A 56745-nucleotide genomic window follows, 5' to 3' on the forward strand; every position below is an offset into this window, starting at 1 on the left:
TGCACCAAACGTCTTTCGCGCAAATCGAGTGCGCTGGGCTGGTTATTTGGCAAGCGCAAGGAAGTTGCCACCGTCAAAGGACTTTATGTTCATGGCGAAGTTGGTCGCGGCAAGACCATGCTGATGGATATGTTCTTCCAGCTTTTGCCGGTCGAACGCAAACGCCGTGCGCATTTCAATGATTTCATGGCTGACGCGCATGAGCGCATCAATGCGCATCGTCAGGCATTGAAGCGAGGCGAAACCAAGCAGGAAGATCCGATCCCGCCGGTGGCTGAAGCTTTGGCCGAACAGGCGTGGGTGCTTTGCTTCGACGAATTTACTGTGACCGACATTGCCGACGCGATGATCCTGTCGCGCCTGTTCAATGCATTGTTTGCGCGCGGCGTGGTGCTGATCGCGACATCCAACGTGGCACCTGACAATCTTTATCGCGACGGACTGAACCGTCAGCTGTTTTTGCCCTTTGTCGATATCCTCAAGCAGCATGTTGATGTGATCAATCTCGATTCACGCACCGATTACCGACTGGAAAAGCTCGACCGTCAGCCGGTTTATCTGACGCCGCTTGGTTCCGAGACGACCAAGCGCATGGATGCCGCCTGGACCGCGCATAAGGATGGTCGGCAAGAAAAGCCAGACGTGGTGCATATCAAGGGACGCGATATTCCCGTGCGTCATGCAGTGCCGGGGGCCGCGCGCTTCACCTTCGATGAACTGTGCGCCCAGCCGCTTGCAGCCAACGATTATATCGCTATCGTCACACGCTATCAGACGCTGTTTGTTGAGGATGTGCCGGTGCTCGATTATTCGCGACGCAATGAGGCCAAGCGCTTCATTCTGCTGATCGACGTGCTTTACGATCATCACGCGCGTTTGTTCATCTCTGCCGAAGCACAGCCTGAAAAGCTTTATCAAGCAAGCAAAGGCGTAGAAGCTTTTGAGTTTGACCGCACGGCTTCCCGCCTGTTTGAAATGCAGAGCGCGGAATATCTGGAAGCATTTGCAGAAAAATCAGCAGGCTGAGACGGTTCGCATTCCTCTGCTTTTGGGATGCGCTCCATCATCGAACTGCCACAGACTCGACTTATAGCATTTGAGGGCTATGTTGCTTTGGCAAGAGCTTGGGTTGAATGCGGTTGTTTGCTGATCGTGTTTCCTCCTGTAGACGTGAATGGCCTTTAAAAATGAATGACGGCCCGGCTGGCGTGTTCTGAGCAATGCGTAACAGCCGGACGATAAGACTCAGTTGCCTCCATTTTGCCAAAATATCTTACGTTTACGTAAGAACATATAAATCTAACCGATTGAAAACATTGGTCGCAAAATAATGAGTTGAGTTTTTTTGCAAAGAGTCCTATCGAACCCTCGCAGCGCAGACGCGTTTTCCGGGAGGAAACCGGATAGCTTCATGCGTTTCTGGATCAAACTTGAGGAAAGAAACAACATGGCACGCAACAAGATTGCCCTCATCGGCTCCGGTATGATTGGCGGCACGCTCGCTCATCTTGCTGGTCTGAAGGAACTCGGCGACGTCGTCCTTTTCGACATTGCGGAAGGTACTCCGCAGGGTAAGGGACTGGATATTGCAGAATCTTCACCGGTTGACGGTTTTGATGCGAAGTTCACCGGTGCAAACGACTATGCCGCAATCGAAGGCGCAGACGTTGTCATCGTAACCGCAGGCGTGCCGCGTAAGCCGGGCATGAGCCGCGACGATCTTCTGGGTATCAACCTGAAGGTCATGGAACAGGTCGGCGCAGGCATCAAGAAATATGCGCCTGAAGCTTTCGTCATCTGCATCACCAACCCGCTTGATGCGATGGTCTGGGCTTTGCAGAAGTTCTCCGGTCTGCCAGCACACAAGGTTGTCGGCATGGCTGGCGTTCTGGACAGCGCCCGTTTCCGCTACTTCCTGTCGGAGGAATTTAACGTGTCGGTCGAAGACGTCACTGCATTCGTGCTTGGTGGCCACGGCGACAGCATGGTTCCGCTCGCTCGTTACTCGACCGTTGCCGGTATCCCGCTTCCAGACCTCGTCAAGATGGGCTGGACCAGCCAGGAAAAGCTCGACAAGATCATTCAGCGCACCCGTGATGGCGGCGCAGAAATCGTCGGCCTGCTCAAGACCGGTTCTGCTTTCTATGCACCGGCTGCTTCTGCAATCCAGATGGCTGAATCCTACCTCAAGGACAAGAAGCGCGTTCTGCCAGTCGCAGCACAGCTTTCCGGTCAGTATGGCGTCAAGGACATGTATGTCGGCGTTCCAACTGTGATCGGTGCCAACGGCGTTGAACGTATTATCGAGATCGATCTCGATAAGGACGAAAAGGCCGAGTTCGAAAAGTCGGTCGCATCTGTTGCCGGTCTTTGCGAAGCTTGCGTCGGTATCGCTCCGTCACTGAAATAAGTTCCAGACAAGGCCGGATCGCTCTTGAGAGCAGCCCGGCCTTTTCCGGCTGTTAATCCGCAGAGGACAACCAGATGAATATTCACGAATATCAGGCCAAGCGCCTGCTTCACACTTTCGGCGCCCCAATCGCCAATGGTGTGGCTGTTTATTCCGTCGAACAGGCGGAAGAATGGGCAAAGACGCTTCCAGGCCCGCTTTATGTCGTCAAGAGCCAGATCCATGCTGGTGGACGCGGCAAGGGCAAGTTCAAGGAACTCGGTCCTGATGCAAAGGGCGGCGTTCGCCTTGCAAAGTCGATCGAAGAAGTTGTTTCCCATGCAAAGGAAATGCTCGGTAACACGCTCGTGACCAAGCAGACCGGTGAAGCTGGTAAGCAGGTCAACCGTCTTTACATCGAAGATGGTGCAGACATCGAGCGCGAGCTTTATCTCTCGATCCTCATCGACCGCACCGTTGGCCGTCCTGCTTTCGTCGTTTCGACCGAAGGCGGCATGGACATTGAAGCTGTTGCTGAAGAAACGCCAGAAAAGATCATCACCGTTGCTATCGATCCTGCCAAGGGCGTGACCGATGAAGACGCCAACAAGCTCGCCGATGCGTTAGAGCTTAAGGATGCAGCGCGTGAAGACGGCCTCAAGCTGTTCCCGATCCTCTACAAGGCATTCTCCGAAAAGGACATGAGCCTTCTGGAAATCAACCCGCTGATCGTCATGACCGATGGCCGCGTGCGCGTTCTCGATGCCAAGGTATCGTTCGACGGCAATGCACTGTTCCGTCATCCTGACATTCAGGAACTGCGCGATCTGTCGGAAGAAGACGAAAAGGAAATCGAAGCTTCCAAGCACGATCTCGCTTACGTCGCTCTTGATGGCAACATCGGCTGCATGGTCAACGGCGCAGGCCTTGCCATGGCAACCATGGACATCATCAAGCTCTACGGTGCTGAGCCAGCTAACTTCCTCGACGTTGGTGGCGGCGCTACCAAGGAGAAAGTCACGTCTGCGTTCAAGATCATCACCGCTGATCCGGCTGTTCAGGGCATTCTGGTCAACATCTTTGGCGGCATCATGAAGTGCGACGTTATCGCTGAAGGCGTTATCGCTGCGGTCAAGGAAGTCGGTCTCAAGGTTCCTTTGGTTGTCCGTCTTGAAGGCACCAATGTTGAGCTTGGCAAGAAGATCATCAACGAGAGCGGCCTGAATGTTATTTCGGCTGACGATCTCGACGATGCGGCGCAGAAAATCGTCGCTGCAGTGAAGGGAAACTAAGGCATGTCCATTCTCGTTAACAAGGACACCAAGGTTCTCGTACAGGGCCTGACCGGCAAGACCGGTACTTTCCACACCGAACAGGCGCTTGCTTATTACGGCACGCAGATGGTCGGCGGTATTCACCCGAAAAAGGGTGGCGAAACCTGGGAAGGCTCGAGGGGCGAAAAGCTTCCGATCTTCGCAACTGTTGCAGAAGCCAAGGAACGCACAGGTGCAGACGCATCGGTGATCTACGTTCCGCCAGCAGGTGCAGCAGATGCAATCATCGAAGCGATCGAAGCTGAAGTCGGCTTCATCGTCTGCATCACCGAAGGCATTCCAGTCATGGACATGGTTCGCGTCAAGGAGCGTCTGGAACGCTCGAAGTCGCGCCTGCTCGGACCAAACTGCCCAGGCATCCTGACCCCTGAAGAATGCAAGATCGGCATCATGCCGGGCAATATCTTCAAGAAGGGTTCGGTGGGTGTTGTTTCCCGCTCTGGCACACTTACCTATGAAGCAGTGTTCCAGACTTCGAACGAAGGCCTCGGCCAGACCACTGCTGTCGGTATCGGCGGCGATCCGGTCAAGGGCACCGAATTCATCGACGTGCTGGAAATGTTCCTGGCCGACGATGAAACCAAGTCGATCGTCATGATCGGTGAAATCGGTGGCTCCGCTGAAGAAGAAGCAGCGCAGTTCCTGAAGGACGAAGCAAAGCGCGGCCGCAAGAAGCCAATGGTTGGCTTCATCGCTGGCCGTACAGCTCCTGCCGGACGCACCATGGGCCATGCTGGCGCCGTGATCTCGGGCGGCAAGGGTGGCGCAGAAGACAAGATTGCAGCCATGGAATCGGCTGGCATTCGCGTGTCTCCTTCGCCAGCACAGCTCGGCAAGACGCTGGTTGAAGTCCTCAAGGGCTGAGACTACGTAGCTGATTGAAATGAACCGGCAGTGGCGAAAGCTGCTGCCGGGGCAAGCGCATCCCGAAAAGTGTGAAGCGGTTTTCGGACAAGATGCGCGCAAAAATACCGGGGCGGCCGGTTTAAGGGAATGTCAGGCTTTGGCCATCATTCTTCCGCAAGAATTGAATTTGCGATCGAGTTATGCCGGGGTCTGTTGTGGTTCCTCCCCGGCGGCGTGAGGGATGAAGGTCAAAAGCTTCCGGCCCGCGCATGATGAGCTACTACAAGGAGACGGAGCGGAGGCTCCGGATTAGGTTATGGCAAGGCAAGAACAAGCCAACGACGTTTTCGCCCTTACCTCTTTCCTCTATGGCGGCAATGCCGACTATATCGAGGAGCTGTATGCCAAGTACGAGGATGATCCCACTTCGGTTGATCAGGAATGGCGCGATTTCTTCGCACAGCTGAAAGACAATGCCGACGATGTGCGTAAGAACGCACAGGGCGCAAGCTGGACTCGCAAGAACTGGCCAATTCAGGCCAATGGCGAGTTAATCTCGGCACTCGACGGCAATTGGGCCGAAGTCGAAAAGCATGTGACCGACAAGCTCAAGGGCAAGTCTGCAAAAGGTGATGCCAAGTCCGCTTCTGCTGCCGCACTGACTTCGGAAGAGATTGCACAGGCTGCACGCGACAGCGTTCGCGCCATCATGATGATCCGCGCATTCCGTATGCGTGGCCATCTTCATGCCAATCTCGATCCGCTTGGCCTTGCTGAAAAGCCAAACGATTTTAGCGAACTTGATCCGGCAACCTATGGCTTCACGCCTGCCGATTACGATCGCAAGATCTTCATCGATAACGTTCTCGGTCTTGAATACGCGACTGTTCCGCAGATGCTTGAAATTCTCAAGCGCACCTATTGCGGCAATATCGGCGTAGAATTCATGCACATCTCTGATCCGGTCGAAAAGGCCTGGATTCAGGAACGCATCGAAGGTCCGGACAAAGGCTATGCTTTCACTGCTGAAGGCAAGAAGGCCATTCTGTCGAAGCTGATCGAAGCTGAAGGTTTCGAACAGTTCATCGACGTGAAGTACAAGGGCACCAAGCGTTTCGGTCTTGATGGCGGTGAATCGCTGATCCCGGCGCTGGAGCAGATCGTCAAGCGTGGCGGTCAAATGGGCCTCAAGGAAGTCGTGCTCGGCATGGCACACCGCGGTCGTCTGAACGTGCTTTCCCAGGTTATGGGCAAGCCGCATCGCGCAATCTTCCACGAGTTCAAGGGCGGTTCCTATGCGCCTGACGATGTGGAAGGTTCGGGCGACGTGAAGTACCATCTTGGTGCATCGTCGGACCGCGAGTTCGATGGCAACAAGGTTCACCTTTCGCTAACTGCAAACCCGTCACATCTTGAAATCGTCAACCCGGTTGTCATGGGCAAGGCACGCGCCAAGCAGGACCTGCTTGTTGGCCGTACCCGCGACGACATGGTGCCGCTGACGGAACGCGCCAAGGTTCTGCCGCTGCTTCTGCACGGCGATGCCGCTTTCGCAGGTCAGGGTGTTGTTGCCGAGTGTCTCGGTCTTTCGGGTCTGAAAGGCCACCGCGTTGGCGGTACTCTGCACTTCATCATCAACAACCAGATCGGCTTCACCACCAATCCGGCCTTCTCGCGTTCTTCGCCTTATCCATCGGATGTGGCAAAGATGGTTGAAGCGCCTGTTTTCCACGTCAATGGTGACGATCCGGAAGCTGTTGTCTTCGCAGCCAAGGTTGCGATGGAATTCCGCATGACCTTCCATAAGCCGGTGGTCATCGACATGTTCTGCTACCGCCGCTTCGGCCACAATGAAGGTGATGAGCCTTCATTCACCCAGCCGTTGATGTATAAGGAAATCCGCGCGCACAAGACAACTGTTCAGCTTTACAGCGACAAGCTGATTGCTGAAGGTCTTCTCGCTCAGGCTGACATCGACAAGATGAAGGCTGAATGGCGCGAAAAGCTTGAACAGGAATTTGAAGCCGGTCAGAGCTACAAGCCGAACAAGGCTGACTGGCTGGACGGTGCCTGGGCTGGCCTGCGCACGGCAGACAATGCCGACGAACAGCGCCGTGGCAAAACCGGTGTTCCGATCAAGACGCTGAAAGAAATCGGCAAGAAGCTCGTTGAAGTGCCAAAGGAATTCAATGTTCATCGCACCATTCAGCGCTTCCTCGACAACCGCGCCAAGATGATCGAAACCGGTGAAGGCCTCGATTGGGCAACGGCTGAATCGCTGGCATTCGGTTCGCTGGTTTCCGAAGGCAGCCCGATCCGTCTGTCCGGTCAGGACGTGGAGCGCGGCACCTTCTCGCAGCGTCACACGGTCCTCTATGATCAGGAAACCCAGAACCGCTATATCCCTCTGAACAACATTCAGAAGGGTCAGGCGATCTACGAAGCCATCAACTCGATGCTTTCGGAAGAAGCGGTACTTGGCTACGAATACGGTTATTCGCTGTCCGATCCGCGCGCTCTGGTTCTCTGGGAAGCCCAGTTCGGTGACTTCGCCAACGGTGCTCAGGTCGTCTTCGATCAGTTCATCTCGTCTGGTGAACGCAAGTGGCTGCGTATGTCGGGTCTCGTCTGCCTTCTGCCGCATGGCTTTGAAGGTCAGGGTCCTGAACATTCCTCGGCTCGTCTGGAACGCTGGTTGCAGATGTGTGCGGAAGACAACATGCAGGTCGCAAACGTCACGACGCCGGCTAACTACTTCCACATTCTGCGCCGTCAAATGAAGCGTGACTTCCGTAAGCCGCTCATCATGATGACGCCGAAGTCGCTGCTGCGCCATAAGCGTGCTGTTTCGAGCCTCAACGAACTGTCGGGCGATTCATCGTTCCACCGTCTGCTTTGGGATGACGCACAGTACAACAAGGGCGATGGTATCAAGCTTCAGAAGGATGCCAAGATCCGCCGCGTCGTTCTGTGCTCGGGTAAGGTCTATTACGATCTTTACGAAGAGCGCGAAAAGCGTGGCATCGACGATGTCTACCTGCTGCGCGTGGAACAGCTTTATCCGTTCCCTGCCAAGGCGCTCATCAACGAGTTGTCGCGCTTCCGTCATGCGGAAATCGTCTGGTGTCAGGAAGAACCGAAGAACATGGGTGCGTGGTCGTTCATCGATCCGTATCTCGAATGGGTTCTCGCTCACATCGACGCCAAGCATCAGCGCGTTCGTTACACCGGTCGTCCGGCTGCGGCATCGCCTGCAACCGGCCTGATGTCGAAGCACCTTGCACAGCTCGAGGCTTTCCTCGAGGATGCGCTGGGAAACTAATTTAATTTTCAGCGGGGAGCGGTTTGGAAAAGCTGCTTCCAGCTTGAATTGAAATCAAATCTAAAGATCGAAGATCAACGGAAGAAGAAACCATGGCTACCGAAATTCGCGTTCCCACGCTTGGGGAGTCCGTTACTGAGGCAACCATCGGAAAGTGGTTCAAGAAGGTCGGCGATGCTATCGCTGTCGATGAACCTCTGGTGGAACTGGAAACCGACAAGGTAACAGTGGAAGTTCCAGCTGCGGCTGCGGGCGTACTGGCCGAAATCGTGGCACAGGAAGGCGACACGGTTGAAGTGAACGCACTGCTCGGCCAGATTTCTGGCGCAGGTGCTGCGACCGCTCCTAAGAAGGAAGAAGCCAAGCCAGCAGCAGCTGCTGCTCCGGCTGCGGCAGCTCCTGTTGCGTCGACATCGTCGGGTCCGGCAATGCAGCCTGCGCCTGCTGCCTCCAAGCTTCTTTCTGAAAACGGCCTTTCCGCTGATCAGGTTGAAGGTTCGGGCAAGCGCGGTCAGGTTCTCAAGGGTGACGTTCTCGACGCAATTGCTAAGGGTGTTTCGGCTGCTCCAGCCGCTCAGGCTCCTGCTGCCGCTGCACGTCCTGCTTCGTCGGCTGACGATGCACCACGCGAAGAACGCGTGAAGATGACCCGTCTGCGCCAGACCATTGCCAAGCGCCTCAAGGACGCCCAGAATACCGCTGCGATGCTGACGACTTACAACGAAGTCGACATGTCTGCGGTGATGGAACTGCGTTCGCGTTACAAGGACATCTTCGAGAAGAAGCATGGCGTCAAGCTCGGCTTCATGGGCTTCTTCACGAAGGCCGTGACCCATGCGCTGAAGGAAATCCCGGCTGTTAACGCCGAGATCGACGGCACTGACATCATCTACAAGAACTTTGCTCACGTCGGCATGGCTGTCGGCACCGACAAGGGCCTTGTTGTTCCTGTCATCCGCGATGCCGATCAGCGTTCGATCGCTGGCGTTGAAAAGGAACTGGGTCGTCTTGCAAAAGCTGCACGCGACGGTTCGCTCTCGATGGCTGATATGCAGGGCGGCACCTTCACCATCACCAATGGTGGTGTGTACGGCTCGCTGATGTCTTCGCCGATCCTCAACTCGCCGCAGTCGGGTATTCTCGGCATGCACAAGATCCAGGATCGTCCGGTTGTCGTCGGCGGTCAGATCGTCATCCGTCCGATGATGTATCTGGCTCTCAGCTATGATCACCGCATTGTTGACGGCAAGGAAGCAGTGACCTTCCTCGTTCGCGTCAAGGAAAGCCTGGAAGATCCAGAGCGTCTGGTTCTTGACCTGTAAGGAATAGAGCTATGGAGCCGGGTATCTTTTCCGCGTCGCCTTTTCTCCCGCTGATCGGCTGGAGTGTGGTTCTGCTGGTGGTTCATATCCTCCTGCAGGGCTGGACGGCGACGAAGGAACTCGGCTCCCAATGGAATGCGGGTCCGCGTGATGAAGGGCGTAAGCCCTCCGGCCATCTGGCTGGTCGCGCGGAACGTGCTTCCGCCAATTTCCGCGAGACCTACCCCGCATTTATAGCACTTGCACTTGCACTTGTGTTCAAGGGCGATGCAGCAGGTTTCGGACTTTATGGTGCTTGGGTCTGGTTTGCCTGCCGCATCATCTATGTGCCACTTTATCTGGCGGGTATTCCTTATATCCGCTCGCTCGTCTGGATCGGTTCGCTGGCCGGGCTTGCACTCATGTTTTTCAATCTGGTTTTTTGACGGTTGCCTGCATCCCTGAGATGCGGGGCGAGGAAAAGTGATGCATCCCTATCTGTTTGAACTTGCATCCCTGATGGCGATCTTCGTCTTTGCCATCGTTTCGCCGGGCGCTGATCTCGCCATGGTTATCCGCCAGTCACTGATGCAGGGGCGTCGCGAGGCAATCATTACCAGCTTTGGTATTGGCGCGGCCTTCATGATGCATGTCACCTATACGGTGCTTGGTCTTGGGCTGATCATTTCCCAGTCGATCTATCTCTTCAATATCGTGAAATGGTGCGGTGTGGCCTATCTGGTCTATATCGGCATCAAGGCACTGCGTGCTGGTACGACGAAGATCGATATCGATATGAGCGCACAGGACCAGCAGCGCAAGCAGAGCGCGCTCAAGGCTTTCAGTCTGGGCTTTGCCGCCAATGCGCTTAACCCCAAGGCCGTATTCTTCTTCCTTTCGATTTTCTCGACGGTTGTGAGCCTTCATACTCCGACTGAAGTGAAGCTTGGCTATGGCGTGGTGATGGCCACGGCATTGATTTCATGGTTTATCGGTGTCAGCCTTTTTATGACGACGCCAAAGATGCGCGCGGTTTTTTCGCGCGCCTCCAAATGGATCGACAGAACAAGTGGTGTGGTTTTCATTGCACTTGGTCTGAAACTTGCCATTGCAAAAGCACAGTAACAGAGCGAAAGCGCAGTAATCACTGCCGGGAATACGAGGAGAACCGACAGATGCATGACGTTAAGAAGCTCTTCAAAGTGGTGGCGGCATCAGCTCTTGCCGTGACGGTTTTCTCAAGCGCCGTTCAGGCCGCCTGTACGCAGAACCGTGCAGTCTATCGCGATCAGGGCGATGCATACACGCTGACTTTCCATGCCGTGCAGTCCAATGCGCTCAAGATGACCCCGGCACCGACCAATGAATTCACGATTACCGCTGATGACAAGCCGGAGTTCAAACTCTCAGGTCTCGTCATTTGGCCGGAAGAAGGGGTTGCACGCCCCTATGCGCTCATTACCTATAACTGCAAGAATGGGGGCACCGAACCGGAAGACCTCGATGATTGCAGCCTCTGGCAGAGCGTTGTCTATGCGCTGAAGGAAGGCGCGGAAGCGGATGTGCTGCCAAAGGCCGATGAGCCGGCCGCGCAGGCAATTCTGTTTCCCGATCTGGCAACAGCGCTTGACGGATATGATTTTGGCGCAGCGAAACCAGAAAAGGCGCTTCAATTTGAAAGCTTCCGTTTCAAGTCGTGCTCGCCTGAAGAAGAATGATCGGATCGCCGATCTTATAAAAGTTTAATGGCCATTGCTGGTCATTCTGGATCAGACTGAAGAAGGATAGTTCAATGTCTTATGATGTGGTTGTCATTGGTACCGGCCCCGGCGGTTATGTAGCCGCAATCAAGGCCGCACAGCTTGGCCTTTCGGTGGCCGTAGTCGAAAAGCGCAAGACCTTTGGCGGCACCTGTCTCAATGTTGGCTGCATTCCTTCCAAGGCGCTGCTTCATGCGTCTGAAGTGTTTGCCGAAGCCGGTCACTCGTTCGATACGCTGGGCGTTGAAATCAGCAAGCCAAAGCTCAATCTCGAAAAGATGCTGGCTCACAAGGACGCGACCGTTAAGTCGAACACGTCTGGCGTTGAGTTCCTGTTCAAGAAGAACAAGATCACGCCTTACATCGGCACCGGCAAGATCGTCGCCAAGGGCAAGGTTTCCGTGACTGCCGAAGACGGTAGCGTTCAGGAAATCGAAGGTAAGAACATCATCATCGCAACTGGTTCTGATGTTGCCGGCATTCCGGGCGTCAAGGTCGACATCGACGAGAAGGTCATCGTGTCGTCAACCGGTGCGATTGCTTTCGACAAGGTGCCGGGTCATCTGGTTGTTGTTGGCGGTGGTGTGATTGGTCTGGAGCTTGGTTCCGTCTGGGCACGTCTTGGCGCAAAAGTGACCGTTGTTGAATATCTCGACAAGGTTCTGGGTGCGATGGACGGCGAAGTATCCAAGCAGTTCCAGCGTCTTCTCGAAAAGCAGGGCATTGCCTTCAAGCTGAGCGCAAAGGTTACTGGTGTTGAAAAGGCTGGAAAGGGCGCGAAAGTGACTTTTGAGCCGGTCAAGGGTGGCGATGCTGAAACCATTGATGCCGATGCGGTTTTGATTTCGACGGGTCGTCGTCCATACACGGATGGTCTTGGTCTGCAGGAAGCTGGCGTGAATGTCGATGACCGCGGTCGCGTTGCAATCGATGGTCACTGGCGCACCAATGTCGAAGGCATCTATGCCATCGGTGACGTGGTTCAGGGCCCGATGCTCGCACACAAGGCCGAAGATGAAGGCATTGCCGTTGCTGAAATCATCGCTGGTCAGGCAGGACACGTAAACTTCGACGTCATTCCAAGCGTTGTTTACACGCAGCCGGAAGTAGCCTCCGTCGGCAAGACCGAAGAAGAGCTGAAAGCCGCTGGAATTGAATACAAGATCGGCAAGTTCCCGTTCACTGCAAACGGTCGCGCACGCGCCATGCTGCACACAGACGGCTTTGTGAAGATCCTCGCCGACAAGGCAACGGATCGCGTTCTGGGCGCTCATATCCTCGGCTACAATGCCGGTGAAATGATCCATGAGCTGGCCGTACTGATGGAATTCGGTGGTTCTTCCGAAGATCTTGCACGCACCTGCCACGCGCATCCAACCATGTCGGAAGCGGTTCGCGAATCTGCCTTGGCAACCTTTGCCAAGCCAATTCACATGTAATCGTGGTCACACGTAATTTCCGGGTTTATCCGGATGCAGAAAGGCCCGCGAAAGCGGGCCTTTTTCATAGGGTTAGTTCTGTGCCGGTGGTGTTGCAGGCGGTGCTGCTGGTGGCGTTGTTGTTTCGCCCTGTGCTGCTGGCGGTGGTGGCGGTGCAGCCGTATCTGTGGAGCCGCCGCCTCGATAGAAGAAATAGCCCAGGATCAGAATTGCAGCGATCAGGATGACCGCAAGCAAAATACCGCTGCTGCCTCGGGGTTGTGGCGGTCTGGCAACCGGGTCGGCCATTGGATCAGCGTGACGCGGATTGTTTAGTGGATCGTTGCGTGGATCGAGTGGGTCAACCATTTGCTCTCCTCCAGTTGGTTGCAACCATTGGAAAGTCTAACGCGAGCAGGCCGGGATGGTTCCACTTCTGGACATGCGCTTACATTGCTGTGAGCCTATAGCCCTGCGCACGCAGCAGTTCTACCAGTCCTTCCTCTCCGGGCAGATGCAGGGCACCGACGGCGATAAAGGCGTTACCATTGGCAAGGACGGGGGCCGCGCGTTGCGCCATGATGTGGTTACGGTCTGTAAGCAAGACTTTCTGGAAAAGATCGTAGTCTTCCTTGGACAGACTGTCGGGCACGATTTTCCGCAATGCGGGCATGATCATGCCGATTTCACCCTGAAGATAGAGTGCAATCGTGGTTTCCATGGCGTCTTCGATATTGTCGCCATATTGGGCAGCGGAAATCAGGTTGCGGATATGGAAATCAAGCGGAAGCCGGTTCATCGCCTCAAGCTGCTCAACTGCACTTTCAAGACCGATGACGGTTCGGCCTTGATCCTGCGCTTCCGTAATCAGATAGCCGTCGAGGAAGTCTGCCCCTTCCAGCTTTCTTTGCCGTTCGCATTTGGGCAGGGCCAACAGGCTGGTGATGATCCACGGCTTCATCTTGCCGACGGCACCCAGAATGATACCGCGCGCTTCCAACTTCTTGTCGATCTCTTTAAGCCGATCCTTGGGCAGATGCGATTGCAACGTTGAGCCATCGGTAAACTGGATCAGTTCGGGATGTTCAACTTTAACCCGCAGAAAGGCTTTCTGATCGACAATGTCGGTTGCTTCGACCACAATCTTGTCAGCGTCGTCATAGGCTTTGGTCACAGCGTCGGGCAGGGCCATTACGCGCGGATCACTCAGATGGATGGTCCCGAACAGATAAGACGGTTCGAGGCCGTCTTTCTCGATTTTCCAGAAGATACCCTTATGATTAGGCATTTCTGCCGCTTCTGCCTGAAGCTCGGACCAGAGCTTGGGGTCCTTTTTGTCCAGACCATCAATCAGATTGACCCCATGCGGGGAGCAGGCGGCGTCAGTGCTTTGCGCACGCGCATTGGCTGAACTGACGATGAGGGCACAGGCAAAAAGGAAGAACAGCTTTTTCATGAAGTGAATATAGGATGGTTAGGGTTGGATGACACCCCTGATTAAGCGCGAGGATGCGCTTTGTCGTAAACATCAAGAAGCCGAGCCGTATCGACGCCGGTATAGACCTGCGTGGTCGAGAGGCTCGCGTGGCCAAGCAGTTCCTGAATTGTGCGCAGATCACCGCCGCGGCCAAGCAGATGCGTGGCAAAGGAATGGCGAAGTGCGTGCGGGGTGGCAGTGTCGGGAAGGCCGAGACCGGCGCGTAATTTCTGCATTTCGCGCTGGATGATGGCAGCGTGAAGTTCTCCGCCCTTGGCGCCTCTGAACAAAGGTTTGTCGGCAGAGAGATCAAATGGGCACAACGCGCGATACTGGGCGACAGCGCGATGCACAGCTGGCAGCAGCGGGACCATACGGGATTTGCCGCCCTTACCGGTGATTGTGATCGAAAGCACAGATGCGTCGTTTAACGCATCGCCTGCAAGGCCGAGTGCTTCTGAAATGCGAAGGCCGCAACCATAAAGCAGTGTGAGAACGGCAGCATTGCGCGCTGCGATCCATGGCTCCTCCGCCATCTGGCCATCGGCAGCGACGACGCGACGGGCATCTTCTGCCGTTAACGGCTTTGGCAGCGATTTTGGCTGGCGCGGCGCACGCATGGCACTCGCGCCTGCGGCATTGACCAGTCCAAGCTTTTCCAGATGCCGCAGCAGTGAGCGAATGCCAGCAAGTCCGCGTCCGAGTGTGCGAGCACCGGCCCCGTCATTCCGGCGGTTGGCCAGATATGAACGCAAATCAGCGACGCGCAGATTTCCGATGTCCTTGATCGAAGGTGGTTCGCCGAGATGGCCGGTCAAAAATTGCAGGAACTGGCGGGTATCACGCTCATAGGCTTCAACAGTGTTTTCCGACAGACGGCGCATGTCTTTGAGCGATTTCAGCCATTCCTCGCGCGCTGCCGCAAGATCGGCGCGGGCAGGGATAAGGAATTCGGCTTTGCTTGTCATGGTCGGGATTCGCTGTTTGAGTTGCGGTTATTACAGTCTGACAGTGATAGGTTGCCGGGCAGTAAAGAAGCCGCTTTTCGTTTTTCTTGGCGTTTTTACAGGAAATTGGGTAAGCGATTAGAAATTGTATCTAATCACGGAATTATTCATGCCGCGTCCAGAAAACCCAATCCAGCTTGCCGTTATCGGAGCCGCCCATGGCATACGTGGCGAAGTCAGGGTCAAGACATTTACCGACGATCCGCTAGCAGTTGCTGATTACGGCCAGCTCTATGATACGCAGGGTAAGGCTTATGAAGTGCTGGAAGCCCGCTCTGCGAAGAATGTGATTGTTGTACGCTTCAAGGGCATCAATGATCGCAATGCTGCCGAAGCGCTGAACGGTACCGAGCTTTTCATCGACCGTTCGCAGCTGCCTGATGACGAGCTTGATGAAGACGAATTCTTTCAAACCGATCTGATTGGCCTTGAAGCGCTTGATGCTGACGGCAAATCTTACGGGGTTGTGAGTGCTGTTTTCGATTTCGGTGGTGGCGACCTGATCGAGCTGAGCCTCAAGGGCAAGCGTCCGATGCTGATCCCGTTTACCGAAGCTGCAGTTCCTGAGATCGATTTTGAGGCAGGCACAATTCGGGTTGAGCCTTATGCGGCCGGACTTATCGCGGATGATGACGACAATCCGTTAAATGAGCGCGGCAAGCCACAGAACGATGAGAAGAATGAACAGAAGCGACCAAAGAAGCCATGAGTGAACAGTCTGATACGGATAAGGTTGTGCCGGGTTTTCATGCCTCGGTGCTGACGCTTTATCCCGAGATGTTTCCTGGTCCTTTGGGCGTCTCGCTTGCGGGCAAGGCACTCGCAGAAAACACATGGTCGCTCGATACAGTGCAGATTCGTGACTTTGCCGAAGGCAAGCATCGCATGGTGGATGACACGCCATCGGGCGGCGGCGCAGGCATGGTGATGAAGCCGGATGTGGTGGCACGGGCACTCGATTCGGTGGCTGATGATCGCCCGATGCTGCTGATGAGCCCACGCGGCGCGCCGCTCACACAAAAGCGCGTGCGCGAGCTTGCTGACGGTCCGGGTGCTATTATTCTTTGTGGCCGTTTTGAAGGCGTCGATGAACGGGTGATCGAAGGACGCGCGCTCGAAGAGATTTCCATCGGCGATTATATCTTATCGGGTGGCGAGACTGCGGCTATCGTTCTGCTGGATGCGATTGTGCGGCTTCTGCCGGGCGTGATGGGTAATCGGGAATCCGGCGAAACAGAAAGCTTCGAAACCGGGCTTCTGGAACATCCGCATTATACCCGCCCGCAGGTATGGGAAGACCGTTCGATCCCTGAAATTCTCACCTCCGGCAATCATGGTGCGATTGATAAATGGCGTCATGCTGAGGCGGAACGCATCACAAAGCAACGGCGCCCTGATCTTTGGGAAGCGTATCGTGAGGGCAAACGCAAATGAACCTGATCCAGCGGCTCGAAAGTCTTTCCCTCGCGCTGCTGGCGCTGGGTGCATATTGGGTGAGCGGTGCAAGCTGGTGGCTTTTTGCGATTCTCATCCTTGCGCCTGACCTGTCGTTCTTTGCCTATCTCAAAGGTCCGCGTACCGGCGCTGTTGTCTATAACATCGCGCATAGCTGGATTGGTGTTGTGCTTGTGGCGGTGCTCGGCTGGGCCATGAGCTGGCCGCTTTGCTTTGCGGTTGCGCTCATCTGGGCGGTTCATATCGGCGTTGATCGCGCGCTTGGCTTTGGCTTGAAGTATGGAACCGGTTTTCAGGATACGCATCTTGGGCGGATTGGCGGGAAATAGCGATTTCGCAGCGCTGATATTGATTCATTTGCAGCAATGGTGTATTGCCGCGCCAGTTCGGGAAAACCCGACATCTTTAAACCAATAGATGGTGTACCGCTCCTGCCTGATTTTTCGGGCATACCCACAAGGCCTTAAGTGCTTGGTGGCAAGTGCAGAGCGCTCTGACTGTTTGAGAAGAATTCGTAAAGGAGTCAGATGATGACCGACATTATTCGTCAGCTTGAAGCCGAACAGGCAGCAAAGATCGAAGAAAAGCGCAAGCTTCCAGATTTCCAGCCAGGTGATACCGTTCGCGTTCAGGTTCGCGTTACCGAAGGTACGCGTACCCGCGTTCAGGCCTATGAAGGCGTCTGCATCGCCCGCTCCGGCGCTGGCATCAACGAAAACTTCACCGTTCGCAAGATTTCTTACGGCGAAGGCGTAGAGCGCGTATTCCCAGTTTACTCGCCAATCGTTGAAGGCGTTGAACTCGTTCGCCGCGGTAAGGTCCGTCGCGCGAAGCTTTACTACCTTCGTGGCCTCACCGGTAAGGCTGCACGTATTGCTGAGAAGAAAGACAACCGCACCAAGGCAGAACGCGAAGCCGATAAGGCCGCTGCTGCTAAGGCAGAAGCTGCAAAGACTGCTGCTGAATAAGCGCCTCTCTGCAAGAATCTGAAAAAGGCGGTCTTTAGACCGCCTTTTTTATTTGCAAAAGCCAAAAGGCTGCGTAACATATCGCATAATTTCGCCAACATTGCGCAAGATTGTTACTGCGACACCCTGTTGCGGTTTGTGTTTCTTGACGAAATGAAGCGGCGGGTGCATATGACAGCCTAATTAAGAACCGTTCAAAGGAACCTCGCAATGAGCGCGCCGCGTACACTTTATGACAAGATCTGGGACGACCATGTAGTGGATCAGCAGGACGATGGTACCTGCCTCCTTTATATTGATCGCCATCTTGTGCACGAAGTGACAAGCCCGCAGGCTTTTGAAGGTCTGCGTATGGCAGGTCGTCAGGTGCGTCATCCTGAAAAGACGCTGGCTGTTGTCGATCACAACGTTCCAACGTCGAAAGACCGCGTGAACGGCATCAAGAACGAAGAAAGCCGCATTCAGGTTGAGGCTCTGGCCAAAAACGCTGCTGACTTCAACGTTGAATATTACTCCGAGCGTGACCGCCGTCAGGGCGTTGTGCACATTGTTGGTCCGGAACAGGGCTTCACGCTGCCGGGCATGACGATTGTTTGCGGCGACAGCCACACGTCGACTCACGGGGCTTTCGGCTCGCTGGCGCATGGTATTGGTACGTCGGAAGTCGAGCATGTGCTTGCGACTCAGACGCTGATCCAGAAGAAAGCCAAGAACATGCTGGTGCGTGTTGAAGGTGAACTGGCCTCGGGCGTCACTGCCAAGGACATCACGCTCGCCATCATCGGCGAAATCGGCACCGCAGGTGGTACCGGCTATGTAATCGAATATGCAGGCAGCGCCATTCGCTCGCTGTCGATGGAAGGTCGCATGACCGTCTGCAATATGTCGATTGAAGGCGGCGCACGCGCTGGTCTGATCGCACCGGACGAAACAACCTTCGCTTATGTGCAGGGTAAGCCGCGCGCACCGAAGGGCGAAGCGCTGGAACAGGCTATCGGCTACTGGAAGACGCTGCATTCTGATGAAGGCGCGCATTTCGACAAGATCGTTGAGCTGGACGCTGCCAAGATTTCGCCGGTTGTATCCTGGGGCTCGTCGCCTGAAGACGTCGTCTTCGTCACGGACATCGTCCCTAACCCGGACGAGATTAAAGACGAAACCAAGCGTGCATCCAAGTGGCGTGCGCTCGATTATATGGGCCTGAAGCCAGGCACCAAGATGACCGACATCAAGATTGATCGCGTGTTCATCGGCTCATGCACCAACGGTCGTATCGAAGATCTTCGTGACGCTGCCCGTATGGCCGCTGGCAAGAAGGTTGCTAATGGCGTTAACGCGATGATCGTTCCGGGTTCGGGGCTTGTGAAGGAGCAGGCGGAAGCTGAAGGCCTCGACAAGATTTTCATCGAAGCAGGTTTTGACTGGCGCGAGCCGGGCTGCTCGATGTGCCTTGCTATGAACGACGACCGCCTGAAGCCGGGTGAACGTTGCGCTTCGACCTCGAACCGCAACTTCGAAGGCCGTCAGGGCTTCAAGGGCCGCACGCATCTTGTGTCGCCTGCCATGGCAGCGGCTGCAGCCATCGCCGGTCACTTCGTCGATATTCGCGACTGGAACTAAGCTATTTCGTGAGCAAGTTTTAAAAAGCCGCCGGAGTGATCCGGCGGCTTTTGTCATATGTGCGAGAGGCTCATCGCAGACCGGTTTGTTTACTAAATTAGCTGCTTTTTCATGCTTTGGATGTATAAGGGCTATAAGGTGAAAATCATTCTTCTGTTTCGCTGAAAACGGCGGAATTTGCGGGGCTTAGAATTGGGGAATGCGGGCCGCATTGGCTTCGCAGGCAGGGGCCGGAAAGCACGGATGGACGGAGCAGAGTTTATACTGCTGATCAATATGACCGTTTCCGGTCTGTTTGCGTTTACCTTTCTGGGTATCGCGGCTTTTGCACGCGATAACACAGCGGCGCCGATTTTCGCATTGGGCTTCGTTTTCGCGATGCTCTACTTTTTGACAGAACTGCTGATCCCCTCGATACCAAGTGCCAAGCTTGGTTACATGCTGGGTTTTGCCACCTATTTCATGACGCTTGCCTGTCTGGTAATCGGCCTTGCGCGGATGTATTCGTCACCCGTTCCATGGTTTCCATTGGGGTTGCTGCTCGTCGGTTCGCTGTCGCTGGTCTATGGCATTTACGACATTGCGCGCAGCGAAATGCTGGGTCGCATTCTTTATCAGTCGCCTTACTTCCTCACATTGATGCTGGCTGTCTGGGTCATCATGCGAGGGCGATTGAGTGCTCGCGCTAAAAGCCGTCCATTCGGTCGGTCGTGGGGTACGCTTGATGGGCTGATGGCAGGTTTGTTTACGATCAGTGCCATTCATTTTCTTATCAAGCCCGTACTGGCTTCGCTGGTTGGCGGCGTGGGTGTTGATCCTGACGACTATGTCAGAACAGATTATGCGTTGCTGGTTCAGTCGATTGGTGCCGGTCTTTCGGTAGCGGCAGGACTTCTCTTGCTGCTCTGCCTGATGGGTGAGCTGATTTCCGATGTGACGCTTCGCTCGGAAACGGATCAGCTTTCCGGTCTCCTCAATCGCCGTGGTTTTGAATTCAGAGCCGAGGCTGCAATCGAAAAATCCAAGCGGATGCGGCAGGCTCTTTCGCTGATCGTCTGCGATATTGATTATTTCAAATTGATCAACGACACGCACGGTCATGCTCTCGGTGATCGCGTGATTGCAGCTTTTGCTGATGAACTTCGCAGGTCGGCGGCGTCCAAGGGCGGTATTGCTGCGCGAATGGGTGGTGAGGAGTTTGCCGTGCTGCTTCCCGGACACACGATCCAGTCGGCATGGCGCTTTGCAGAGCGGGCGCGATTGGCCTGTGCCGATATCACGCTGCCCGGCGCTTCAGGGGATGTGGCATTTGCGGTCAGCTTCGGGGTCACGGAAATGGAGTTCGACGACTTCTTTTCCGATGTCTACAAGCGGGCAGACGGAGCGCTTTACGAGGCCAAGAAGAATGGTCGAAATTGCGTTCGCACGGCTTTGCCGATGATGCTGGACGACAATGTCGTGGAGTTCCGGGGAACCGGCAATGGTCGCAAGCTGATCTGATTTCGCAAGCAATGCGCTTTACCTTTGGGCGGGCTCTTGTCTACACCCAGCTCTCGTCTACAATTGAGATGTTTCCGATTTCTGGAAATATGTTTGAGGGAAAGATTGCTCATGACCACAGATCATGCCGTCGATATTGCGCTTCTTCACCTGCGAGATGCCCATGAGTTCTCGGCACTGCTCGCAAGCTACGCGCAGGCATTGAAGCGTGGCGCGCCGCGTCGTCCGGATGAATTCTATGCCGAGCATCTCCTGCAGGATCGCGCTACCGAGATACTGGGTGCGCGTGTTGATGGCAATCTGGTCGGCTTCGTGATCTTCTACGATCTTCCGGAGCCGGTCTCAGGTCTGCGCGCCGGTCAGGTTGACCATATTTATGTACACCACGATCATCGCGGCAAAGGCATCGCAAAGGCGCTGATTGATCTGCTTGCTGATAAGGCAGAAGAACGCAGCTGGTCCAAGCTTGTCCTTAATGCGCCCCGTGTACCGGAGGATGGTCGCAAGCTCTACGAGCAGATTGCAGCTGCTGCCGACTGGTCCAGTTACGTGATTCGCTTCGGGAACTAGGCTTATCCGCAAAAGTGGATGAAATTACACATGTTTTTCGAGATTTCGGACTTCAATCGTTTAAAATCCGAAATCACGCGAATGTGTCGTCGAGGTGCGACCAATTGTTAGTCTTTTCGTGAAAAAGCTTCTTTGACGTGGTGGTAAAAGCGCAGTAGAAAGCGCCACATAGGGTCGTGTAGCACGATCCAGCCACATTTTCTGGGTCGTGCCGGCGCAGGATCGAAAATTCCGTTTCCTGCGTTGTGAGCGACATCGAACTCGGTTTTACAGCATCGGCCCAAAAATCGTTTCTGATTTTTGGAAAGCACGATGCGTAGATTCAAGAAGTTGGAGCGTCCTTTGTACGTCTATCCGGACGCACGACGATCCAAATGAACCGGCCATTCATTTCATTGTGCCAGCAAGAGCTGGGCAAGATGAAATGGGTAGAAACGTCAGGGAAGCCCACGAGAGCCATGACACAACCGACCGCTACGCGTCAGCGTCCTTTGTCGCCGCATTTGTCGATCTATCGACCAAAGATCACGATGACGATGTCCATCATCCATCGTATCACCGGCGGCGCACTTTATTTCGGAACCCTTCTTCTCGCCGCATGGCTGATTGCCGCTGCAATCGGCGAAGATGCGTTCAACATGGTGAGCTGGGTCTATAGTTCATGGATCGGCTATCTGGTTCTGTTCGGCTATACCTGGGCGCTTCTGCACCATCTGGCCGGCGGCGTACGCCATTTCATCTGGGACATGGGTGCCGGACTTGAAAAGCACACGGCCAGCAAAATTGCCTGGCTGACGCTGGCCTTCTCGCTGCCTGCAACGATCCTTGTCTGGGTTGTTGCTTTCGCAGTGCGCTGAAAGGAGTTCTGACATGAACGATATGCGTACACCTCTCGGCAAGGTTCGCGGTCTGGGCTCGGCCAAAGAAGGCACCGGCCATTTCTGGTTTCAGCGTATGAGTGCTGTGGCACTCGTCCCGCTGGTTCTGTTTTTCATCGGTCTGGTTATTTCGCTTCATGGCGCAAGCTATGCGGAAGTGAAATCCGTTCTGGCGCATCCGTTCACCGCTCTGGTGATGGCGCTGTTCGTGCTGACCGGCGTTTACCACATGCGTCTTGGCATGCAGGTTATTATTGAAGATTACATTCACGGCGAAGGCCTGAAGGTCCTGCTCGTCATGCTCAACACCTTCTTCACGGTTGTTGTTGGCGTGGCTTGCGTCTATGCGATCCTCAAGCTGAGCTTCGGAGGTTGATAGCCCGATGGCTAGTGCAGAAAAAAACGCGGCCAGTGCTGCGGGCGAAAAGAACTACAAGTTTGTAGATCACAAGTTCGACGTTGTTGTCGTTGGTGCCGGTGGCGCAGGTCTGCGTGCAACGCTCGGCATGGCTGAGCAGGGTTTCAAAACCGCTTGCATCACCAAGGTCTTCCCAACCCGTTCGCATACGGTTGCAGCACAGGGTGGCATCGCCGCCTCGCTCAAGAACATGGGCCCGGATAGCTGGCAGTGGCATATGTACGATACCGTCAAGGGATCGGACTGGCTGGGCGATACCGACGCAATGGAATATCTGGCGCGTGAAGCGCCTGCTGCGGTTTACGAACTGGAGCATTACGGTGTGCCTTTCTCGCGTACCGAAGAAGGCAAGATCTATCAGCGCCCGTTCGGTGGCCACATGCAGAACTTCGGCGACGGCCCTCCGGTTCAGCGCACCTGTGCTGCTGCTGACCGTACCGGCCACGCGATCCTGCACACGCTTTACGGCCAGTCGCTGAGAAACAACGCGCAGTTCTTCATCGAATATTTCGCGCTTGATCTCATCATGACTGATGGCGTTTGCACCGGCGTTGTCGCCTGGAACCTCGATGACGGTACAATCCATCGCTTTGCCGCCAAGATGGTGGTTTTGGCGACGGGCGGTTATGGCCGTTCCTATTTCTCGGCAACCTCGGCCCATACCTGCACCGGCGACGGCGGTGGCATGGCAGCACGCGCTGGCCTTCCGCTTCAGGACATGGAATTCGTTCAGTTCCATCCAACTGGCATTTATGGTGCGGGCTGCCTGATTACTGAAGGCGCACGCGGTGAAGGTGGCTATCTGGTCAATTCCGAAGGCGAACGCTTCATGGAGCGTTACGCGCCTTCCGCCAAGGATCTTGCTTCACGTGACGTTGTCTCACGCTGCATGACCATGGAGATCCGCGCCGGTCGCGGCGTTGGCAAGAACAAAGACCACATCTACCTGCATCTCGACCATCTTGATCCAGCTGTTCTGCATGAACGTCTGCCGGGCATTTCCGAGTCGGCCAAGATTTTCGCAGGCGTCGATGTGACCAAGGAACCGATCCCGGTTCTCCCAACCGTTCACTACAATATGGGCGGCATTCCAACCAACTATTGGGGTGAAGTGCTGAACCCGACGCAAGAAGATCCTGACCGCGTTCAGCCGGGCCTGATGGCTGTGGGTGAAGCAGGTTGCGCTTCCGTGCACGGTGCAAACCGTCTCGGCTCCAACTCGCTGATCGACCTTGTGGTGTTTGGCCGTGCGGCTGCAATCCGCGCTGGCGAAGTCATCGACCGCGCTGCGAAAATTCCAGACATCAACGAAACAGCGGTTGAAACGATCATGGATCGCTTCCATCGTCTTCGTTATGCCAACGGTTCGACGCCAACCGCAGAACTGCGCGAAAAGATGCAGCGCACCATGCAGGAAGACGCTGCCGTGTTCCGTACGGACGAGTCGCTTAAGCAGGGTGTTGCACGTATGGCGGAGATCTGGAAAGAACTGCCGGACATCAAGGTCTCTGACCGTTCGATGATCTGGAACTCTGATTTGGTTGAGACGCTGGAACTGGAAAACCTGATGGCTAACGCGATGGTGACAGTCGTTTCGGCTGAAGCCCGTCAAGAAAGCCGCGGCGCACATGCGCATGAGGATTTCCCGGACCGTAACGACGCCGAATGGCGTAAACACACCCTTTCCTGGCTGTCGCCAAATGGCGACGTGAAGCTTGATTACCGCCCTGTTCATCTCGATCCGCTGACGACCGAGGAAGAAGGCGGCATCAGCCTGGCCAAGATCGCGCCTAAGAAGCGCGTTTACTGATCGAGGGAATGAGCAATGGTTGAACTCGCACTTCCCAAGAACTCCCGTATGCAGGAAGGCAAGACCTGGCCGCGTCCAGATGGTGCCAAGAATGTAACGGAGTTCCGCATTTATCGCTGGTCGCCGGATGACGACGCAAATCCAAGCATCGATACCTATTATATCGATCGCGATGATTGCGGCCCGATGGTGCTCGACGGTCTTCTCTACATCAAGAACAAGATCGATCCGACGTTGACGCTGCGCCGTTCGTGCCGTGAGGGCATTTGTGGCTCCTGCGCAATGAACATCGATGGCGCCAACACGCTCGCCTGCACCAAGGGCATGGACGAGATCAAGGGTTCCATCAAGGTCTACCCGCTGCCGCATATGCCGGTGGTGAAGGATCTGGTGCCTGATCTCAGCAACTTCTATGCTCAGCACCGTTCGATTGAGCCTTGGCTCAAGACGGTTTCGCCAGAGCCGCAGAAGGAATGGCTGCAGAGCCACGAAGATCGTCAGAAACTCGATGGTCTTTACGAGTGCATTCTCTGCGCCTGCTGCTCGACCTCGTGCCCCAGCTACTGGTGGAATGGCGACCGTTACCTCGGACCAGCTGTTCTACTTCAGGCCTATCGCTGGCTGATCGACAGCCGCGACGAAGCCAAGGGCGAACGTCTCGATAATCTCGAAGATCCGTTCCGCCTGTATCGCTGCCATACGATCATGAACTGCGCGCAAACCTGCCCGAAGGGTCTCAACCCTGCCAAGGCGATTGCCGAAATCAAGAAGATGATGGTCGAGCGCCGCGTGTAAAACGTGTTTTTATAATCGACGGAAAGGGAGGCTCATGCCTCCCTTTTCCTTTATATGTAGCGCAACCGATCCTTGATCTTTGCTGTTTCGCCGATATCTGATCTAATCAATGCAGTGTTTCGGCTTTAAAGGTCTTTCATGCTTGATCATATCGGTTTCAACATTTCCAGTATGCCAAAATCCCGTGCTTTCTATGATGCGGCTTTAGCGCCGCTGGGTATCACGCGAGCGATGGAATTCGGAGATTGGGTCGGCTATGGCCGCAACGGAAAGCCGGAATTCTGGATCGGCAAGCAGAAAGGTTCAAAGCTGGAGGGCGTTCTTCATGTCGCTTTCTCGGCAGGAACCCGCTCTGAGGTAGATCGCTTTTATGAAGCGGCACTCGCTGCAGGGGGGAGTGACAACGGCAAGCCCGGTTTGCGGGAACATTATCATCCCGATTATTATGCAGCCTTTGTAACCGATCCTGACGGCCATAATATCGAAGCCGTCTGCCATCTTCCGGAATAAAAAAGCGGGCTAGGCCCGCTTTTGTTGATCAAACCAGCTTAGCGTCCAGTGTTACTTCGATTGCACCCAGTGCTTTCGAAAGCGGGCAGGATTCTTTTGCTTTCTTGGCAAGGTTTGCAAAATCTTCCTCAGATATGCCGGGAATGATTGCACTGAGCGTCAATGCACTGCGGGAGATTGCAAAGCCACCACCTGCAGCGGGGCCGACTGTTACGGCTGCTGTCGCGTCGAGTTTTTCTGGTGGCGTGCCGTGTTCGGTAAGCAGGGCTGACAGCTGCATAGCGAAGCAACCTGCGTGGGCGGCACCGAGAAGCTCTTCTGGGTTGGTGCCTGCGCGGCCGCTTTCATCTTCGAAGCGCGCCTTGAAATCATAGGGCAGGTCTTTCAGCGCACCGCTCTGGGTATTGAGCGTGCCTTTGCCGTCTTTGAGTGTACCTTTCCAGACTGCGGTTGCTTTTCTGTCCATGGGGAAGCTCCTCTCGATTGGTTTCTTCCAACCAGATAGGGCGGCTTCCCATGGCTTCCAGTGTCAGTTTTGGGCAAACTTACGGTTTGTATCGACTGCCCATGCCAGTGACAGCATCAGAATGATGATGATGATCATGTTGAAGAAAAAGCGATCATAGGGCATCGGAAAGTAAACAAACTTGCCGAGAATTCCGATGACCATGGCAAAGACGATACCATTCAATCGAGGAATATCGGCTTTAATGCCGGCTTTCGCCATCGCTGCCCAAGCGACCAGTGCCAGCAACAGCATGGAAGGCCAGCTTTCGAGATAAAGCGCCAGAATGATCCCCCGAATATAGGCTTTGACGAGCAGAACGACCGAAAAATCTGGCTTAAATCCAGTCATGGAACTCTGCATCTCGATGCAGGTGAAATAAAGATGCGCCCACCAGCCGGGATGTCCGGCGGCTTTTTCCATCATCAGGCCTGCCACGATGCAGGCCGCAAAGGCGATCAGCAGTGGAAGTTTACGCCAGCCGAACAGAACTGCTGTGATCAGCAGAGCAAAGATCATGATGATGTTGTCTGGACGGATTGTGAAAGATAGCACGAGCAGCAAGGCACCCAGCCAGTCACGCTCGCGCAGAATGGCGAAAATGGCGGCGAAGGAAAGCGCTGCCATGGCGATGTCCGGAAAGACCGCTGATGTTATTGGGCCATAACCGGCCAGTAAAAGCGCGGGTCCAACCAGGAGCCCGGCCTGAAGCGCATTATAGCTGCCAAGCAGCCAAAGCATCAGCAGTCCGGTAGCGAACGCTGCTGAGATGCTGATGAGGTGGCCGCCACGGACCAGCCCTGTATAGGGTTCCAGCCAGCGCAGAAGCTGAATATAGCTCGCTTTGACGCGGTACATGACGAGCTGCGATTTGAAATTATCGGGGCTTACCCACTGGGCGCTTCGATAGTCTCCACCGTATTTCAGCGCTTGCAGCTCGCCTTCCGGCGTCACTTCTGCGACTTGCCGCCATGTTTCCGTATGCAGTTGGGTCGCATCGGGATAGCGGTTTTCCAGCGCTGTTGCGATATAAGGGATCATATCCCAGTTCTGGTCGGGCTTTACGACTGAATAGATGATGGCGGCTGCCATAGCGGCGATAATGGCTAGTGCGCCTGCAATTTTGGATAGTTTGTGAACGCATTCCGTTGACCACAAGCCTGCCTGCAACTGCAGGAGCCCGTCGATCAATCGCTCATTGGTATGCATGCCCCGAGGCCCCCACGCCTATGCTCAGTCTTGCTTTTTTAGCAGAAATGGGAGCTTTTTCCAGTCCGCGTGTGAAGCTGAGAGCGGTTCTAGTTAAGGCTGAATCGTTGGAACCGCTGTAACTATTTTTTTTACGCATTATCCGACGCAAAACCGGTTCCCACTTTTGCTGGAAATGCTTTAAATCGCTTCGCCCTGTAAAAGACGTGGTGTATCCCCCGAAAGACCTGCCGCCTGTTTTATGAAAAACGATTTGAGGCTTGGAACGCGGTCAACAAGACCCAGTCCAATGTCGCGAATGGTGCGGACTGCCGGATTGTCGTTGGAGAACAGTTTGGTCAGTACGTCGGTTGTGACACCCATCTGCACCGTGTCGAAGCGGCGCCATGCCTGATAGCGCTCGAGCGCTGCGAAAGAGCCGATGTCGAGGCCAAGGCGATCAGTTTCGACGATAACTTCGGCAATGGCTGCCGCATCACGGAAACCGAGATTGAGGCCCTGACCGGCAATCGGGTGGATGCGGTGGGCTGCATCACCCACAAGTGCAAAGCGTGGCTTGACGAATTCGCGGGCCAGTGTGAGGCCAAGCGGAAAGGCGCGGCGCGGACCCTCAACCGTTAGCGCGCCAAGACGATGACCGAAACGCTGCTCAAGTTCGGTCTCAAAGATGAAATCATCTTCGCGGATAAGGCGTTCGGCATCGGCTGTGCGTTCCGTCCAGACGAGCGAGCTGCGATTGCCCTTCAGTGGCAGGATGGCAAATGGACCTGCGGGCAGGAAATGCTCATCAGCACGACCACCATGCGGGCGCTCATGGGCGACGTTGCAGACGATGCCCGATTGGTCATAGTCCCAGTTGACGGTCTTGATGCCAGCAATGTCGCGCAGGCGCGATTTTGCGCCGTCTGCGGCAATCAGCAGGCGGGTGATGAGTGTTTCACCATTGGCCAGCTTCACGGCAACCGATTCAGGATTGGTTTCAAAATTCTCGACGCTCATGCCTTCGATGAAGGTGATGCCGAGTGCATCTGCTTGTCTGTGAAGGGCGGTGTTGAGCACACGGTTTTCAACCATATGGGCAAAAGGCTCGCCCGGGTTCACGTCGCCAGAGAAGGTTAGGAAGACAGGTCGTACCGGATCGGAGGTGCGGGAATCGGTGACGACCATTTCTGTGATGGGCTGTGCGTCGGTGACGATTTCCTGCCAGCAGCATAGCTTGTCGAGCATACGCGAAGCAGCTGCTGCAATGGAGGATGCACGCGGGTCGTTCTTCCATGCGCCTGCCGGTGCGCCGTCGATGACGGTAACTGAAAGATGCGGAGCTGCCGATTTAACCGCAACGGCGGTAACGAGGCCGACATAGCCGCCGCCTGCGATTACCAGATCGTTCTTGCCCGTGGTTCCCTGCTTGCTTGCGGCAGACATCGCTTCTTCCTTTCGGATATTCAGATCACCCTTCGGTGAAGCATATGAGGCTTCGACTTGACAGTTTCTGTCGTGCAGGCACAAACAGTTCACCGAGAATATAGTTCCTATATAGGATTGCAGGAGACAGGCTGTCCATGTCCGATGATAAAAAGACCAGTGCATTTGAAGGTAAGCAGACCGCTGCTATGCAGCAGCTTCTGACGACACTTGATCTTGAAACGCTCGAAATGGATCTTTTCCGCGGCAATAGTCCGCAGGTGGGCTGGCAGCGCGTTTTTGGCGGGCAGGTGATCGGACAGGCGCTGATTGCGGCCCAGCGCACGGTTGATGCGGACCGGCATGTTCATTCGCTGCATGGCTATTTTGTACGTCCGGGTGATCCGGCCATTCCGATCATCTATGAAGTCGATCGTATTCGTGATGGTTCGAGCTTCAACACGCGTCGCGTTTTGGCAAAGCAGCACGGCAAGGCGATCTTCACGCTGTCAGCCTCGTTCCAGATCGATGAAACGGGACTTGATCATCAGATCGATATGCCTGAAGGCCTGTCGATGCCCGAGCAGCTTGTCGGCGATCATGATCTCAAGGAAGAATATTTGCATCTGGCACCGGCGGGCGTGCGCAAATACTGGGAGCAGGAGCGCCCCATCGAGATCAAGCCGGTATCGCTCAAACATTATTTCTCGCGCGAGAAACTGGCTCCAAGTCAGCATGTCTGGGTGCGGGCGCGCGGTATTGTGCCGGATGATCGCGCACTTCAGGCGGCCATTCTCGCCTATTTGTCGGATATGACCTTGCTCGATACATCTCTGCATCCGCATGGGCGCACGATTTTTGACCGAGATCTGCAGGTGGCAAGTCTTGATCATGCGATGTGGTTCCATCGCCCGTGCAGGCTCGATGACTGGCTCCTTTACACCCAGGATACGCCAAGCGCGTCCAGTGCGCGCGGGTTTAACCGCGGTGCGCTCTATACGCGTGAAGGGCTTCTGATTGCCTCGGTTGCGCAGGAAGGGCTTATTCGTGTGCATGAAAAAGACAAGTGATGATATTTTAATCATCATAAAAGCAAGCGATTAAATTTTATGCATATGTCGATTGCGTAAAATGGGCTTCAATCGCAAAAGCTGAATCCGATGAATCACTTAAAGCGGTTTTTCCCTTTCCGGGAAAAGCCGTTTATTATTTTTACGGCAAGATTTTTCTCGAGCTGGACTGCCCATTCCGTTTGTTAGAAAGCCCGGATTTTGGGCGGAAATGCCGTTTCTATCCTTTGATTTCACTTTACGCGTGAATGCCAAATATCAGAAAAATTGCATCTTCTCCGTTCCATCGCGCGCAACTGGCACGATTTTTGTTTCTGTAGCTTTGAACCGGTCTTTTCAGCGCAGACGCGTTTGAAGCCGCCATTCGACGGAGATACTCGATGCTCATAACTGGAAGATTCAAGCAAACGGCTCTCGCCACTCTGCCTGCACTGCTCGCTCTGGCTGGAACGGCTTTTGCACAGGATGCAGCTGCACCAACCCCGACCCTTGATACTGGCGATACCGCCTGGATGCTGACTTCAACCGCACTTGTGTTGATGATGACCATTCCGGGGCTTGCGCTGTTCTATGGTGGCATGGTGCGCAAGAAGAACGTGCTTTCCACCGTCATGCAGAGCTTCGCAATTACCTGCCTGATGTCGGTATTGTGGATGTTCTTCGGCTATTCGCTTGCTTTTACCGATGGCGGTTCGATGAACGCCTTTATCGGTGGTTTCGATAAGGCATTCCTTGCTGGCGTAACGATGGATTCGCTCACCGGCACCATCCCTGAATACCTCTTCATCGTGTTCCAGATGACCTTTGCGGTTATCACGCCTGCGCTGATTGCGGGTTCGTTTGCAGAGCGCATGAAGTTCTCCTCCATGCTGGTCTTCATGGTTCTGTGGCTCTTCATCGTCTATGTGCCGGTTGCGCATTGGGTATGGGGCGGCGGCTTCCTCGGCTCTGACGGCGTTCTCGACTTCGCTGGCGGTACGGTCGTTCACATCAATGCCGGTGTCGCAGGTCTTGTTGCAGCACTGATCATCGGTAAGCGTGACGGTTATGGCCAGACCAACATGGCGCCGCACAACCTTGTTCTCTCGGTTATCGGCGCAGCCCTTCTGTGGGTGGGTTGGTTCGGCTTCAACGCAGGTTCTGCTGCCGGTGCAAATTCGCTCGCCGCTGTCGCCATGCTCAACACGCAGGTTGCGACCGCTGGTGCGGCTCTTGCCTGGATGTTTGCTGAGTGGGCAATCGCGGGTAAGCCAAGCGTTCTCGGCATTATTTCGGGCGCGGTAGCTGGTCTGGTTGCTGTTACCCCTGCGGCAGGCTTCGTCAATCCGACGGGCGCGCTGATCATCGGTATCGTCGCAGGCCTTATCTGCTATGTGGCAGCGGTTAAGCTCAAGCACGCACTTGGTTATGACGACTCGCTCGATGCGTTCGGCGTACACGGCGTTGGTGGCTTTGTTGGCGCGATCCTGACGGGCTTTTTTGCCGATGTTGCGATCAACGCTGCGGGCGAAGGTGCAACCATGGGCAAGCAGTTCTTCGGTGCAGCCGTTACCATTGTCTACACAGCAGTCGCGACCGCGATTATTCTCTACGTAATCAAGGCCATCATGGGTCTGCGTCCAAGCAAGCAGGCCGAAATGGAAGGCCTCGATATCGCTTTGCACGGCGAGTCTGTTCAGTAGAACAGGGTTGTCTCAACAAGGGGAAAGGCGCGAGAAACCGCGCCTTTTTTCATTTCTCCACATAAGAAGTCGCATGGTTAATGAGGAATTAACCATCGCAAGGCTAGGATCACCCCGATTCATTGCGCCCGAGGCTTCACAAGCCGCAGGGCACCAAAACATGGTTCGGGACAGGCTTTATGCGGCAAGGATATTCGCCCTCATACCCGCTGCGTGACGAGCGGATTTCGGAAGACAGGCTGAGATTGGCCAATATCTTCCGCAGGCAATTTTATATCCTGTTTGGTCTGGGATTGCTTGCGCTTACGGGTGCTGCGGTGGGGGCTCTGGCGACATGGAATGTTGCAGACCCAAGCCTCAGCCATGCAACAGACAACCCTGTTACCAATGCGCTTGGCTATCCGGGCGCGGTATTCTCCGACATCGCCATGCAGTTCTTTGGCCTTGCAAGCGTTCCAGTTCTGCTTCCGCTGGTCATCTGGTCACTGCTGCTGATGACGCGTGGCGGTATCAGTCGCATTGCCAAGCGCAGTTTTGCCTGGCTTGGCGCAGCGCTGCTGTTCGCAGCCATTGCAAGCTGCTTTGCGGTGCCGGAAAGCTGGCCAATGCCAATTGGCCTTGGCGGTGTCTTCGGTGACATGATGCTGCGCATCCCAGGTATTTTCATCGGCGCATTCCCACAAGGTGCGATAGCATCCGGCATTGCGCTGGTGCTTGCCTTTCCAGCCCTTTGGCTCTGCCTTTTTGCAAGTGGCATTATTGGTCGCCGCGAAGTGTTGGCCGACACGCCTGCTGCGCGCGGTGCTGCGGAAGACGACTTCGAAGACGACGATAATGACGACGAAACGGCATCGGGCGGCATTTCGCAATTCGTCGGTGCTATGACGCATACAATGCTCAGTGCAACCGCCACTTTCAGGCGCCTTACAGGCATCAAGCGTCGTAAGCCGCGTGAAGACGAGTTCGGTGATATGCGCAGCGTGCGTCGTACTGCTGAAACGCGCAACGGTCCTCGCCATGATCCGGGATTTGGTTCTGCTCCGTCGCAAGAGCCGCCGTTTGAAATGGATGACGGTTTCGATAATGACGGCGATGGTGCGCCGCTGGCAGGTCAGGAATGGCACGATGCACCGCCACAGCGCGCCAAGGCACGCGTTGGCGAACGTGCGCCTTCACCTAAGAGTGGCGCACGCATCCAGCGCGAAGCACAGGCGTCGTTCCTCAAGGAAGGCGGCGCATTTGAAATGCCGTCGCTGCATTATCTGGCTGAGCCCAAGCTCGTACAGCGCGATGCGTCGCTGTCCAAGGATGCGCTTGAACAGAATGCGCGTCTGCTTGAAGGCGTGCTGGAAGATTTCGGTGTGCGCGGCGAGATCATCAATGTGAAGCCGGGTCCGGTTGTCACTCTGTACGAACTTGAACCGGCTCCGGGTATCAAATCATCTCGCGTAATTGGTCTGGCGGATGATATCGCCCGCTCGATGAGCGCGATAGCAGCCCGTGTTGCCGTTGTTCCGGGTCGCAATGTCATCGGTATCGAATTGCCGAACCAGAAGCGCGAAATGGTTTATCTGCGCGAGATGCTGGCAAGCCGTGACTTTGAACAGTCAAAGGCAAAGCTTGCGCTGGCGCTGGGTAAGACAATCAACGGTGAACCGGTGATTGCCGATATTGCGAAGATGCCGCATGTGTTGGTGGCTGGTACAACCGGCTCGGGTAAGTCGGTGGCGATCAACACCATGATCCTGTCGCTGGTCTATCGTATGACGCCGCAGGAATGCCGTCTGATTATGATCGATCCAAAGATGCTGGAACTCTCCATCTATGACGGTATTCCGCATCTTCTGACGCCGGTTGTGACAGACCCGAAAAAGGCTGTCGTCGCGCTCAAATGGACCGTGCGTGAGATGGAAGACCGCTATCGCAAGATGTCCAAGGTTGGCGTCCGCAATATTGACGGCTTCAACCAGCGCGTCGGTCAGGCCCAGAAAAAGGGTGAGCAGATCGCCCGTACCGTTCAGACCGGCTTCGATCGTAATACCGGTGAAGCGATCTACGAAACCGAGCAGCTTGATCTCGAACCAATGCCATATATCGTCGTGATCATCGACGAAATGGCCGATTTGATGATGGTGGCTGGTAAAGATATTGAAGGCACGGTGCAGCGTCTGGCGCAGATGGCGCGTGCCGCAGGCATCCACGTCATCATGGCAACACAGCGCCCATCTGTCGATGTTATCACGGGTACGATCAAGGCCAACTTCCCGACCCGCATTTCCTTCCAGGTTACGTCCAAGATTGACAGCCGCACTATCCTTGGCGAGCAGGGCGCCGAGCAGCTGCTTGGTCAGGGTGATATGCTGTTTATGGCCGGTGGCGGTCGCATTCAGCGCGTACATGGTCCATTTGTGGGTGATGACGAGGTAGAGCGCATTGTTCAGCACCTGAAGCTTCAGGGCGTGCCGGAATATCTCGACGCCATCACCGAAGACGAGGAAGAGGATGAAGGCGGCGGTCCGGCTGGAACGTCTAACCTTGAAAATTCCGACGATCCTTATGATCAGGCTGTGGCTGTGGTGCTGCGCGACAAGAAGGCTTCGACTTCCTATATCCAGCGTCGTTTGGGCATTGGCTATAACCGTGCCGCTTCGATCATCGAACGCATGGAAGACGAAGGTATCGTTGGACCTGCCAATCATGCCGGCAAGCGCGAAATACTGGTGCCGACAGGCGACGACGATTTCTAGCCGGGAATTCATGAGCTTGAGTTGCCACACTTTGAGTTGCCACACTGGCGCCCAACTGCCGATCTACCTTTAGAGAATGATGAAAAGAGAGAGTTTGCCGATGATGTTCTCCCGCATTTCCGCATTTGCGAAAGCCAGCCGTTTCGCGGCCTTCCTCGGATTGGGAGCATTGATTCTTGGTTCTGTTGCGCCGGTGTTCACTCCCGTTGTGGCTCAGGCGCAGGGCGCGGGAAATGCCGCGGCTGCTCAGCAGATTGCAGATCATTTCTCTTCTGTTCGCACCATGACCGGGGAGTTCGTTCAGTTTGGCCCGAAGGGCGACCAGACTGGCGGCACTTTCTATATCGAGCGTCCGGGCAAAATCCGTTTCAATTACAACAACTCGCCGGTACGCGTGATTTCGGATGGCAATCAGGTTGTCATCAACAATCGTAAGCTCGATACCTGGGATATGTATGCGCTGGGCACCACGCCGCTGAAGCTGCTTCTTTCCGATAAGATTGATCTTGGCGGTGGCCGTCTTCAGAGCGTCAAACAGGACCCGGATATGACCACACTGGTCATTGGTGACAAAAAAGTGTTCGGCAGCTCCAAGATTACGCTGATGTTCGAGCCAAAGACCTATGAACTGAAGCAGTGGACGATCACCGATGCGCAAGGCCTTGATACAACGGTGATGATCTTCAATTTGCGCACCGGTGTGCGCTTTACCGACGATATGTTCAAGATCGACTATCAGCGCATCGCGATGAAGCGCAAAGGCCAGTAATTCTCTGTTTTATTGCTGCCCTACATTTGCATTTGTCGGATAAATGGTTAGGTTCGCGGCCATCTTTTGGTGACCGCGAGTCTTATTCCCATGACCTTTTCTGTTGCTACCTGGAACATCAATTCTGTTCGTCTGCGCATGCCGCTGGTCGAGCAGTTTTTAAGCGACTATCAGCCGGATGTTCTCTGTCTTCAGGAAACCAAATGTCCCGACGATCAGTTCCCTTCCAAGGGCTTTCGCGCACTTGGCTATGAGCATATCGCGATCAGTGGTCAAAAGGGCTATCACGGCGTTGCGACCATCTCGAAACGTCCGCTGAGCGATGTGGAGAAGATCGGCTTTTGTGAGATGGGTGATTGCCGTCACTTAAGTGCAGTCGTCGCAGCGGGTGGAAAAAAGCTCCGTATCCATAATTTCTATGTGCCTGCCGGTGGTGATGAGCCAGACCCGGAAATTAATCCAAAATTCGCCCATAAGCTTGGTTTCCTTGAGGAAATGCGCGCGATTGTCGCTGATAGGCAGGATGGTAATTCATCCATCCTCGTGGGTGATCTCAACATCGCGCCGCTTGAAAACGATGTCTGGTCGCATAAGCAATTGTTGAAAATCGTCAGCCACACGCCGATTGAAACTACCACGCTTGAAGACTTGCGCGTGAAAGGTGGGTGGAGCGATCTGATGCGTCAGGTCATTCCGGCTGACCAGAAAATCTATACATGGTGGAGCTATCGCGCCAAGGATTGGGATGCAGCGGATCGTGGTCGCCGCCTCGATCACATCTGGGGTTCGGCTGATCTGGAAGCGCATATGCAAGGTCTGCAGATCCTGCGTGAAGCACGCGGTTGGGATCGCCCATCCGATCACGTACCAGTGATTGCGACATTCGATCTGGATTAGTCGAACGCTCAAGCCTATATAGAGCGAAGTTCAGAAGAGGAGAAAAGAGCAATGGATCGTACAGCACTGTTTTCAATGACCAGTGTTTTCAACGTTTCCGGGGCTCTTCATGTCTTCTCTTCTCACTCTTCAGGATATTTCCTGCGTCACGGCTGATGGCCGTACTCTCTTTTCAGGCATCAATTTCAGCGTAACCGAAGGTCGCATCGGCCTTGTCGGGCGTAATGGTATTGGCAAATCCACGCTTTTGAAAATCATGAGCGGTGATTTGTTACCATCCAGTGGAACCGTCACGCGCAGCAGCCGGATTGGTATGCTTGCGCAGAATGTCGGTGGTGACGCTCAGCAGACACTCGCCGATTTGTTCGACGCGCGTGATGCCTTTGAAATGCTTGAGCGGATCGAAGCGGGTGCGGGCACTGACGTTGATTTCGAACAGGCGGATTGGCTGTTGCCTCAGCGTTTCGATGAAGCTTTGCTGTCGTTCGGGCTTTCGCTTTCGCCACAAACCCGGCTATCCGAGTTGAGTGGCGGGCAGCAGACGCGAGCAGCGCTTGCAGCACTGCTGTTTCAGAAGCCCGATCTTATTTTGCTGGATGAACCGACCAATAATCTTGATCGCGATGGCCGTCAGGCTGTTGCCGATATGCTTGCGAATTGGCAGGGGGCTGCTGTTGTCGTCAGCCATGATCGCGAATTGTTGCGGTCAATGGATGCGATAGCCGAGCTCTCGCAAGGCGCGTTGGCGCTCTATGGCGGCAATTGGGATTTCTACCACGAGCGGAAAGAACTGGAGCGGGAAGGGGCAGCGCGCGATCTCGAACTGGCTCAGCGCGATGTGAAGCAGGTTAGGCTCAAGGCGCAGGAAGCTGCCGAACGGCAAGCAAAAAGTGATGCGCGCGGGCGCAAATCCCGTGCAGATGCGGGTATGAGCAAGTTGTTGCTCGATGCGCGTGCCGACAAGGCGCAGAAGACCGGTGGTCGCGGAGAGCTACTTGCTGAGCGCAATGCTGAACGCGCACAAAGCCAGTTGCAGGAAGCAGAAGCAAAAGTCGAACGTATCAAGAAAATGCGTTTCCACGTTGATGCATCGCTTTCGCCTTCTGGACGTGTGGTGCTTGAAATGTTCGATGTTTTTGGTGGGCCGGTGCCAGAAAACCCAGTCATCCGCGACTTCTCACTCAGAATCGTCGGGCCAGAGCGTATCGTCATTCGCGGCGCAAACGGAGCTGGAAAAACCTCACTGTTACGGTTGATTGCTGGCGATTTGCAGCCAACTTCAGGCGAGATCAGACGATTTGTGCCGGTTGCCATGTTCGATCAGCAGATGAGCTTGATGGACCGCGGTGCAACGCTTTACGAGAACTTCCGCAGACTGAACAAAGGGGCGAGCGATAACGATGCCCATGCAGCACTTGCGCGTTTTTCATTTCGCGGCGAGGGCGCCTCGCGTCTTGCAGGGAGCTTGAGTGGTGGCGAATTGCTGCGCGCTGCACTCGCCTGCATTCTTGGCGGAACGCTGAAGCCTGAATTGCTGATCCTTGATGAGCCGACCAACCATCTCGACATCGATTCAATCGAAGCTTTGGAAACAGCCCTGAATGACTATGAAGGTGGTCTGCTGCTGGTCAGCCACGATCAGGCGTTTCTGGATGCCATCGGTATCGAGCGGGTCATTGAATTATAGGTTTTAGTCGTTGCCATTAAGCTGTGGCGCGACTTTTTCGATGTCGGCAATCAGCTGCAGCAGGTTTTTGCTGATATGGGCATGCAGCGATGCTGCGGCTTCCGGATATTCTTCCAGAATGCGCCGGAAGATTGCACGGCTGATGCGGATGACTTCGGTCTCTTCTTCGGCTAGGGCACCTGTCAGGCGGGTGGTCTGCGCAATCAGCGCCATTTCGCCCAGCATCGCGCCGGGGCCGACGGGGCGGATCGCAATCCGCCCTTCGTCTGCATCATGAAACAAGGTGATGTTGCCAGATACGACGATATAGCCGCAATCGGCACTCTGGCCCTCGCGGAACAGTTCACGACCGGCACGCAGAACAAGGCGTTCTGCGCCAAAGGCGAGCAGACGCAACTGTTCGGGTGTGAAAGACTCGAACAGGCCTACTGAGCCGAGAATGCGAATATCGTCATCGAGCGCCATAGCTTGTCATTACACCCGCATCAGGCGCTGTCCATCATGGGACAAGTTTGTATCCCCCGCTTTCTGTAACCAGAAGCGATGCGTTGGACGGATCCTTCTCAATTTTCTGGCGCAGACGGTAGACATGGGTTTCCAGCGTGTGTGTCGTGACGCCGGAATTATAGCCCCAGACTTCCTCAAGCAGCACATCGCGGCCAATGACCTTGTCGCCGGCGCGATAGAGATACTTGATGATGGCTGCTTCCTTTTCGGTCAGGCGAATCTTGCTGCCCTTCTCATCGAGAAGCAGCTTCTGGCCTGGTTTGAAGGTGTAAGGACCAACGATGAATGTCGCGTCTTCACTCTGCTCATGCTGGCGCAGCTGCGCGCGGATGCGGGCAAGCAGAACCGCGAACTTGAACGGCTTGGTGACGTAATCATTCGCACCCGATTCGAGACCGAGAATCGTGTCCGATTCGGTGTCGTGACCGGTAAGCATGATGATCGGAGCCTTGAAGCCGCCCTTGCGCAGAAGCTTTACCGCTTCGCGTCCGTCCATGTCCGGCAGGCCAACATCCATAATCAGCAGATCGACAATGCCATTTCGGGCCGTCTGGATGCCCTTGGTAGCGTTGTCTTCCTGAAGAATCTGGAATTCTTCGCACAGCTCCAGCTGTTCGACGAGGATGGAGCGGAGATCTTCGTCATCGTCCACAATCAGTATTGTACGACCTGTCATGCCTGTCCTCGTTACTCTTTGATTCAAATAGTGGTTCGTGTTTTATGACATTTAATGGCGATAAGTTGAAGCCGTGAAAAAAGAGAGCAGATTTTCAGGCGATCACCCAAACTTTATCAGCAGGCGGAAAACGGAGGCAGGGCTTGACCAGAAATCAAAAAAGCCGCGGCATTGGCATTATCGATGTACGGGCAAAGCCCGGCCATAAAACGCGCGGCCTGCTTGCTGCTGGCAATTTGGTATTGGAATGTGCGCTTGGCAAGGGGGGAATCAGCGCTTTCAAGCGCGAAGGCGACGGTGCCACGCCGCTTTCTTCCATGCGACTGCTCTATGGCTATCGTCGTGGCGATGGCGGACAATGGCCGGTATCGCCCTTGCCGCTGCGCCGGGTGCGTAAGCTGGATGGCTGGTGCGATGCGCCAAAAGACGCCAATTACAATCGTCCGGTCAATCTGCCGTTTAAGCCAAGTCACGAGAAGATGTGGCGCAATGACGATGTTTATGATGCCTGTATCGTCATGGACTGGAATATCAGCCCGCGCAAACGAGGTTGCGGCAGTGCGATCTTCTTCCATCTTGCACGTCCGGGTTATACGCCGACCGAGGGCTGTATAGCATTGAAGCGCGCCGATATGGCGCGCCTCCTGCCTCATTTGACGAATAGGACCGTGATCCGCGTATTGCGGTAATTAGAGCGCTATGCGCTCTAATTTTTTTGATACGCACTGCTTACGCAAAACCGCTTCACACTTTTGCTGGAGGTGCTTTTAATGAGCACCTGCCGGGACGATTTTCACTTCATTGCCCTCCGCATCGTAGAGTTTGCCGTTCTGGACATAATCGCCATCATGCAGTTCTGCGATCTGATGGTGGCGAATGATGCGTTCGGTGCCTTCCGCAAAAACCGACATCTGATCTGAATTTCCGGTCTTGAACTCATTGAACATCAGGTTGAGCACGATTGCCATCAATGCAGCAGAGCTGATGCCTGAATGAAAGATCGTCTCAAACCATGCCGGGAAGTGGTGATAGAATTCCGGTGCGGCAATCGGGATCATGCCGAAACCGATGGAAGTCGCCACGATGATCAGATTGATATTGTTCTGATAGTCGACCTTTGACAGCGTGCGGATACCGCTTGCGGCAACCGTTCCAAACAAAACGATGCCAGCGCCGCCAAGTACGGCTGGCGGAACGCAGGCAATCACGCGCCCCATCACCGGCAGCAGGCCGAGCGTGATGAGAATAAGCCCGCCAGTCGCAACCACATAACGGCTTTTCACACCCGTCACCGCCACAAGGCCCACATTCTGTGCAAAGGCGCTCTGTGTGAACGAGCCGACGACGGGTGCGAGAATGCTCGATGCCATATCGGCACGTAAGCCATCGCCCAGACGGCGGGAATTGACCTTGGTTTCCAGAATTTCACCAACCGCCAGAATATCGGCGGAGGTTTCCACCAGCGTGACGACAATCACGATGAACATCGAAAGTGTTGCTGCAATACTGAAAATCGGCCAGCCGAAATGGAAGACTTCGGGCAGTGCCATAACCGGACCTTCTGCGACACGCGAGAAGTCCGTCATGCCGAGAAGCCATGCGATCCCCGTTCCGATCACCATGGCAAGCAAAATGGACAGACGCGAGATGGTGGCATTGCCGATCTTGCTCAACAGAAGAACGATCGCCAGCGTCAGCCCGGCCAGACCGATATTGGACATGCTGCCAAAATCAGGTGCATTGCTGTTGCCGCCCATAGCCCAGCGCGCTGCAACCGGCATCAAAGTGAGACCGATGGTGGTAATCACGATACCGGTCACAAGGGGCGGAAAAAAACGCGTCACGCGCGAAAAGATCGGTGTGATGAGAAAGCCTATGAGGGCTGCTGCCATCACCGCTCCAAGTACGACCTGAATGCCCGCCTCGCCGGTTTCTGCTGATGTTACAATGGCAACCATCGTGGCCACGCCGGCGAATGATACGCCCTGCACCAGTGGAAGCTGGCAGCCGAAAAAAGGAATACCGATTGTTTGCAGTACAGTTGCCACGCCGCCTGCAAAAAGTGATGCGGTAATAAGCAGGCCGATTTCGCTCGGGCTGAGGCCTGCCGCCTGACCGATGATAAGTGGGACGGCTACAATGCCGCCATACATGGTCAGAACATGCTGAAATCCATAAGCCAGATTGGCTGTAACGGATAGTTTTTCGTCTTCGGGACGTGGACTAGCCACGATCCCGGTTGGGTGTGTATTCACGTTTATCCCTCCCGATGTCTCTCCTCAAAGACAGGGGGCGAGTATATCCGTCATGCGCAGACTGACTGCATTGCTTTTGCTTGAAGTTGTTTTCGATGCGAGCGGGTTAATGGATTTAGCGCGTCGATCCGATTGAAACCGAGGATGCGCTTATGCCAATCCTTCGCGCATCGCATCGCGGAGAACAGTAAAAATATAGGGTTCTGTCGATTGCGCAACGTTGAAACGCAGATAACGGGTCGCGCTATGCGATGGGCTGAAAACATCGCCCGGCGCAAGCACAACACCCTTTTCAAGCGCATAGCGGGCAATCTGGCCTGAATCCATGCCTTCAGGCAAGCGCGCCCAGAGAAAGATGCCGCCCTGTGGTTCTGTCCAGAGTTCCAGCCCGATTGCTTTGAGCCGGTTTGCCGTCATGGTCATGGCGTCAGCGAGTTTAGCGCGCAGGCTGTCGATATGGCGGCGATAGGTGCCATCGGTGAGCAGGGCGTGCACAATCTGGGCGGACAGAACGTTGCTGCTGAATGAGGTCGCAAGTTTCAGATCGGTAATCCCGTCGATCCAGTCACGACGACCGGCAATATAGCCGACACGCGCTGCGGCCGAGAGTGTCTTCGAGAAACTGCCGATATGGAGCACCCGGTCAAAGCCATCGAGCTCGGCAAGAAGCGGTGCTGGCGAAGGGTGAAAATCGCCAAAGATATTGTCTTCTACAAGCTTTATGTCGTGGATTTCGGCAAGCTTGAGCAACCGGTGTGCTGTGGCGGGTGTCATGATGCCGCCTGTCGGATTGTGCAGCCCTGCATTGGAAATATACAGCTTTGGCGCTTGTTCTTCAGCGGCCTTGGCGAAGGCTTCGAGATCGGGGCCAGTGTGCGTGTAGGGGATGCCGATGAGTTTGACGCGGTGTGAAAGAAGCGAGGCCTGAAAGTTGAAATAGCAGGGGTCGTCAACCAGCACTGTGTCGCCGGGCTGCAGCAGAAAGCGGCAGATGAGATCGATGGCATGTGTGCCTGAATCGGTCAGCAGAATATCGCCGCCTGAAAGGTTGATGCCCTGTTCGGTGAGTTTGCGCGCCAGATGATTGCGCAGAGGACGAAAGCCGAGCGGCTCTCCATATGCGACGAGATTGCTGTCTTCATCGCGTGCGATTGTGCGCATGGCGCGGCGGATACCCTCAAGCGGCAACCATTCATCGGGCAGCCAGCCACAGCCGGGCTTATAGGTCTTATTGTCTGCTTCAAGCGACTGGCGCATTACCCAGAAAGGATCGATCTGCCGGTCCTTGTGCGGTGTCACTGCGGCAAGCGTAAAAGGCTGGCGTGCCCGCTCTGAAACGTAGAAACCGGCACCGCGGCGCGACTGGATAATCCCCTCTGCCACCAGACGGTCATAGGCTTCTACGACCGTTGATTTCGAAACATTCATCGTCTCGGCCAAACGCCGGATTGAAGGCAGGCGAGCGCCGGGCGCAAGGCTCATGGCGGCGATACGGTCGCGAATGATGGTCATGACCTTTTCGACGAGCGGCATCTTATCGGGCGCTGCCTTGTCCTCGCTGCGACTGCCAAGATAGGCAGCTTCCACGGCTTCAAGACTGCGCAAAAGGCCCGTCGATATCATCTGTACCATCCTTTGTATCAGTACAGTTTAGCAGAATTGTCCGTGAACTGTCTCTGATTATTTGGCGGAATTCGCGGCACTGTACTAAAGCGGTTTCAGGCAGATTGGAATCACCCAAGCCGCTCTATCCCTTTGTTTCTCGCATTCCATGCCAAATCCGCTTCACGTTGCTGATGGGAATGCCGAAACACATGCAAATTGGAAAAAGGCCAAAAACAGAGAATGAACAAGACTGCGGGTTGGATTAACGGATTTCTGGGGGTTCTGATTTTTAGCGGATCTTTGCCCGCAACACGTCTGGCGGTGATCGACATCGACCCGACCTTCCTGACTATGGCGCGAGCGTCGATTGCAGGGCTGCTGGGCCTTGCGCTGCTGCTCGCCTTCCGTGAACCATTTCCGCGTCGCAATGACGTTATTTCACTGATTGTCGTGGCGCTTGGCGTGGTGGTTGGCTTTCCATTGCTGACCGGCATTGCGCTGCAGCATATGACGTCGGCACATGCGATTGTCTTTATCGGTTTGCTGCCGCTGTCGACGGCTTTGTTTGCCGTGTTGCGTGGTGGCGAAAACCCGCGCCCACTGTTCTGGCTTTTCTCAGTTGTCGGCGGTTTGATTGTGGCGTCCTACGCCTATGGGCAGGGCAGTCAGTCAACGTTGCTTGGCGATGTGCTGATGCTGGGCGCTATCATTGTCTGCGGTCTTGGATATGCTGAAGGTGCCAGCCTGTCGCGCAGGCTGGGCGGCTGGCAGGTGATCTGCTGGGCGCTGGTCTTTTCGCTGCCGGTCATGTTGCCGCTCAGCTTCATGACGCGGCCTGAAACCTGGGGCAATATCGGCGTCATGGCCTGGGGCGGGCTTGCTTATGTTACGCTGTTTTCGATGCTGATCGGCTTTTTCTTCTGGTATCGCGGACTGGCACAGGGCGGTGCAGCGGCTGTCGGGCAGCTGCAATTGTTGCAGCCATTCTTCGGTCTGATGCTTGCTGCATCCATTGCCGGTGAACCGGTGAGTATGGGCATGGTGCTGACCGCTGGCGTGGTGGTGCTGTGCGTGGCTGGAGCCAAACGGTTTGCTTAGACAAGCTTGTCGCCCAAAAGTGGGAACCGGTTTTGGGATAACGACAAGCGTTATAAAAATGCCCAGACAGTCGTGCGCTTGACTTCTGCATCCTCAAGCGCACGCGTGACGGGCACTGTGTAAACGGCAAGCTGCTCAAGCCGGTCTTTGGGCAGATAGGAACGGCCCGGATCACCAACGATGATGCTGGCACCGCGAGCGGCAAGCTTTGAAAACCATGGGATCAGACGATCCGCGAGCGGCTTTTCATAGAACACATCGCCCGCAAGCACGACTTCCCATCCATGATCCTGATCGATCAGATCGGTGAGTGTCGGGGTGATGGCAACGTTGTTTGCAGCCGCGTTGATTTCGATCGCAGGCAGCGCAAAGGGGTCGATGTCCGAAGCCAGAACGCCTGCTGCTCCCGACTTCATTGCTGCAATGGCGACAAGACCTGAACCTGATGCGAAGTCGAGTACGGTTTTGCCTGAGACTGCCTTTGGATGATCGAGAATATAACGGGCAACGCCCTGACCGCCTGCCCAGGCAAAGGCCCAGAACGGCGGCGGCAGGCCGATGGTTGCCAGTTCTTCCTCGGTTTTATGCCAGAGGTCGTGGGCTTCATCGGCCAGATGAAGGCTGATTTCCGGCACATGCGGCGGCGTTTGCTGGCCAGTATTGGCCAATATGAAATCACGCGTGCCCTTTTGTGCCGGATCAAGCATCAAATATCCTTGGCGTCTAACCCGCCCATGCGGCAGACTTCGATCCATTCATCTTCCGTTACCGGCTGTACCGAAAGACGCATAGACGTGACGAGCGCCATCTTTTCAAGCTTCGGATTGGCCTTCACATCTTTTAGCGTAACCGGCTTTGGCACATCGCGCACAGCCTTGATGTCGACGCAATCCCAACGCGGATCGTCGGTCGTGCTGTCAGGATGCGAAAGGGCGCAAATCTCGACGATGCCCACCACTTCCAGACCTTCGTTGGAATGGTAGAAAAAGCCTTTGTCGCCGAGCTTCATGGCGCGCATGTTGTTGCGTGCGAGATAATTGCGCACGCCGTCCCATTGCTCGCCTTTTTCGCCACGGGCTTTCTGCATTTCCCATGACCATTTGAAGGGTTCAGACTTGAACAGCCAGTAAGCCATGACCAGTCCTTATGCGTTTGCTGGATTGTTGATGGCCCAGTTCCATGGGCGCACAGTCACATCAGCAAAAAGACCAGCCAGCGCGTAAGGGTCATTGGCACCGATCTTTTCGGCCTCTGCCTTGTCGGCTGCTTCAACCACGACGAGGCTACCATTTGGCTTGCCATCTTCACCAAGGAAAGGGCCTGCAAATTTCAGCACGTCACCCAGCGACTTGAGATAGTCAAGATGGGCTGGGCGCGTATCAAGGCGCACTTGCAGATGATCGGGCTTGTCGTTGCACAGAAGAGCAAAAAGCATGTTATTCTAACCTTTTTGTTTATGCATGATCTTATCTGAAAACCGCTTCGCACTTTTCAGGATCATGCATTTTGTTTACCCATGATCTTATCCGAAAACCGGTTCCCACTTTTCGGGATCATGCTCTAATCCTCGGTCTTGAGTGGTCGGTTAAGAAGCGCCGTTACGGCTTCATCAATCGTGATATGTCCTGCAAGAAGCGCTGCAACCGCCGTGATAATCGGTGCAGGCACTTCATGTTGTCTGCAAAGTTCAGCTGCGATGGGGGCGGTTGCCACACCTTCGGCCAGCGGGCGGTTGGTGAGGTCTTCGCCACGACCGATTGCCAGCCCATAGGAATAGTTACGTGATTGCGATGATGAGCAGGTCAGCATCAGATCGCCAAGTCCGGAAAGCCCCATGATGGTTTCAGGCTTTGCGCCCATGGCAAGGGCTACGCGGCGCAGTTCGGCAAAGCCGCGCGTGACAAGGGCTGCTTGTGCGCTGGCACCATAGCCGCGCCCGATGGCAGCACCTGCCGCAAGAGCCAGCACGTTTTTCAATGCGCCGCCGATTTCCACGCCTTTGAGGTCGGTGGTCGAATAGCAGCGGAATGCGGGGCCGGACAGCGTTGCTGCAAGCTGATCGGCAATGGCTGCATCTTCGCAGGCAATCGTCACCGCTGTTGGCAGGCCACGCGCCACGTCGGTTGCAAAGCTTGGGCCGGACAGTGCGCCGATCGTATGGTGGGGCAAAACTTCCGCCACCACTTCCGACATCAGCCTTCCGGTTTCACGTTCAATGCCCTTGGCGCAGAGAATGACGGGCGCAGACTGCGGAATAAGTGCGCTTAGTTTCAGAAGGCCTTTGCGCATTGCCTGCGCGGGAACAACAACGAGAACCGCATCAGCATTTTCGAGTACAGCCTTGGCATCCGTGCTGGCACGAATGCCTTCAGGAAGTTCAATTTCGCCAAGGTAAGCAGGGTTGCGGCGCTGGTCGTTCACATGGGCAACAGTTTCAGCATCGCGAGCATAAAGCCATGTGTCGTGCTGGCCGATGGCGCTCATGGCTGCCAGAGCCGTTCCCCATGCGCCGCCGCCAAGCACGGCAATTTTTGCCCGCTCACTCATGCTTTTGCTCCACGGCGTCCGGTGCCGAACATGGGTGCTGATTTCTCATCAAGCGGCCAGCGTGAGCGCGGAGCAAGATTGAGCGAATCAGGGCCCTTGGTTGCAGCCCGCTCGGCACCTGCCCAGGCGATCATTGCCGCATTATCGGTGCAGAGATTGAGCGGTGGTGCGATGAAGCTGAAACCATGCTTTGCACACAGTGCTTCAAGCGATGCGCGCAATGTCTTGTTGGCAGCAACACCGCCGGCAACGATCAGCGACGGCGTTGCGCAGTTTGGGAACTCATCTTTAAAACGCTCAAGCGACCGTTTCACGCGATCCGACAAAGTGTCGGCAACCGCATCCTGAAAAGATGCGCAAATGTCCGCAACGTCCTGATCGGAAAGTGGCGCAAGCTCTGTTGCGGTCTGCCGCACAGCGGTCTTGAGACCGGAGAATGAGAAGTCGAGACGGGTTTCGCCCTTGAGTGGCCGTGGCAGCGGGAAACGCTTCGGATCGCCCTGCAATGCCGTGCGTTCAACAGCTGCCCCCCCCGGATATGGCAAACCGAGCAGCTTTGCAGTCTTGTCGAAAGCTTCGCCAAGCGCGTCGTCGATTGTCGTGCCAAGGCGTTCATAATCGCCAAGGCCGCGTACAAGCACCATCTGCGTGTGACCGCCGGATACCAGCAGCAGCAGATAAGGAAATGGTAGGTTGTCGGTCAGTCGTGCGGTTAGCGCATGGCCTTCCAGATGATTGACCGCATAAAACGGCTTGTTTGCAGCCATGGCCATCGCCTTGGCGGTCATCAGGCCGACAATCAGCCCGCCGATAAGGCCGGGACCGGCGGTCGCAGCAATCGCGTCCACGTCATCAAGCTTCACATTGGCGTCTTTGAGGGCGCGTTCCACCAGCCGGTCAAGCGCTTCAACATGGGCGCGGGCGGCGATTTCAGGCACCACACCACCATAAGGTTCGTGTTCGGCGATCTGGCTGAGCACCACATTGGACAAAATATGCCCTTTGCCGCTATCGTCGCGTTCAACGATGGCGGCGGCTGTTTCGTCGCAACTGGTCTCTATTCCAAGAATGCGCATTTGCGGTTAGACCCTGCCTGTCTCTTAACTTTATGCAATATTTTCCGGAAACCCGGTATCATGGACGGCGCGATATGCAAACAGCATCCTTGAAGATTGGCAGCTTGAAGATCGGTACTCGAGGCAGCAAGCTTGCTCTCGCGCAAGCCTATGAAACGCGTTCCCGTCTGATTGAAGCACATGGTTTCGCCGAAGACGCCATCGAAATCGTGCCGATGTCCACTGCCGGTGATCGTATTCAGGATCGTCCGCTGTCGCAGGTCGGCGGCAAGGGGCTTTTTACCGAAGAGATTGAAGCAGCGCTCAAAGATGGCCGCATCGATCTGGCTGTGCATTCCACCAAGGATATGCCGACTGTTCTGCCGGAAGGTCTTCATCTTTCTACGTTTCTTGAGCGCGAAGATCCGCGCGATGCATTTGTTGGCCGGACCTCGAAGCTCTTTCTCGATCTGCCGCAGGGTGCGGTCGTCGGTTCATCCTCGTTGCGCCGTCAGGCAATGATCAAGCGTCTGCGTCCAGACCTTCAGGTGGTGATGTTCCGTGGCAATGTCCAGACACGTCTGCGTAAACTCGAAGAAGGCGAAGTGGATGGCACATTCCTCGCCTGTGCCGGTTTGAAGCGTCTTGATCTCGCTGACGTGATCACTGATCTGCTTGATCCGGCGGTCTTTTTGCCAGCGCCGGGACAGGGTGCAATCGGCATTGAAAGCCGCATTGACGATGAAAAAATCGATGCGCTGCTCAAGCCATTGGCTCATCGCGAAACGCATGTAGCACTTGCCTGTGAACGCGCATTTCTGGCGACGCTTGATGGCTCGTGCCGCACACCAATTGCCGGTCTCGCAATTGTTGCAGGTGACAAGGTTTCGTTCCGTGGCATGATCCTGACGCCGGATGGCCGTGATGCGCATGAAGTAACCGCGGAAGGCTCGGCTCTCGATGCAGCCGAACTTGGTGCTGATGCGGCCAAGCGCGTGCGGGCTCAAGCTGGTGCGGATTTCTTTGAGGGCTGGGAGTAGCATTGGCGGAAGAGCGGAATGCACCAATCGGTGGCCCTGTCCTGATTACGAGGCCGGAACCGTCAGCATCAATGACGGCGGCAAAGCTTGTTGCTCTCGGCTTTTCGCCCGTTTCCCTACCTGTAAGCCGCACTGTCACGGTTCCATTTTATATCAGCGACCAAGCATTTGACGCTTTGGCGGTCACCAGCGCCAATGCATTTCGACATGTACCCAGCGAAAATCTTGAATCGTTGAAGGCATTGCCGCTTTTTGCTGTTGGCGAAGGCACAGCAAGGGCTGCACAGGAAGCAGGCTTTCAGACTGTGATTGAAGGTGGCGGTGATGCGGTTCGTCTGGCTGCAACAATTGCCAAACATCTGCCGGAAAAGGCGAGGGTCCTTTATCTTGCCGGTCGCGTGCGCCAGTCGATATTTGAGGACAAGGTGTCAGAGGCCGGGCTTAACATGGAAGTCCATGACGTCTACGACGTGGAGGCGATCGACTATTCAGCCAATGAAATCAAAGCCATTCTCGACCAAGGGCCTTTTGTCGCGGTGCTGCTCTATTCAGCAGTCGCAGCGCAGGCTTTTGTTGAGACGATGCAGAAGTTTCGCGCGCAATTTGATGCCGGAACCTGGTTTCTCTGCATTTCTGAGCGTGTTTGTCGTGAGCTGCCAGAGGAATGGCGGGCGAGAGCGCTTGTTGCGGATCATCCGGATGAGAGTGGTATTTTTCGTTTGTTTTCCAAACTTTGACTCTTTTCCTGGCAACCTTCCTTCATCTGATGATTTTATCTGGTAAGCTTCGAACCACCTGATAAGCGAATACGAGAGGACCCATGGCGAAATCCGGCACTCCGCGACATTCCAAACCGGCCCGCGCGCCCGTGACGATCAATCTCGATCCGTCTGATGTAAAACGTGTAGATGAAGGTGCTGCGCCTCAATCGACACCGAAGGCCGAACCTGTCGGGGATTTCGCTCAGAAAGCCGCTCCAAAGCCGGAAGCTCCAAAAACTGAGCCAAAAGTGGAAAAGCCGCCCTTTACTGCGGGTGTTAAGCCCGAAACAACAAGGGAAATGCCTCGTTCCACCGCATCTGTGCCGCCGGTAATTGAAAAGAAATCTGGTTCAACCGGCGCTTATCTTCTGGCGGGCGTTGCAGGCGGTGTAATCGCGCTGGGCGGTCTGCTTGCTTTGCAATTGGGCAATGTGGTGCCGTCACCGGGACCGCGTGTGACAGCAGAACAGCTTGCACATATCGAACAGCAGATTGCCGATCTGCGCAGCAATCCTGCCCCTGCGCCACTTGATGATGCGAGCAAGGCGCAGTTTGCCGATTTGCAGAAAAATGTCGAAGCGGCTGAAATCAAGGCGGAGGCCGTCGCTGGCACGCTGACCGAAGTTCAGCAGCAGATTGCGGCACTGCCAAAGCCAGGCGAGGGCGATGCTGCTCCTGCTGATGTGTCGGCTTTGACCGAGCGTTTAGCATCGCTTGAGCAGCAGTTGAGTGATGCAAAGAATCAGGCCGATCAGGCCGCAGCCGGAGTTTCGGGCAATAGCGGCACGATTTCGAACCTTGAACAGAAGCTGGTTTCGCTTCAGGACAAGGTGAGCGAAAGCGCGCGCCAGCCTGATGCATCCGCACTGATCGCTGCCAATGCGTTGAAGACAGCGATTGATCGCGGTGGTTCGTTCAAGACTGAACTCGACACCTATGCATCGGTTGCACCACAGGATACGTCAATTGAAGGGCTGAAGACCTTTGCCGACAAGGGCGTACCGACCATTGCCGATCTCAATGCATGGTTTGGGCCTGTCGCCAACAAGATCATTGCCACGGAAAACAAGCTTCCAGCAGATGCAGGCGTTTGGGATCAGCTCGTCGCGAGTGCCAAGGGGCTTGTCAGCGTGCGTCCTGTTGCAGGCAATGTCAGTGGAACAGGTGTTGGCCCGACCACGGCGCGCATGGAAGCAGCCCTTCATGCTGGCGATCTTGAGCGTGCGGTTTCCGAATGGGAGCAGTTACCAGCCGATGCCAAGGCTGTTTCGGAAGAGTTTTCAGGACAGATGAAGGCGCGGCGCGATGCCGATGCGCTCATCCAGCGTCTTGTAACCGAAAGCCTCAAGCCAAAGACTGCAACAGACGCCACGGCGCCAAATTAAGGAGGCGTCCATGCTGCGTGTGATTTTTTACTTCGCTATCGTCGTTGCTCTGGGATTTGGCTTCTCGTGGCTCGCTGATCGTCCCGGCGAGCTTGATGTTACCTTTGGCGGTAATCATTACAACGTGCCGCTGATTACGGCTGCTGCCGGTGTTGTGGCAATTGTTGCGGCGATCCTGATTATCTGGTGGCTGATCAAGAGCATCATCCAGTCGCCCTACACACTCCGCCGTCATTTCCGTGCGCGCAAACGCGACCGGGGTTATCAGTCACTCTCGACAGGTCTGATTGCGGCTGGTGCCGGTGATGCAGAAGCCGCTCGCCGTATGACGAAGCAGGCAGGTAAGCTTCTTAACTCCGATCAGGAACCGTTGATCAAGCTTCTTGAAGCGCAGACAGCAATGCTTGAAGGTCGTTCAGACGATGCCCGCAAGGGCTTTGAAGCGATGATCGAAGATCCAGAAACCAAGCTTCTTGGGTTGCGCGGTCTTTATATCGAAGCACAACGCGTTGGTGCGCGTGAAGCTGCCCGCCATTATGCCGTGGAAGCAGCCAAGGAAGCGCCGCAGCTTGAATGGGCGTCGTCTGCCGTCATGGGTCAGCTCTGCTCGGAAGGCGACTGGGATGGCGCCTTGAAGCTCGTTGAAGCGCGCAAACAGGCGCTCGCGCACAGCAAGGATGTGGTCAAGAAGGAGCGCGCAGCGCTTCTGACTGCCAAAGCCATGGCGACAGTCGATGTCGATCATGCACATGCAAAGGCGATTGCGCTTGAAGCCAACAAGCTCGCGCCTGATCTGGTGCCTGCAGCTGTTGTTGCGGCCCGTGCATTGTTTGCTGATGGCGAAGTCCGCAAAGGCTCCAAAATCCTTGAAGCTGCATGGAAGCGTTCGCCGCATCCAGATATTGCTTCGACCTATGTATATGGTCGCGCTGGCGATACTGTGCAGGACCGCCTGAAACGGGCAAAGCATCTGGTCACGCTCAGGTCCAACAATGCGGAAGGCAGCCTGGCCGTAGCGCGTGCTGCTTATGAAGCGGGTGATTATCGTCTGGCGCGTGATAATGCTGAGCAGGTGTTGCGAGGCTCGCCGCGTGAAAGCGCTTATCTATTACTTGCCGATATCGAAGAGGCTGAAACCGGTGATCAGGGCAAGGTCAGGCAATGGCTTGCACAGGCAGTCAAAGCTCCGCGCGATCCGGCATGGACAGCAGATGGTTATGTGTCCGAGCAATGGTCGCCGGTATCTCCGGTCACAGGTCGTCTCAACAGCTTTGAGTGGAAAGTGCCGGTTGAGCAGCTTTCGCCTGTGATTGAGGTTGAAAAGCCGGAAGTGGCTGAAGCCGTTCCTGATCGCATTCCAGAAAACAAGGCAATCGTTCCGGTCGAGAAACATGAACTTAAGCCGAAGTTTCACGATGTTGTTGAGGCGGAGGTTGTTGTGCCAGAGGCCGAGCCTGTCAAGGTAAAGCCAGAGCCGGTTAAGCCTGAAATCAAGCAGGTAGAGAAGCCTGCTGTTCTGGATGTGGCAGAACCAGACGTCGAAGGTGACAACGAGAAACGCCCTGGGCATATGATCGTTGACGATCCCGGTGTTGATGAACGCAAGGCCTCGCAGAAGAGCCAAAACAGCGGTTTGCGCCTTTTCTGACCCCATAATTGTTGCCTAAAGACCACGCAGGAACCGTCTTGAGCTGTTGAAACGCGGCCAAGGCGGTTTGTCGTCTTGTGCCGTGCGGTCATCTCGTTACTTTCAATTCTTCTAAAGAACGGCATTTGCCGAAAGTGTTTCTGTGGCGAGGGTGAATGTTCGATCGTTTGCTGGATTTTCTGAAAGAGTTGCCGGGTAACGGCTTACGAGAGCGGGGCGAAAAATTTGCCGACGATGATCCAAGACTGGCTGCTGCTGCCCTGATGTTTCACATTATGGATGCTGATGGCGACGCGCGCGAAGTAGAACGTGCCAAGCTTTCCACCATGCTTTCGCAGAAATATGGCCTGAAGGGTGATGCGCTAAAACAGCTTATCCGCGCTGCTGAAGAAGCCGATCAGGAATCAATCAGCCTGTCGGACTTCACCACTGTTCTCAAGCGCCATCTGGATTATCACGCACGTCTCGATTTCATCGCCCTGATGTGGGACATCGTTTATGCCGATGGCATCGCCAGCGAAGTTGAGGTCGATGTGATGTGGCGTGTGGCCGAGCTTATCGGCATCAAGGCTGAAGACCGCGATCAGATTGAAGCGCGTGTCCATGCCGGAAATACCACCGCGCCAGAAGCCTGACGCGGCGGTAAAAGTTTAAGTGCGTCCCTGCAAATTGCGTGCCTTGCGCAATTGCGGGAACATGGCAGCCCAGGCTGCTGCAACCGCTATCGAACCTATCCCGCCAATGACCACCGCAGGCACGGCACCGATAGCCGCCGCCATAAGGCCTGCGCGGAACTCTCCAAGCTCGTTTGATGCACCAACGAAGACCATGTTGACAGCGTTCACGCGACCACGAACATGGTCGGGCGTCCAGAGCTGCATCAATGTTTCGCGAATATAGACGCTGATCATGTCGGCGGCTCCAGCCAGAGCCAGAGCGATAATCGATAGCCACGTCAGCGTTGAAACACCAAAGATGATGTTGAAGAAGCCGAACAGTGCTACAAACACGAACATTACGCGGCCTGCATGATGGCGGATTGGATGGCCCGCAAGCCAGATTGCGGTGAGAACAGCGCCGATACCTGGTGCCGAGCGCAGAAGGCCCAGACCCCATGGACCAAGATCGAGAATATCGCGTGCATAGATGGGCAGAAGCGCAACCGTTCCGCCCAGCAGAACGGCAAAAAGATCGAGCGAGATTGCACCCAGAACGATCTTTTCCTTCCAGATATAGCGGAAGCCTGCAAGCATGGTTGAGAGCGAGCGCTCTTCGGTCATTGTATGCTGTTTAGGCTTTGGAATTGAGAAAATCAGGACAGAACCTGCAACCAGAAACACAGTTGCTACGCCGTAAGCAGCGATATGCGAGATGCCGTAGAGCAGGCCGCCAGCAACAGGGCCGACGATGGTTGCTACCTGCCAAGCCGATGAGTTCCACGAAACGGCATTGGCGAAGTCTTCCGTCGGAACGAGGTTGACTACCAGCGAAGCGGAAGACGGTCCGAGAAAAGCGCGAGCGATGCCGAAGACCAGCAATGCCCCAAAAACGACAATAGGCTCGAAGTCGCCAAACAAGGTGAGGAGCAAAAGGAAGGCTGTAACGCCTGCTTCCAATACCAGCGACAGCCCCATGACAAGCCGTCGGCCAAAACGGTCAGCTGCGGCACCCGTAAACAGAACCAGCACAAGTGCCGGGAGAAACTGGACAAGGCCAACCATGCCAAGATTGAATGCATCACGGGTCTGGTCATAAATCTGCCAGCCAACCGCTACGCTGACGATCTGAACGGCAAAAGCGCTCAGAAAACGCGCGGCCCAGTATTTTTTAAAGGAAGCATGGCGGAATGCGGCGTAACGATCCGCATGGGAAGCATCGGTGCTGGGGGACATTGCTCAAGACATCTGTAAAAGGGAGTTCCTTCTTACAGCAATTTTTAGTCGGCAAGTATCACATTTCTTGGAGAATCTAACGCTTGTGCAACAAAGCGGGAGCGTGTCTCTGTAAAGCCAAAGTAGGAGACAGTCGGCGGATAGCAAAAAGGCCGGTCGAAACCGGCCTTCCGTTAAATATCTTTCAGGATTGTTGATCAATCCTTGCCAAGAAGGCCTTTCCAGATGATTGCGCCAATTGCGGCACCCACCAGCGGAGCGACCCAGAACAGCCAGAGCTGGCCAAGCGCGCTGGTTTCTGCAAACAAGGCTGCCGCTGCCGAACGTGCAGGATTGACCGAGGTATTTGTTACCGGGATCGAGATCAGGTGGATCAGCGTCAGTGCCAGACCAATTGCGATTGGTGCAAAGCCAGCTGGTGCCGAGGATGATGTCGAACCCAAAATGACGATCAAGAAGAAGGCCGTCAGCACGATTTCAACGAGCAGTGCCGATGTCAGGCTATATCCACCTGGTGAGAGTTCACCATAGCCGTTGGATGCGAAACCAGCTGCTGTAAAGCCGCTTTTACCGGTTGCGATGAGGTACAGAATTGCTGCTGCAGCAATGCCGCCCAATACCTGTGCAATCCAGTAAGGGATGAGGTCTTTAGCCGGAAAGCGTCCCGCAACCAGAAGACCGAGCGATACGGCTGGATTGAAATGACCGCCGGAAATGCCGCCAACAGCATAGGCCATTGTAAGGACGGTCAGACCGAAGGCGAGTGCAACGCCTGCAAAGCCGATGCCCAATTCAGGATAAGCGGCTGCGAAGATCGCGCTGCCGCAACCGCCGAAAACAAGCCAGAATGTTCCGAAAAATTCCGCAGACAGTTTGTTCAACATGGAAGTCCCCAGTGTTGGTGTAGTGATAAGTGCCATTGCGAATCAGATGACCAAATATATAGCCGACTTTTTCTTACATCAATCATGTTTAATTGGAGGATATTTTTATAATTTCTGGATGCTATTGAATGAATATCAGTAAATTTTTAATCGATCCCTATTTGTATTAGAATGTTCTTTTAAACAGTTCTAAAATATCAAAAAGACTAGGAAAACCCATGAATTAGCCGCTTTTCCGCCTTAATTTAAATCATTCTTGTTTTTGTCTTGTATATTGCGGGAGTGGTTGTGCCCGCGCTATAAGAAGCTTGTTCATGCAGATGGTTATGATGGAAACTATCTCGGCAAACGGGTATCGCGTGGGGCATTATAGGGAGTTGCCAGCCTTGAATATTCAATTGGAGGCACGAACTGGCGGATCGGTCTTGCGCGCTGTATCGGCTATGACCATGATCGCTCTTCTTTCCGGCTGTACCGCGACTGCATGGAGCGAGACGGTACGCATCGATAGTAAGCCGCCGATGCCGACAGAATGTGCTGGTTGGCAGAGAATTGATCTCAAGCAGCGCACAACAATGGTTCTTCTGCGTGAAGATGCGCGCCTCGTAACCGATATCGATGCGCATAATCTTAAGGGCCGCAATCTGGGTTGCTGGGAGTAGCCCTTTCTTTCTCATCCGTTTTTGATGTTTTTTTGTGACTGATCCGACGAATGTCAGGTCAGCGAGACCGTTATTGCGTCTGTTCCAATAATTGCCTGAATGTTCTGCGTTATAAAAACACAATGCTCGCGCAATTTTTATAGCTGATTCTGACTGTATTAACCTCACATTAACCATGGAGGTTAAAGGTCATTTTGATATCGATTTCATCCGCGCTCCATGTGGGACTGCGGGCAATTTAGAGAAGCACACCGGTGATACGTTTCGAGAATGTCGGCCTGCGATATGGAATGGGGCCAGAGATCCTGAAGGATGTCAGCTTCCATATTCCGCCACGTTCATTTCAATTTCTGACCGGACCGTCCGGTGCCGGGAAAACCTCTTTGTTGCGCCTGTTGTTTATGGCGCTGAAACCAACGCGCGGACTGATCAATATTTTTGGCAAGGATGTCGCGCGGCTCGATCATAAGGAAGTGCCGCTTCTGCGTCGGCGCATCGGGATTGTATTTCAGGATTTCCGTCTGCTGGATCACATGACAACCTATGAAAATGTTGCTCTTCCGCTGCGTGTGCGCGGCAAGGAAGAGGCGACATACCGTCATGAAGTAGAAGAACTTCTGCATTGGGTCGGCCTCGGTGACCGCATGAACGTGCTGCCGCCCGTGCTTTCCGGTGGTGAAAAGCAACGTGCTGCAATTGCGCGTGCGCTGATCGACCAGCCAGAATTGCTGCTGGCGGATGAGCCGACCGGTAACGTCGATCCACCGCTCGCCAAGCGCCTGTTGCGGCTTTTTACCGAGCTTAATCGTTCCGGCACTGCAGTCATCATCGCGACGCACGATCTATCGCTGATGGATCAAGTGAATGCGCGTCGCATGATCCTCGAACATGGGCGGCTCGATATCTATGATTGAAGCTGACAAAGACTGGCAGAGAGCTTTTCGGAAGGTCCTAGACGACCTGCGCATTCGCTTTGAAGACCTCAAAGATATGCTGATGGTTCGCATCGGCAAGCGCAGGAAACGTCAGGGGCCAAGCCCGATTGTGCCGGACGGCAGTGTGACGGGCACAGCGCTTGTGATCGTGATTGCGATCATGACATTTCTCGCCTGCCTTACCCTGGGTGGCGTTACGCTGGTGCGCGCTTCTGCTGCTCAATGGCAAAGTCAGATTGCACGAGAAGCAACTATTCAGATCCGACCTGCCGATGGGCTGGACATGGAAAAGGCGCTTCAGGACGCAAGCGGGATCGCGCGCGGCTTTGCAGGCGTGAAAGATACCAGCATCATCGACAAGGATGCCACCGCGCGTTTGCTTGAGCCCTGGCTTGGTACGGGTCTCAATATCGATGAATTGCCCGTTCCACGTCTGGTTGTCGTGAC

General features: G+C 54.9%; 55 protein-coding genes (2 of these 55 cut by a window edge). 38 read left to right on the forward strand and 17 right to left on the reverse strand.

The genetic code is table 11. The features are described 5' to 3' along the window. The 10 genes from zapE to lpdA form a co-directional block, all read left to right on the forward strand. Positions 1-1026, forward strand: partial view of a cell division protein ZapE gene (gene zapE, locus QSJ70_RS09030; protein ID WP_285535841.1) — the 3' portion only. The gene continues 138 nt to the left of window position 1, outside the view; 1026 of the gene's 1164 nt are visible here — the last part of the coding sequence; its start codon lies off the left edge, out of view; the stop codon is at positions 1024-1026. Positions 1027-1447: 421 nt separating this feature from the next. Continuing rightward, complete coding sequence (gene mdh / locus QSJ70_RS09035) at positions 1448-2410, forward strand: malate dehydrogenase (RefSeq protein ID WP_007872232.1); 963 nt, start codon at positions 1448-1450, stop codon at positions 2408-2410. Between the two features lie 74 nt (positions 2411-2484). Next, a complete protein-coding gene (sucC, locus tag QSJ70_RS09040; protein ID WP_007872231.1) occupies positions 2485-3681 on the forward strand; it encodes an ADP-forming succinate--CoA ligase subunit beta in 1197 nt (398 codons plus the stop codon). A gap of 3 nt (positions 3682-3684) precedes the next feature. Next, positions 3685-4587, forward strand: a complete 903-nt coding sequence (gene sucD, locus QSJ70_RS09045; protein WP_100558457.1) for a succinate--CoA ligase subunit alpha — start codon at positions 3685-3687, stop codon at positions 4585-4587. 298 nt (positions 4588-4885) lie between these two features. Continuing rightward, the gene (locus QSJ70_RS09050; RefSeq protein ID WP_285535847.1) at positions 4886-7891 is read left to right on the forward strand and encodes a 2-oxoglutarate dehydrogenase E1 component; all 3006 of its coding nucleotides are present in this window, start codon (positions 4886-4888) and stop codon (positions 7889-7891) included. 92 nt (positions 7892-7983) lie between these two features. Continuing rightward, complete coding sequence (gene odhB / locus QSJ70_RS09055) at positions 7984-9213, forward strand: 2-oxoglutarate dehydrogenase complex dihydrolipoyllysine-residue succinyltransferase (RefSeq protein ID WP_285535849.1); 1230 nt, start codon at positions 7984-7986, stop codon at positions 9211-9213. 11 nt (positions 9214-9224) lie between these two features. Further along, positions 9225-9638: an MAPEG family protein gene (locus QSJ70_RS09060; RefSeq protein WP_007872214.1), complete on the forward strand. Its 414-nt coding sequence runs from the start codon at positions 9225-9227 to the stop codon at positions 9636-9638. Between the two features lie 40 nt (positions 9639-9678). Next, on the forward strand, positions 9679-10317 hold the full coding sequence (locus tag QSJ70_RS09065; RefSeq protein WP_007872212.1) for a LysE family translocator: 639 nt from the start codon (positions 9679-9681) through the stop codon (positions 10315-10317). 50 nt (positions 10318-10367) lie between these two features. After that, positions 10368-10910, forward strand: a complete 543-nt coding sequence (locus QSJ70_RS09070) for a hypothetical protein (protein ID WP_007872210.1) — start codon at positions 10368-10370, stop codon at positions 10908-10910. A 74-nt stretch (positions 10911-10984) separates the two neighbouring features. Beyond that, positions 10985-12391, forward strand: a complete 1407-nt coding sequence (gene lpdA, locus QSJ70_RS09075; protein ID WP_105519021.1) for a dihydrolipoyl dehydrogenase — start codon at positions 10985-10987, stop codon at positions 12389-12391. 72 nt (positions 12392-12463) lie between these two features. On the opposite strand, the gene QSJ70_RS09080 is transcribed toward lpdA, so the two are convergent. The 3 genes from QSJ70_RS09080 to QSJ70_RS09090 form a co-directional block, all read right to left on the reverse strand. Further along, complete coding sequence (locus QSJ70_RS09080; protein ID WP_007872205.1) at positions 12464-12739, reverse strand: hypothetical protein; 276 nt, start codon at positions 12737-12739, stop codon at positions 12464-12466. Between the two features lie 79 nt (positions 12740-12818). Beyond that, the gene (locus tag QSJ70_RS09085; RefSeq protein ID WP_285535856.1) at positions 12819-13826 is read right to left on the reverse strand and encodes a TraB/GumN family protein; all 1008 of its coding nucleotides are present in this window, start codon (positions 13824-13826) and stop codon (positions 12819-12821) included. 41 nt (positions 13827-13867) lie between these two features. Beyond that, positions 13868-14815 (reverse strand): tyrosine recombinase XerC, encoded by a 948-nt coding sequence (locus QSJ70_RS09090; RefSeq protein WP_007872200.1) that lies wholly within the window; start codon positions 14813-14815, stop codon positions 13868-13870. A gap of 148 nt (positions 14816-14963) precedes the next feature. Between QSJ70_RS09090 and rimM the strand changes: the two genes are divergently transcribed. The 12 genes from rimM (at position 14964) to QSJ70_RS09150 (ending at position 25378) form a co-directional block, all read left to right on the forward strand. Continuing rightward, positions 14964-15563 carry a ribosome maturation factor RimM gene (rimM, locus tag QSJ70_RS09095; RefSeq protein ID WP_285535858.1) on the forward strand — a complete coding sequence of 200 codons (600 nt, stop codon included), beginning with the start codon at positions 14964-14966 and terminating at the stop codon, positions 15561-15563. Further along, a complete protein-coding gene (gene trmD / locus QSJ70_RS09100; RefSeq protein WP_105519017.1) occupies positions 15560-16288 on the forward strand; it encodes a tRNA (guanosine(37)-N1)-methyltransferase TrmD in 729 nt (242 codons plus the stop codon). The genes rimM and trmD overlap by 4 nt, the downstream gene beginning before the upstream one ends. Further along, positions 16285-16638, forward strand: a complete 354-nt coding sequence (locus tag QSJ70_RS09105) for a DUF4260 domain-containing protein (protein ID WP_007872192.1) — start codon at positions 16285-16287, stop codon at positions 16636-16638. Before trmD ends, QSJ70_RS09105 begins: the two co-directional genes overlap by 4 nt. Before the next feature lie 201 nt (positions 16639-16839). Then, positions 16840-17277 carry a 50S ribosomal protein L19 gene (gene rplS / locus QSJ70_RS09110; RefSeq protein ID WP_215776639.1) on the forward strand — a complete coding sequence of 146 codons (438 nt, stop codon included), beginning with the start codon at positions 16840-16842 and terminating at the stop codon, positions 17275-17277. Positions 17278-17487: 210 nt separating this feature from the next. After that, positions 17488-18897: a 3-isopropylmalate dehydratase large subunit gene (gene leuC / locus QSJ70_RS09115; protein WP_007872185.1), complete on the forward strand. Its 1410-nt coding sequence runs from the start codon at positions 17488-17490 to the stop codon at positions 18895-18897. Between the two features lie 243 nt (positions 18898-19140). Beyond that, positions 19141-20397, forward strand: a complete 1257-nt coding sequence (locus QSJ70_RS09120; protein WP_112807153.1) for a GGDEF domain-containing protein — start codon at positions 19141-19143, stop codon at positions 20395-20397. A gap of 111 nt (positions 20398-20508) precedes the next feature. After that, positions 20509-20967, forward strand: a complete 459-nt coding sequence (locus QSJ70_RS09125; RefSeq protein WP_007872181.1) for a GNAT family N-acetyltransferase — start codon at positions 20509-20511, stop codon at positions 20965-20967. Between the two features lie 458 nt (positions 20968-21425). Further along, the gene (gene sdhC, locus QSJ70_RS09130) at positions 21426-21824 is read left to right on the forward strand and encodes a succinate dehydrogenase, cytochrome b556 subunit (RefSeq protein WP_079212418.1); all 399 of its coding nucleotides are present in this window, start codon (positions 21426-21428) and stop codon (positions 21822-21824) included. A gap of 13 nt (positions 21825-21837) precedes the next feature. Next, complete coding sequence (sdhD, locus tag QSJ70_RS09135; protein ID WP_064322173.1) at positions 21838-22221, forward strand: succinate dehydrogenase, hydrophobic membrane anchor protein; 384 nt, start codon at positions 21838-21840, stop codon at positions 22219-22221. 7 nt (positions 22222-22228) lie between these two features. Next, positions 22229-24073, forward strand: a complete 1845-nt coding sequence (sdhA, locus tag QSJ70_RS09140; protein ID WP_194778965.1) for a succinate dehydrogenase flavoprotein subunit — start codon at positions 22229-22231, stop codon at positions 24071-24073. 15 nt (positions 24074-24088) lie between these two features. After that, on the forward strand, positions 24089-24868 hold the full coding sequence (locus tag QSJ70_RS09145; protein WP_007872174.1) for a succinate dehydrogenase iron-sulfur subunit: 780 nt from the start codon (positions 24089-24091) through the stop codon (positions 24866-24868). A gap of 138 nt (positions 24869-25006) precedes the next feature. Next, the gene (locus QSJ70_RS09150) at positions 25007-25378 is read left to right on the forward strand and encodes a VOC family protein (protein WP_007872173.1); all 372 of its coding nucleotides are present in this window, start codon (positions 25007-25009) and stop codon (positions 25376-25378) included. Between the two features lie 28 nt (positions 25379-25406). Here QSJ70_RS09150 and QSJ70_RS09155 read toward each other — a convergent pair whose 3' ends face one another. The 3 genes from QSJ70_RS09155 to QSJ70_RS09165 all read right to left on the reverse strand — a co-directional run bounded on the left by QSJ70_RS09155 (position 25407) and on the right by QSJ70_RS09165 (position 28517). Continuing rightward, positions 25407-25844: an OsmC family protein gene (locus tag QSJ70_RS09155; RefSeq protein WP_112807157.1), complete on the reverse strand. Its 438-nt coding sequence runs from the start codon at positions 25842-25844 to the stop codon at positions 25407-25409. A 63-nt stretch (positions 25845-25907) separates the two neighbouring features. Continuing rightward, positions 25908-27092: a hypothetical protein gene (locus QSJ70_RS09160; RefSeq protein ID WP_285535871.1), complete on the reverse strand. Its 1185-nt coding sequence runs from the start codon at positions 27090-27092 to the stop codon at positions 25908-25910. 180 nt (positions 27093-27272) lie between these two features. Beyond that, a complete protein-coding gene (locus QSJ70_RS09165; protein WP_285535873.1) occupies positions 27273-28517 on the reverse strand; it encodes a ubiquinone biosynthesis hydroxylase in 1245 nt (414 codons plus the stop codon). A gap of 137 nt (positions 28518-28654) precedes the next feature. Between QSJ70_RS09165 and tesB the strand changes: the two genes are divergently transcribed. The 6 genes from tesB to QSJ70_RS09195 all read left to right on the forward strand — a co-directional run bounded on the left by tesB (position 28655) and on the right by QSJ70_RS09195 (position 37348). Beyond that, the gene (tesB, locus tag QSJ70_RS09170) at positions 28655-29566 is read left to right on the forward strand and encodes an acyl-CoA thioesterase II (protein ID WP_285535874.1); all 912 of its coding nucleotides are present in this window, start codon (positions 28655-28657) and stop codon (positions 29564-29566) included. A 380-nt stretch (positions 29567-29946) separates the two neighbouring features. Beyond that, positions 29947-31248: an ammonium transporter gene (locus QSJ70_RS09175; RefSeq protein WP_007872167.1), complete on the forward strand. Its 1302-nt coding sequence runs from the start codon at positions 29947-29949 to the stop codon at positions 31246-31248. A 179-nt stretch (positions 31249-31427) separates the two neighbouring features. After that, positions 31428-33995 (forward strand): DNA translocase FtsK, encoded by a 2568-nt coding sequence (locus QSJ70_RS09180; RefSeq protein WP_007872165.1) that lies wholly within the window; start codon positions 31428-31430, stop codon positions 33993-33995. 100 nt (positions 33996-34095) lie between these two features. Next, entirely contained in the window at positions 34096-34764 is a 669-nt protein-coding gene (locus tag QSJ70_RS09185) for an outer membrane lipoprotein carrier protein LolA (protein ID WP_171380015.1), read from the forward strand. 90 nt (positions 34765-34854) lie between these two features. Further along, on the forward strand, positions 34855-35661 hold the full coding sequence (locus QSJ70_RS09190; protein ID WP_064322563.1) for an exodeoxyribonuclease III: 807 nt from the start codon (positions 34855-34857) through the stop codon (positions 35659-35661). 109 nt (positions 35662-35770) lie between these two features. Next, positions 35771-37348 carry an ABC-F family ATP-binding cassette domain-containing protein gene (locus tag QSJ70_RS09195; RefSeq protein ID WP_285535880.1) on the forward strand — a complete coding sequence of 526 codons (1578 nt, stop codon included), beginning with the start codon at positions 35771-35773 and terminating at the stop codon, positions 37346-37348. 3 nt (positions 37349-37351) lie between these two features. On the opposite strand, the gene QSJ70_RS09200 is transcribed toward QSJ70_RS09195, so the two are convergent. Both QSJ70_RS09200 and optR read right to left on the reverse strand, forming a co-directional pair. Then, a complete protein-coding gene (locus tag QSJ70_RS09200; protein ID WP_007872156.1) occupies positions 37352-37813 on the reverse strand; it encodes a cyclic nucleotide-binding domain-containing protein in 462 nt (153 codons plus the stop codon). Positions 37814-37847: 34 nt separating this feature from the next. Next, the gene (gene optR / locus QSJ70_RS09205) at positions 37848-38531 is read right to left on the reverse strand and encodes a response regulator OptR (RefSeq protein WP_007872155.1); all 684 of its coding nucleotides are present in this window, start codon (positions 38529-38531) and stop codon (positions 37848-37850) included. A gap of 143 nt (positions 38532-38674) precedes the next feature. On the opposite strand from optR, the gene QSJ70_RS09210 reads away from it, so the two are divergent. Next, positions 38675-39220, forward strand: coding sequence for a L,D-transpeptidase family protein (locus QSJ70_RS09210; protein WP_079212410.1), 546 nt, complete (start codon positions 38675-38677; stop codon positions 39218-39220). Positions 39221-39298: 78 nt separating this feature from the next. Here the strand turns inward: QSJ70_RS09210 and QSJ70_RS09215 are convergent, their stop codons facing one another. Continuing rightward, positions 39299-40786 carry a nucleobase:cation symporter-2 family protein gene (locus tag QSJ70_RS09215; RefSeq protein WP_285535883.1) on the reverse strand — a complete coding sequence of 496 codons (1488 nt, stop codon included), beginning with the start codon at positions 40784-40786 and terminating at the stop codon, positions 39299-39301. 150 nt (positions 40787-40936) lie between these two features. After that, on the reverse strand, positions 40937-42409 hold the full coding sequence (locus QSJ70_RS09220) for an aminotransferase-like domain-containing protein (protein WP_105519008.1): 1473 nt from the start codon (positions 42407-42409) through the stop codon (positions 40937-40939). A 222-nt stretch (positions 42410-42631) separates the two neighbouring features. Here QSJ70_RS09220 and QSJ70_RS09225 point away from each other — a divergent pair, with 222 nt between their 5' ends. Beyond that, positions 42632-43489 (forward strand): DMT family transporter, encoded by an 858-nt coding sequence (locus QSJ70_RS09225; RefSeq protein ID WP_105519007.1) that lies wholly within the window; start codon positions 42632-42634, stop codon positions 43487-43489. A 50-nt stretch (positions 43490-43539) separates the two neighbouring features. Here the strand turns inward: QSJ70_RS09225 and QSJ70_RS09230 are convergent, their stop codons facing one another. The 5 genes from QSJ70_RS09230 to tsaD form a co-directional block, all read right to left on the reverse strand. Then, the gene (locus QSJ70_RS09230) at positions 43540-44196 is read right to left on the reverse strand and encodes a class I SAM-dependent methyltransferase (protein ID WP_105519006.1); all 657 of its coding nucleotides are present in this window, start codon (positions 44194-44196) and stop codon (positions 43540-43542) included. After that, the gene (locus QSJ70_RS09235; RefSeq protein ID WP_007872139.1) at positions 44196-44624 is read right to left on the reverse strand and encodes an EVE domain-containing protein; all 429 of its coding nucleotides are present in this window, start codon (positions 44622-44624) and stop codon (positions 44196-44198) included. Before QSJ70_RS09235 ends, QSJ70_RS09230 begins: the two co-directional genes overlap by 1 nt. A gap of 9 nt (positions 44625-44633) precedes the next feature. Beyond that, positions 44634-44924 (reverse strand): YciI-like protein, encoded by a 291-nt coding sequence (locus QSJ70_RS09240; protein WP_064322159.1) that lies wholly within the window; start codon positions 44922-44924, stop codon positions 44634-44636. 125 nt (positions 44925-45049) lie between these two features. Continuing rightward, positions 45050-46036, reverse strand: coding sequence for an NAD(P)H-dependent glycerol-3-phosphate dehydrogenase (locus QSJ70_RS09245; protein WP_079212405.1), 987 nt, complete (start codon positions 46034-46036; stop codon positions 45050-45052). Next, complete coding sequence (gene tsaD, locus QSJ70_RS09250) at positions 46033-47112, reverse strand: tRNA (adenosine(37)-N6)-threonylcarbamoyltransferase complex transferase subunit TsaD (RefSeq protein ID WP_285535892.1); 1080 nt, start codon at positions 47110-47112, stop codon at positions 46033-46035. Before tsaD ends, QSJ70_RS09245 begins: the two co-directional genes overlap by 4 nt. Before the next feature lie 74 nt (positions 47113-47186). Here tsaD and hemC point away from each other — a divergent pair, with 74 nt between their 5' ends. The 5 genes from hemC to QSJ70_RS09275 all read left to right on the forward strand — a co-directional run bounded on the left by hemC (position 47187) and on the right by QSJ70_RS09275 (position 52560). Beyond that, on the forward strand, positions 47187-48131 hold the full coding sequence (gene hemC, locus QSJ70_RS09255; protein WP_285535893.1) for a hydroxymethylbilane synthase: 945 nt from the start codon (positions 47187-47189) through the stop codon (positions 48129-48131). Between the two features lie 2 nt (positions 48132-48133). Continuing rightward, a complete protein-coding gene (locus QSJ70_RS09260) occupies positions 48134-48868 on the forward strand; it encodes a uroporphyrinogen-III synthase (protein WP_285535895.1) in 735 nt (244 codons plus the stop codon). 83 nt (positions 48869-48951) lie between these two features. Next, the gene (locus tag QSJ70_RS09265) at positions 48952-50277 is read left to right on the forward strand and encodes a COG4223 family protein (RefSeq protein ID WP_285535896.1); all 1326 of its coding nucleotides are present in this window, start codon (positions 48952-48954) and stop codon (positions 50275-50277) included. Between the two features lie 10 nt (positions 50278-50287). Continuing rightward, on the forward strand, positions 50288-51925 hold the full coding sequence (locus QSJ70_RS09270; protein WP_105519003.1) for a heme biosynthesis protein HemY: 1638 nt from the start codon (positions 50288-50290) through the stop codon (positions 51923-51925). 155 nt (positions 51926-52080) lie between these two features. Then, entirely contained in the window at positions 52081-52560 is a 480-nt protein-coding gene (locus QSJ70_RS09275; RefSeq protein WP_285535899.1) for a tellurite resistance TerB family protein, read from the forward strand. A 15-nt stretch (positions 52561-52575) separates the two neighbouring features. Here the strand turns inward: QSJ70_RS09275 and QSJ70_RS09280 are convergent, their stop codons facing one another. Continuing rightward, positions 52576-53817 carry an MFS transporter gene (locus tag QSJ70_RS09280; protein WP_285535901.1) on the reverse strand — a complete coding sequence of 414 codons (1242 nt, stop codon included), beginning with the start codon at positions 53815-53817 and terminating at the stop codon, positions 52576-52578. 197 nt (positions 53818-54014) lie between these two features. After that, positions 54015-54701: an aquaporin Z gene (gene aqpZ, locus QSJ70_RS09285; RefSeq protein WP_007872124.1), complete on the reverse strand. Its 687-nt coding sequence runs from the start codon at positions 54699-54701 to the stop codon at positions 54015-54017. A gap of 386 nt (positions 54702-55087) precedes the next feature. Here aqpZ and QSJ70_RS09290 point away from each other — a divergent pair, with 386 nt between their 5' ends. The 3 genes from QSJ70_RS09290 to QSJ70_RS09300 form a co-directional block, all read left to right on the forward strand. After that, positions 55088-55363, forward strand: a complete 276-nt coding sequence (locus QSJ70_RS09290) for a hypothetical protein (RefSeq protein WP_007872122.1) — start codon at positions 55088-55090, stop codon at positions 55361-55363. A 290-nt stretch (positions 55364-55653) separates the two neighbouring features. Beyond that, positions 55654-56277, forward strand: coding sequence for a cell division ATP-binding protein FtsE (gene ftsE, locus QSJ70_RS09295; protein ID WP_153223108.1), 624 nt, complete (start codon positions 55654-55656; stop codon positions 56275-56277). Beyond that, on the forward strand, positions 56270-56745 hold the 5' portion of the coding sequence (locus QSJ70_RS09300; protein ID WP_007872117.1) for a cell division protein FtsX. Its footprint extends 562 nt past the window's final position; 476 of the gene's 1038 nt are visible here — the first part of the coding sequence; its start codon is at positions 56270-56272; its stop codon lies off the right edge, out of view. Before ftsE ends, QSJ70_RS09300 begins: the two co-directional genes overlap by 8 nt.

Origin of the sequence: Brucella sp. NBRC 12950, assembly GCF_030268145.1 — a bacterium.
Taxonomy (GTDB): domain Bacteria; phylum Pseudomonadota; class Alphaproteobacteria; order Rhizobiales; family Rhizobiaceae; genus Brucella.

Bases quoted from the DNA above. Each gene is read 5' to 3' on its own strand.
- sucD (WP_100558457.1), top strand. From the start codon at position 3,685: ATGTCCATTCTCGTTAACAAGGACACCAAGGTTCTCGTACAGGGCCTG.
- QSJ70_RS09150 (WP_007872173.1), top strand. From the start codon at position 25,007: ATGCTTGATCATATCGGTTTCAACATTTCCAGTATGCCAAAATCCCGT.
- QSJ70_RS09165 (WP_285535873.1), bottom strand. From the start codon at position 28,517: ATGTCTGCCGCAAGCAAGCAGGGAACCACGGGCAAGAACGATCTGGTA.
- QSJ70_RS09125 (WP_007872181.1), top strand. From the start codon at position 20,509: ATGACCACAGATCATGCCGTCGATATTGCGCTTCTTCACCTGCGAGAT.
- ftsE (WP_153223108.1), top strand. From the start codon at position 55,654: ATGGGGCCAGAGATCCTGAAGGATGTCAGCTTCCATATTCCGCCACGT.
- leuC (WP_007872185.1), top strand. From the start codon at position 17,488: ATGAGCGCGCCGCGTACACTTTATGACAAGATCTGGGACGACCATGTA.
- QSJ70_RS09235 (WP_007872139.1), bottom strand. From the start codon at position 44,624: ATGGCTTACTGGCTGTTCAAGTCTGAACCCTTCAAATGGTCATGGGAA.
- aqpZ (WP_007872124.1), bottom strand. From the start codon at position 54,701: ATGTTGAACAAACTGTCTGCGGAATTTTTCGGAACATTCTGGCTTGTT.
- hemC (WP_285535893.1), top strand. From the start codon at position 47,187: ATGCAAACAGCATCCTTGAAGATTGGCAGCTTGAAGATCGGTACTCGA.
- QSJ70_RS09065 (WP_007872212.1), top strand. From the start codon at position 9,679: ATGCATCCCTATCTGTTTGAACTTGCATCCCTGATGGCGATCTTCGTC.
- QSJ70_RS09180 (WP_007872165.1), top strand. From the start codon at position 31,428: ATGCGGCAAGGATATTCGCCCTCATACCCGCTGCGTGACGAGCGGATT.
- rimM (WP_285535858.1), top strand. From the start codon at position 14,964: ATGCCGCGTCCAGAAAACCCAATCCAGCTTGCCGTTATCGGAGCCGCC.
- QSJ70_RS09155 (WP_112807157.1), bottom strand. From the start codon at position 25,844: ATGGACAGAAAAGCAACCGCAGTCTGGAAAGGTACACTCAAAGACGGC.
- trmD (WP_105519017.1), top strand. From the start codon at position 15,560: ATGAGTGAACAGTCTGATACGGATAAGGTTGTGCCGGGTTTTCATGCC.
- QSJ70_RS09190 (WP_064322563.1), top strand. From the start codon at position 34,855: ATGACCTTTTCTGTTGCTACCTGGAACATCAATTCTGTTCGTCTGCGC.
- QSJ70_RS09280 (WP_285535901.1), bottom strand. From the start codon at position 53,817: ATGTCCCCCAGCACCGATGCTTCCCATGCGGATCGTTACGCCGCATTC.
- QSJ70_RS09145 (WP_007872174.1), top strand. From the start codon at position 24,089: ATGGTTGAACTCGCACTTCCCAAGAACTCCCGTATGCAGGAAGGCAAG.
- sdhC (WP_079212418.1), top strand. From the start codon at position 21,426: ATGACACAACCGACCGCTACGCGTCAGCGTCCTTTGTCGCCGCATTTG.
- QSJ70_RS09245 (WP_079212405.1), bottom strand. From the start codon at position 46,036: ATGAGTGAGCGGGCAAAAATTGCCGTGCTTGGCGGCGGCGCATGGGGA.
- QSJ70_RS09085 (WP_285535856.1), bottom strand. From the start codon at position 13,826: ATGAAAAAGCTGTTCTTCCTTTTTGCCTGTGCCCTCATCGTCAGTTCA.
- QSJ70_RS09200 (WP_007872156.1), bottom strand. From the start codon at position 37,813: ATGGCGCTCGATGACGATATTCGCATTCTCGGCTCAGTAGGCCTGTTC.
- QSJ70_RS09275 (WP_285535899.1), top strand. From the start codon at position 52,081: ATGTTCGATCGTTTGCTGGATTTTCTGAAAGAGTTGCCGGGTAACGGC.
- rplS (WP_215776639.1), top strand. From the start codon at position 16,840: ATGACCGACATTATTCGTCAGCTTGAAGCCGAACAGGCAGCAAAGATC.
- QSJ70_RS09240 (WP_064322159.1), bottom strand. From the start codon at position 44,924: ATGCTTTTTGCTCTTCTGTGCAACGACAAGCCCGATCATCTGCAAGTG.
- sdhD (WP_064322173.1), top strand. From the start codon at position 21,838: ATGAACGATATGCGTACACCTCTCGGCAAGGTTCGCGGTCTGGGCTCG.
- QSJ70_RS09120 (WP_112807153.1), top strand. From the start codon at position 19,141: ATGGACGGAGCAGAGTTTATACTGCTGATCAATATGACCGTTTCCGGT.
- mdh (WP_007872232.1), top strand. From the start codon at position 1,448: ATGGCACGCAACAAGATTGCCCTCATCGGCTCCGGTATGATTGGCGGC.
- tsaD (WP_285535892.1), bottom strand. From the start codon at position 47,112: ATGCGCATTCTTGGAATAGAGACCAGTTGCGACGAAACAGCCGCCGCC.
- QSJ70_RS09270 (WP_105519003.1), top strand. From the start codon at position 50,288: ATGCTGCGTGTGATTTTTTACTTCGCTATCGTCGTTGCTCTGGGATTT.
- sucC (WP_007872231.1), top strand. From the start codon at position 2,485: ATGAATATTCACGAATATCAGGCCAAGCGCCTGCTTCACACTTTCGGC.
- QSJ70_RS09080 (WP_007872205.1), bottom strand. From the start codon at position 12,739: ATGGTTGACCCACTCGATCCACGCAACGATCCACTAAACAATCCGCGT.
- QSJ70_RS09050 (WP_285535847.1), top strand. From the start codon at position 4,886: ATGGCAAGGCAAGAACAAGCCAACGACGTTTTCGCCCTTACCTCTTTC.
- QSJ70_RS09265 (WP_285535896.1), top strand. From the start codon at position 48,952: ATGGCGAAATCCGGCACTCCGCGACATTCCAAACCGGCCCGCGCGCCC.
- QSJ70_RS09070 (WP_007872210.1), top strand. From the start codon at position 10,368: ATGCATGACGTTAAGAAGCTCTTCAAAGTGGTGGCGGCATCAGCTCTT.
- optR (WP_007872155.1), bottom strand. From the start codon at position 38,531: ATGACAGGTCGTACAATACTGATTGTGGACGATGACGAAGATCTCCGC.
- sdhA (WP_194778965.1), top strand. From the start codon at position 22,229: ATGGCTAGTGCAGAAAAAAACGCGGCCAGTGCTGCGGGCGAAAAGAAC.
- QSJ70_RS09090 (WP_007872200.1), bottom strand. From the start codon at position 14,815: ATGACAAGCAAAGCCGAATTCCTTATCCCTGCCCGCGCCGATCTTGCG.
- QSJ70_RS09220 (WP_105519008.1), bottom strand. From the start codon at position 42,409: ATGATATCGACGGGCCTTTTGCGCAGTCTTGAAGCCGTGGAAGCTGCC.
- QSJ70_RS09105 (WP_007872192.1), top strand. From the start codon at position 16,285: ATGAACCTGATCCAGCGGCTCGAAAGTCTTTCCCTCGCGCTGCTGGCG.
- odhB (WP_285535849.1), top strand. From the start codon at position 7,984: ATGGCTACCGAAATTCGCGTTCCCACGCTTGGGGAGTCCGTTACTGAG.
- tesB (WP_285535874.1), top strand. From the start codon at position 28,655: ATGTCCGATGATAAAAAGACCAGTGCATTTGAAGGTAAGCAGACCGCT.
- QSJ70_RS09185 (WP_171380015.1), top strand. From the start codon at position 34,096: ATGATGTTCTCCCGCATTTCCGCATTTGCGAAAGCCAGCCGTTTCGCG.
- QSJ70_RS09225 (WP_105519007.1), top strand. From the start codon at position 42,632: ATGAACAAGACTGCGGGTTGGATTAACGGATTTCTGGGGGTTCTGATT.
- QSJ70_RS09060 (WP_007872214.1), top strand. From the start codon at position 9,225: ATGGAGCCGGGTATCTTTTCCGCGTCGCCTTTTCTCCCGCTGATCGGC.
- QSJ70_RS09175 (WP_007872167.1), top strand. From the start codon at position 29,947: ATGCTCATAACTGGAAGATTCAAGCAAACGGCTCTCGCCACTCTGCCT.
- QSJ70_RS09230 (WP_105519006.1), bottom strand. From the start codon at position 44,196: ATGCTTGATCCGGCACAAAAGGGCACGCGTGATTTCATATTGGCCAAT.
- lpdA (WP_105519021.1), top strand. From the start codon at position 10,985: ATGTCTTATGATGTGGTTGTCATTGGTACCGGCCCCGGCGGTTATGTA.
- QSJ70_RS09195 (WP_285535880.1), top strand. From the start codon at position 35,771: ATGTCTTCTCTTCTCACTCTTCAGGATATTTCCTGCGTCACGGCTGAT.
- QSJ70_RS09160 (WP_285535871.1), bottom strand. From the start codon at position 27,092: ATGCATACCAATGAGCGATTGATCGACGGGCTCCTGCAGTTGCAGGCA.